Consider the following 55,784-nt stretch of genomic DNA (forward strand, 5'->3'; position numbering starts at 1 on the left):
CGCCCCCACGTGACGCACCCCACCCCACCACCCCGTTCAAACTCCGTTAACAATGGACTGTGATCTCACAGGTCTCCTCGATGCCCCGGAGCGCCCACCGGCACAGGCCGGAGGCGACTCCCTACGTCGATCTCACCCGCGCCGAGTGGAGCGCGCTGCGGAACAAGACGCCGCTGCCGCTCACCGCCGAGGAGGTGGAGAAGCTCCGCGGTCTCGGCGACGTCATCGACCTGGACGAGGTGCGGGACATCTACCTCCCGCTCTCCCGGCTCCTCAACCTCTACGTCGGCGCCACGGACGGGCTCCGGGGGGCGCTGAACACGTTCCTCGGGGAGAAGGGCTCCCAGTCCGGCACCCCGTTCGTCATAGGGGTCGCCGGCTCCGTGGCCGTCGGCAAGTCCACCGTGGCCCGGCTGCTGCAGGCCCTGCTCTCCCGCTGGCCCGAGCACCCGCGCGTGGAGCTGGTGACGACGGACGGGTTCCTGCTGCCGACCCGGGAGCTGGAGGCCCGCGGCCTGATGTCGCGCAAGGGTTTCCCCGAGTCCTACGACCGCCGGGCCCTCACCCGCTTCGTCGCCGACATCAAGGCAGGCAAGAACGAGGTGTCCGCGCCCGTCTACTCCCACCTCATCTACGACATCGTGGCCGACGAGAAGCTCACCGTCCGCCGCCCGGACATCCTGATCGTGGAGGGCCTGAACGTCCTCCAGCCCGCCCTGCCCGGCAAGGACGGCCGCACCCGGGTCGGTCTCGCCGACTACTTCGACTTCAGCGTGTACGTGGACGCGAGCGCCGAGGACATCGAGCGCTGGTATCTCAACCGCTTCAAGAAGCTGCGCCAGACGGCCTTCCAGAACCCCAACTCGTACTTCCGCAAGTACACCCAGGTCTCCGAGGAGGAGGCCCTGGACTACGCGCGCACCCTCTGGCGGACCATCAACAAGCCGAACCTGGTGGAGAACATCGCCCCCACCCGGGGCCGGGCCACGCTCATCCTCCGCAAGGGCCCCGACCACACGGTGCAGCGCCTCCGGCTCCGCAAGCTGTAGAACCGCCTGTTAGAAAGGCGCCATGCTGCATCTGCGCCTGATCACACCGGCGGACCGGACCGACGAGGTGGTCCGTCTGATCGAGACCACGATCGGCACCACCCACCTCGTCGTCCTGCCGGGCGCCGCCCGCGCCCCCGCCGGAGACCTCGTCCTGTGCGACGTGGCCCGCGAGGCCGGGGACGGACTGATCGCCGGACTACGGCGCCTCGGCCTGGACGACACCGGCTCGATCGCCGTCGAGACCATCGACCTCTCCCTGTCCCGGCGCGCCGACAAGGCGGAGGCCGACGCACCGGGCGAGGGCGCGGACGCGGTGCTGTGGGAGGGGCTGACCGACGCGACCCACGAGGAGTCGACGTTGTCGGTCACCTACGTCGCGTTCATCACGCTGGCCACGATGATCGCCGCCTGCGGTGTGGTGCTGGACAACGCCGTCCTGATCGTCGGCGCGATGGCGGTGGGACCGGAGTTCGGGCCGCTCGCCGGCGTCTGCACGGCGCTGGTGCAGCGCCATCCCCGCCTGGCGTGGCGCTCGCTGATCGCGCTGCTGGTCGGCTTCGCCGCGGCCATGGCCCTGACATCGGCGTTCAGCGTGCTCATGGACGCGGTCGGCCTGTTCAGCAAGGCGGAGCTGGAGGCCGACCGGCCCAACACCGGCTTCATCTACGCCCCGGACTGGTTCTCGTTCGTCGTGGCGGTGCTCGCCGGGATCGCCGGCACACTGTCGCTGACGTCCGCCAAGTCGGGCGCCCTGGTGGGCGTCGCCATCTCCGTGACGACCGTGCCCGCCGCCGCCAACGCGGCCGTGGCCCTGGTGTACGGCGACACCGGCCAGACGGCGCGTTCCTCGGAGCAGCTGCTGCTGAACCTGCTCGGCATCGTCGTCGCCGGAACGCTCACCCTGCTCGCCCAGAAGTACTTCTGGGCACGGCAACGGCAACGCGCCTGAAAGAGGTGCGGGGACCGCGCGGCCCGCCACGGACACACCGTGGCGGGCCGCGCGGTCCCCGCGCTCCCGGGTCCCGGACTAGCCGAGGGCCGACTTCACCGCGTCGGCCAGCCGCCCGGCGACCGCGCGGGCCTGCTCGATGTCGGCCGCCTCGACCATGACGCGGACCAGCGGTTCGGTGCCCGACGGGCGCAGCAGCACCCGCCCGGTCTCCCCCAGCTCCCGCTCGGCCTCGGTGACCGCGGCGGCGAGGTCCGCCGACGTCTTCACCCGCGACCTGTCCACGTCCGGGACGTTGATCAGCACCTGCGGCAGCCGCTCCATGACCGAGGCCAGCTCCCGCAGCGTCCGGCCGGTCTGGGCGACCCGCGCCGCGAGCAGCAGGCCGGTCAGCGTGCCGTCACCGGTCGTCGCGTGGTCGAGGATGATCACGTGCCCGGACTGCTCGCCGCCGAGGGCGTAGCCGTGCTCCTTCAGCTCCTCCAGCACGTACCGGTCGCCGACGGCCGTCTGCACCAGCCGGATCCCGGCCTTCTCCATCGCCAGCTTGAAGCCCAGGTTGGACATCACCGTGGCGACGACCGTGTCGGCCCGCAGCTCGGAGCGCTCCCGCATGGCCAGCGCCAGCACGGCGAGGATCTGGTCGCCGTCGACCTCGTCGCCGGTGTGGTCCACGGCCAGGCAGCGGTCGGCGTCGCCGTCGTGCGCGATGCCGAAGTCGGCGCCCTCGGCGAGGACCGCCGCCTTCAGCTTGTCCAGGTGGGTGGAGCCGCAGCCGTCGTTGATGTTGAGCCCGTCCGGCTCGGCACCGATCGTGACGATCTGGGCGCCCGCCCGCGTGAACGCCTCCGGCGAGACCCCCGAGGCCGCGCCGTGCGCTTCGTCCAGGACGATCTTCAGACCGTCGAGCCGGTTGGGCAGCACCGACAGCAGATGGCCGACGTACTGCTCGAAGCCCTCCTCGTACGACCGCACGCGGCCGACCCCGGCGCCCGTCGGCCGCTGCCAGGGCTCGCCGTGCCGGTGCGAGTCGTAGACCGCCTCGATCCTGTCCTCCAGCTCGTCGGCGAGCTTGTGACCGCCGCGGGCGAAGAACTTGATGCCGTTGTCCGGCATGGCGTTGTGGCTGGCGGAGAGCATCACACCGAGGTCGGCGCCGAGCGCACCGGTCAGGTGGGCCACCGCGGGCGTCGGCAGCACGCCGACGCGCAGGACGTCCACGCCCGCGCTGGCCAGGCCGGCCACCACCGCGGCCTCCAGGAACTCCCCGGACGCGCGCGGGTCCCGTCCGACCACCGCTGTCGGCTTGTGGCCCTCGAAGGTGCCCGCCTCGGCCAGCACGTGCGCCGCGGCGACGGAGAGACCGAGCGCCATCTCGGCCGTCAGATCCGCATTGGCGACACCGCGCACGCCGTCCGTGCCGAAGAGTCGTCCCACTTGTCCTCCTGAGGAAGCATCGATGTCGGAAGCGGTCAGGTGCCGCGTCGGGTGGCAGACGTCCCCGCATCCGATCACACAAGCCTTTGAGCGTCTTGTGTCGTTATACGCCCTTGGCTGGGATAAACGAACGCCCCGGGGGCACATGTGGCGTGCCGCCGGGGCGTTCGGAGTACGCGGGGCCGAAGCCCGTACCACGTACGAGCAGGCAGCGAAGCTTAGCGCTTGCTGTACTGCGGAGCCTTGCGGGCCTTCTTCAGACCGGCCTTCTTGCGCTCGACCGCACGGTCGTCGCGCTTGAGGAAGCCGGCCTTCTTCAGCGGGCCGCGGTTGTTGTCGACGTCGGCCTCGTTCAGCGCACGGGCGACACCGAGACGGAGCGCACCGGCCTGACCGGAGACACCGCCACCCGCGATGCGGGCGATGACGTCGTAACGGCCTTCGAGCTCGAGCACCTTGAAGGGCTCGTTGACTTCCTGCTGGTGCACCTTGTTCGGGAAGTAGTCCTCGAGGGTGCGACCGTTGATCTTCCACTTGCCGGTGCCCGGGACGATCCGGACACGGGCGATGGCGTTCTTGCGACGGCCCAGGCCGGCGGCCGGCTGGGGCTCGCCGAAGCGGGACGCCATCGACTCCGAGGTGTACTCACCCTCGACGGGGACCTCGGACTCGGTGGTGTAGCTGTCGATGTCAAGCTCTTCGAGCGGCTGCTCGGCAGTGGTCTCGGCCACGATTCTCCTCAGATTCTCTTCAGTCTTAGGGGGTGGCCGGTACTACTGCGCGACCTGGGTGATCTCGAACGGCTGCGGCTGCTGCGCGCCGTGCGGGTGCTGGTCACCCTTGTAGACCTTCAGCTTCGAGAGCATCTGACGGCCCAGGGAGTTCTTGGGGAGCATGCCCTTGACGGCCTTCTCGACGGCCTTCTCGGGGTTCTTGTCGAGCAGCTCGTCGTAACGGACGGAGCGCAGACCACCCGGGTAGCCGGAGTGGCGGTACGCCATCTTCTGGGTCCGCTTGTTGCCGGACAGGTGCACCTTGTCGGCGTTGATGATGATGACGAAGTCACCAGCGTCGACGTGCGGCGCGTAGATCGGCTTGTGCTTGCCCCGCAGGAGGGTCGCAGCTGTGGTGGCGAGACGGCCCAGGACAACGTCCTGAGCGTCGATGACGTGCCACTGGCGCGTCACATCGCCGGGCTTGGGGCTGTACGTACGCACGGTTCGTAGCCTTCGCTTCGAGTGAATGGTCCTGAACAGGTCACCGAAACGATCACGACAGCCTCGACCGCACCGCGGTGACGCAAACCGCGTGCTGATCGCTGGTCATCGGCCCGGTGGACCGGTGTAAGGGCCCGTCCCGTGAGAATGAGCAAGCCAATACACAACGAAGAAGCAGGTTACCTGCCAGGCCCCGGACGGGTCAAAACGAGTCTCTTCCCCTCTTGTCGCGGCTCGCGCGACGGACAAACAAGGCATGCCGCCGGACGCGCTCCTGCGCACTCCGCCCCCCGTCTAAGATGCGCCCCATGAGTTACGGGCAGGGGGGACCCCAGTCTCAATGGGATCCCTGGAAACCGAATTCCCAGCAGCAGCCGTGGAACGCCGGAGCCGACGACGGGACGCCTGACTGGGCCGCGCTCGCCGAGGCATCGGAGACGCGGAACAAGCGCCGCAAGCTGCTGTTCATAGCCGGCGGCGCCCTCGCCACGGTCGCGATAGGCACCGCGGTCGCGATGGCCGTCGTCTCCGCCGGCGGCGGGGATGCGGAGGCCGGGCCCGGCAACCTGCCCGCCAGCGCCTCACTGCCGGCCTCCGGCAGCGCGACGCCGTCCTTCGCGCCGACCAGCGCACCACCGCCGCTGGACCCGAAGGACTTCATCTCCAGCGCCAAGAAGGACACCGCCCCGCTCGGCCCCGGCACGCTGTTCCCGGGCACCCAGCTGACCATGGGCGGCACCGTGTACAAGAAGGGCCCGACGGCCGACACCGGGAGCTGCGCCACCGCCGCCGGCGGCACGCTGCCCAAGGCCCTCACCGCCAACGGCTGCACCCGCCTGATCCGCGCCACCTACACCAAGGGCGACATCGCCGTCACCGTCGGTGTCGCCGTCTTCGACACCGCGGACCGCGCCACGCAGGCCAAGGCCCAGACCGACGACCGGAGCATCGTGCGCTCCCTGTTCGGCAAGGGCGTCAAGCCGTTCTGCGACGGAGCGTTCTGCCGCTCCACCAGGAACGCCTTCGGCCGCTACGCCTACTTCACGGTCGCCGGCTTCACCAGCGGCAAGGACGTCACCAAGAAGGACACCAAGGTCTTCGACGTCGGCAACGACCTCGCCCAGTTCACCGTCAACCAGATCTACCGCCGCGGCCAGGTCCAGGCGTCGGCCGCGACCGACCGGTAGCCCCGCCCGCTAGTGCCGCTTCAGCCGTAGCCGCAGCGGCACCACCGCCGACTCCAGCTGCGTGCGCAGGGTCATCTTGGAGACACCCTCCGTGCGCTCGGCGAACCGGATCGGGATCTCCACGGCCTTGTGCCCGGCCCGTACGGCCTTGTACTTCAGCTCCACCTGGAAGCTATAGCCCGCGCTGTCCAGGGACGACAGGTCGACGTCGCGCAGGGTGGCCGCCGACCACAGGTTGAAGCCGGCCGTGATGTCCTCGATCTCGGTGCCGAGGACCGCGCGCGCGTACCGGTTGGCGAAGCGGGAGAGCAGCACGCGGTGCGCGCCCCACCGCTCGTCCAGCGAGCCGCCCGCCACGTACCGGCTGCCGATCACCAGGCCGGCGCCGGTGCCGAGGGCCGTCTCCAGCATGCGCGGCACGGCCTCCACCGGATGACTTCCGTCGGCGTCCATCTGGACGACGTACGCGGCGCCCTCCGCCAGCGCGGCGGACATCCCGGCCGTGTACGCCCGCCCGAGCCCGTCCTTCTCCGTGCGGTGCAGCACGCTCATCCGGCGCCGGCCGCCGCTGTTGTACTCCTCCGCCAGCTCCTCCGCGATCCGCCCGGTGCCGTCCGGGCTGGAGTCGTCGACGACCTTCAGATGCAGCCCGTCCAGCTCCAGACCGAGCAGGGCCTCGGCCATCCCGGGCAGGTTCGCCGCCTCGTTGTACGTCGGCATCACCACGGTGACCGGCCGCTCGCCGTCCGCCATCACTGTTCCTTCCCTTCGGGTGCCGGCCTGTCCGGCGCCCGGAACCGCCGGCCCGCCGCGGCCCGGCGTGCCGCGTCGAGCTCTCCACGCCCGTCCACGATCCACGGCCGGCCCGACCGGGCCGTGAGGTGACCGGGCCGTGAGGTGATCGGGGCCGCCGTCGACCCCGACGATCAAAAGGTTCCGCGTCAGGAGGTCTTGGTCCAGATGCGGTAGTGGCCGGTGCCGCTGGAATTACGGAACGGCAGGTCGGCGAGGAGCCGGTAGTGCCGGTTGCCCTCGACGGCGTCCGCGATCACGGCGTCGACCCGGGGATTGGTGAGACCGTCCAGGACGATCAGGTCGTACTCACCGTCGCGCAGGGCCGCGCGGTAGGCGTCGTCACCCGAGTGACGGGCGCCCTTCCGGTCCGTGTACTCCAGGGCGAAGACCCCCTGCCACTGCCGGTGGCTGGTCTTGTCGCGCAGGTAGTAGACGGGCACCTCGGGTGTCGAGGCGAGGTAGTGGCCCTTGCGGTCCACATGGGAGTCGACGACCTGGATCATCTTCGTGGAGTCGGGCCAGACGCCGTAACGCCAGTCCGCCTGCGAGATGCCCAGGCAGAGCGTCGCCGTCCACAGCATGATGCCGAGCTGGGGGTAGCGGAAGTGGGCGCCGATCAGCCGGGTCACGCCCACGCCTGCCATCGGCGCGGCGAAGAGCAGGCCGAAGCCGACGTGCTTGAACAGCGAGACGACGGTGCCCAGGTGCACCTGGTACGCGGGAGCGAGCAGGGCGGTGCCGCACAGCACCAGTCCGAGCAGGAACCGCCAGCGCCGGCCGGGGCTGCCGAGGCGCTGGGCGGCCGGTGACTCGTTCATGCGGCTGCGCCGCACGTAGGACACCGCGCCGCCGACGGCGGTGAGGAACATCAGCCCGCCCCACTCGGCGGACCGCTGGAGCAGGAAGGCGGTGCTGTCGGCGCCGTGGGCGCGGTCGGTGGTGGTCTGCCGCACGCCCGCCAGCAGGTCGGTGGCGTACACGCCCGCCCCGAGCAGGGCGCCGATGCCGAGCGCGAGCAGCAGCATCCGCACAAACGCCTTGCCGCCCTTGTGCGGCCAGCCGGTGAGCAGGGCCAGCACGACGATGGTCGGCAGGTACAGTCCGGCCGCGTACTTCACGCCGACGGCGAGGACGGCGACGGGTGCGGCGAGCAGTACGGCGGCCACGGGCGCCCGGTCGGTGCGTACGACGATCCACGTGGCCAGAGCCAGCAGGAACACCGCGGCGGCGTCGTAGGTGGCGAAGTAGCCCATGACGACGGTCGACTGCACCACGGCGAAGAGCGCCGCGCCGGCCAGCGCGGCCCGCTCGTTGAACAGCCGCCGGGTGAAGGAGTAGAGCAGCGCGGTGGTGCCCAGCATGAACGCGAGGCTCGTCAGGCGGGCCCCGGTGAGTCCGAAGCGGCTGTCCACGGCGGCGGCGAGCACCGGGTAGAGCTGCGGCGACCCGGAGAAGTACGCGGCGTAGTCGACCGGCAGCGGGGTGCCGTGCAGCAGGTGCCGCAACTCGGCGTGGCCTGCCGCCAGGTACAGGGCCTCGTCCTGGAACGCGGTGTTGGCCAGGCGCAGCGAGAGCACCGCCTGGACGGTCAGCACGAACAGCAGCACGGCGCGGCTGACCCAGGCGCGCCGCCGGCTGGCCGCCATGTCCCAGCCGACCTCGGGGGTCTGCGGCACGTGGTAGGCGGGCGCGGCCGGCGCGGCCGCCTCCGGCACCGTCCGCAGGGCGAACGTCTCCTGGTCGTCCGGCTGCTGGTACGGGTAGGTCCGGGGGTCGTAGTCGTACCCCTCGGGAGTGTCGTAGCCCTGGGAAACGGCAGGTCCCGGGTCATAGCCGTGGTCCTGACCATGGCCGTGGTCCTGACCGGGGCCGGGGCCGCGGGCCTGACCGTGGCCGGGGCCGCGGGCCTGAGCGTGGCCGTGGCCGTGGGCCTGACCGTGGCCGTAGTCCTGGCCAGGGCCGGGGCCGTGGGCCTGACCGTGGTCCTGGCCCGGATGATGACCCCGCGCACGGCCCTGGGGGTCGTCGTGGCCCTGCGGCTGACGCGGGATGTAGCCGTCGGAGTTGAACCAGCCGCCCTGGGGCTCGTCGTCGGCGTACGGGTCGTACGGCTGCGGCGTGTAGTACTCGGGGTGAGAGGTCATCACGGCTTCCGGGTGTCGAAGCCGAAACGGTCGTCGGCGGCCAGGCGCTTGAACTCCTTGAGCGCCAGCGGGCTCGCCTCCAGCCGCCAGTCGGCGCGCTTCTTGTAGTCGAACCAGATGAAGCCGAGCATGTCGGCGTCCGCCGTGACGCCCGCGAACAGGTTGCGGACGTCGGCGCGCCGCCGCTCGCCGGGCATGGCGGCGGTCTCCAGCAGCAGCATCGGCTTCTTGGTGAAGGTGCGGATCTCGTCCCGGGTCGGCCCGAAGACGCTGTCGAAGGCGTTGTCCTCGCCGGTGGTGAAGTACCCGACGAGGCCGACCCAGTCGACGTAGGCGTCACCGGGGTAGTACGGCTTCAGCCGCACGTTCTTGACCGGGTTGACGATGTTGGGCGACCAGGCCCAGATGACGTTGGTGGCGCCGGCGTCGGCGAAGGTCCGGTGGATGTGCCGCCAGGCGGCCACGTACTGGGTGGGGGTCACGTGCTTCGTGCCCCACTTCTCCCAGTGGCCGTTGAACTCGTCCGCGAAGTCGACGACCACGGGCAGGTTCAGCGTGCGGACCGCGGTCGCGTACTCCTTGATGTAGGCGTCGGACCTGCCCGCAGCGATGTCCGCGACCGGGGTGTCGAAGGGCTCCCAGGACATCAGCGTCAGGGCGCCCCGGGCCCAGGCGTTGCGCACGCCGGTGGCGTCGAAGCCGTCGCCCCAGGCCGCGTAGTACTCGACCAGGTTCGGCTGCTTGCCGGTCAGCCTCGTGTACGCGTCGAGGCTCTCCATGGAGGTCGGCGCACCCGGTACGGCCGCGCCGAAGTACTTCTTCGCGGGCTTGAGCAGGGGGGTGACGTCGTAGGGGGCTTCCGTGGCGCCGTTCGCCGTGGAGTGCGGGCCGGCCGTGCCGCCCGCGGACGCCGGGTCCTCGTCGTCGCCGAGCAGCGAGCAGCCGCTGAGCGCGAGGACCCCGACCAGAAGGCCGGCCACGGCCGCGCGGACCGTACGGCCCCTGTACCGGGTACGGCACGTGTGCGGGACACGGCCCGTATGCGGGGTACCGGCCGTGTGCGGGGCACCGGCCGCGTGCGGGGCACCGGCCGTGTGCGGGGCACCGGCCGCGTGCGGGGCACCGGCCGCGTGCGGGGCACCGGCCGCGTGCGGGGCACCGGCCGCCAGAAGTGAGCGGAATCGTTCCTTCAGATGCATCAGACGGCCTCCGCCCCGGACCGCGGCTGGACCAGCACGCGTCCGACGACCAGGGCGTAGAACAGCCCGGAGGACAGGATCAGGGCGAAGTCGGGGGCGTGCATGGTGAACGTCCGGTACACCGCCGCGGTGACCCAGACCAGCGCCGTGCCGCCGCTCCAGGCCCACATACCGATCCAGAAGCGCCGCGTCTTGTTCTTCTTGGCGCCGGAGGAACCGGTCGGCTGCCAGCCCATGCGGTTCTTGCGCAGGATGTCCCAGATGGCGAAGACGTGCGCCCAGCCGTACATCATGCGGGCCGCCCACGCCTCCAGGCGATACGGCGCCCTGTGCCACATCGGGAAGATGATCGTGGTGTAGAGGATGCTGGGCAGCACCAGGAGCAGGTGCTCGACCTTGAGCTTCTCCGGCATCGTCAGCAGCAGCACGATCGGGATGACCGGGGCCGCGAAGGTGAACAGCGCGGTGTGGATGTAGTAGAAGAACCCCGACATGTAGCACAGCCGGCTGGAGAACCTGATCTCGCGCTGCCAGAACTTGCGGCTGCCGAGCAGGCTCATCGAGCCCGAGCACCAGCGGTACTGCTGGTTGAAGAAGGCGCCCGCGCTGTCCGGGCAGACCCCGGTGGACACCGCGACCGGCACGTACCGCAGGTCCCAGCCGAGCCCGCGCAGATCGAACCCGGTGTGCACGTCCTCGGAGTGCTCGATCAGCGTGGTGCCGCCGTTGGTCTCCAGGGCCGCCCGCCGGTAGACCGCGCAGGAACCGACGCAGATCGCGCCGTCACTGCTCTGCCGCGCCACCTGGACGGACCGGTAGAACAGCTCCTGCACCGCACCCGCCCCGCGCTCGATCCAGTTCTGCGAGTCGAGCACGCGGAAGTACTGCGGGGACTGGACGATGCCGATCCGCGGATCGTCCGCCATGTAGGGCAGCAGTTCCTCCAGCAGGTCCGCGCGCGGGGTGAAGTCGGCGTCGAGGATCAGGATGAACTCGCCGTCGGACCGCCCGAAGCCGAAGTGCAGGTTGCCGGCCTTCTTGAACCAGCCCCGGTTCTCCCGGGTGCCGTAGCGGAAGCCGAAGTCGCGGGCCATGGCCTCGAGTCCGGGGTCCGCACCGTCGTCGAGCACGAACGGGACACAGACGCCCGGGTACCGGTCGGCCATCGCCCGCACGTGCCGCCAGGTGTTGTGCAGGACCTCGATGGGCTCGCCGCACACCGGCAGGAACACGTCCACCGTCGGATACGTCTCCGGCCGCCAGTTCGCGACCAGCCGCCGGTGGTGGGCGATGTCGAAGTCCCGGGTGAAGCCGTTGACCCGCAACGACACCAGGTAGTAGATCACCGTGAACACCAGCAGCGGTGTGTAGATCCACAGCACCGGCGTGGACTGCGCGAGCTTGAACTGACTCAGCACCAGGCAGCAGAAGCTGACCAGCGAACTGATCGTCAGGATCCACAGATGCCGGTGCGCGTAGGAGTACTTCTCCCTGTCCGACGGCGGGAGCGGCAGCAGCCCCAGCGCGGCGTTCCCACCGCGCCCGACCCGTCGCCGCCCGCCGCTCTGCCGCACGGCACGTCGCCCCCCGGTCCGCACGGGACCCAATGAAGTCATTCTGTTGTCCCACCCCGGGCGCTAGCGACCCGTCGACCCCCCAGCCAACCCCGGCCTCCCTTGTCGAACATGTGGCCGGGAGGCGCAACTGTATCCGAGAGGTATGGAACGCGTAAGGGTCATTAAGGGGAGTTACGCCCAGTAAGTGCGGACATGAGGTATTGGTGATGCCAAAGGGAACGTAACTAACAGGTTTCGCAACCTGCCGCCGAGGGAAGCGAGCGCTTGTTCCTGGCCTCCTTGTTGCGGGCGGCCAGCAGTTCGTCGGCGGGGTAGCCGACCTCCTCCAGAGTGAGCCCGTGCGGCCGTACGACGTGTACGGCGGAGTCGCGCACCCCCGCGGCCAGCACCTCGCCGGGCCACCGCGGCCCCCGGTGCCCGTCCCCGACGAACAGCAGCGCGCCGATCAGCGACCGCACCATGTTGTGGCAGAACGCGTCGGCGCGGACGGTGGCGGTGATGACCCCGTCCCCGCCCCTGGCCAGGCTCAGCTCCTGGAGCGTGCGGATCGTCGTCGCACCCTCACGCCGCTTGCAGTAGGCGGCGAAGTCGTGCTCGCCCAGCAGCGCTCTGGCGGCCTCGTTCATCGCGTCGACGTCGAGCGGCCAGTCGTGCCAGAGCACATGGCCGCGCAGCAGCGGGTCGACCCCGCCGGGATCGTCGGTGACGCGATAGGCGTAGCGCCGCCAGATCGCCGAGAACCGTGCGTCGAAACCGTCCGGCGCCTCGGTGAGCCGCCACACGCGGACGTCCTTGGACAGCCGGCCGGCGAGCCGCTTGAGCAGCTTCTCCCGGTGCTCCGCCCACACCTCGGCCGGCAGGTCGACGTGGGCCACCTGGCCGCGGGCGTGCACACCCGCGTCCGTGCGCCCGGCCACGGTCAGCTCGTACGTCTCCTTGGACCGCGTCACCGTGCGCAGGGCGTCCTCGATCTCCCCCTGCACGGTCCGCTTGCCCCCGGCCTGCTTGGCCCAGCCGTGGAAGCCGGAACCGTCGTAGGAGAGGTCCAGACGGATGCGCACCCGCCCGGGCTGTACTTCGTCACTCACACGGGAATCCTCTCAGGTACGGAAAAGCGGGCCCGCCCCTGAAAGGGAACGGGCCCGCCAACACCCCGAAGGGGCGCGGGGAACTGCGCGACCGGCCACGACGGTGCCGCGGCGGCCGGCCGGCAGTCCCGGCAGAACGCTTACGCGTCCTTCGACTCCTCGGCGGCCTCGGTCTCCTCGACCTTGGTCTCCTCGACCTTGGTCTCCTCGGCCTTGGCCTGGTCGGCCTCCTTGACCGCACGCTTGGTGGCGGCCTCGGCCTCACCCACGGCGTTCTGCTGCACGGTCAGCGCCTCGACCAGCTCGATGACGGCCATGGGCGCGTTGTCGCCGCGGCGGTTACCGATCTTGGTGATGCGGGTGTAGCCACCGGGACGGTTCTCGTACCGCGGGCCGATCTCGGTGAAGAGCGTGTGGACGACGCTCTTGTCCGTGATCACCTGGAGCACCTGACGGCGGTTGTGAAGGTCGCCCTTCTTCGCCTTGGTGACCAGACGCTCGGCGTACGGACGCAGACGGCGCGCCTTCGCCTCGGTGGTGGTGATGCGGCCGTGCTCGAAGAGGCTCTTCGCGAGGTTCGCGAGGAGCAGCTTCTCGTGCGCGGCGCTGCCGCCCAGACGGGCACCCTTGGTGGGCTTCGGCATGGTTCTTCTCCTGTGTGTCTGCCCCGGCCGTATCAGGTACCGGAGTCAGTATCCGAGCAGGCGGTCGCCTGTCGGAGATCCGGGCGTCCCTTTCGGGAACGCCCGGAGGGTCCGCGCCCCCGAAGGGGCGCGGGGAACTGCGCGGCCGGCAACGACGGCCCCGCAGCCGCAGAACCGGCCTCCTCGCGGAGGGCTCAGTACTGCTCGGTCTCCACGAATCCGGCGTCCGCGTCGTCGTCGGCGCCGAAGGCGTCCGCGGCGGCGGTCGGGTCGAATCCGGGCGGGCTGTCCTTGAGGGCCAGGCCCATGCCGGCCAGCTTCGCCTTGACCTCGTCGATGGACTTCGCACCGAAGTTGCGGATGTCCAGCAGGTCGGCCTCGGAGCGCGCGACCAGTTCACCCACGGAGTGGATGCCCTCACGCTTGAGGCAGTTGTAGGAGCGGACCGTGAGCTCCAGCTCCTCGATCGGCAGCGCGAGGTCGGCGGCCAGGGCGGCGTCCGTGGGGGACGGGCCCATGTCGATGCCCTCGGCGTCGATGTTCAGCTCGCGGGCGAGACCGAACAGCTCGACCAGCGTCTTACCGGCGGAGGCCATGGCGTCACGGGGACGCATCGCCTGCTTGGTCTCGACGTCGACGATCAGCTTGTCGAAGTCGGTGCGCTGCTCGACACGCGTGGCCTCGACCTTGTAGGTGACCTTGAGAACCGGCGAGTAGATGGAGTCGACCGGGATACGGCCGATCTCCTGGCCCACCTGCTTGTTCTGCACGGCGGAGACGTAACCGCGACCGCGCTCGACGGTCAGCTCCATCTCCAGCTTGCCCTTGCCGTTGAGCGTGGCGAGGACCAGGTCGGGGTTGTGCACCTCGACACCGGCCGGGGGCGCGATGTCGGCGGCGGTGACCAGACCCGGGCCCTGCTTGCGCAGGTACATCACGACCGGCTCGTCGTGCTCCGAGGAGACGACCAGCTGCTTGATGTTGAGGATCAGGTCGGTGACGTCCTCCTTGACGCCCGGCACGGTGGTGAACTCGTGCAGCACGCCGTCGATCCGGATGCTGGTGACAGCGGCACCGGGGATCGAGGACAGGAGGGTACGGCGCAGGGAGTTGCCGAGGGTGTAACCGAAGCCCGGCTCCAGCGGCTCGATCACGAACCGGGAGCGGAACTCGTCGACGACCTCTTCGGTCAACGAGGGACGCTGAGCGATCAGCATGTGTGGATCAGATCCTTCTTTCGTGGACGCCCGCTATTTGACGCCCGACGGAAACCGCACCTGTGAGAAGTGCGGGTATTGCAAGGGTACGGGCGGCACGACCCGAAAGAGCCGTACCGCCCGGAACCACTGCTCGACGAAGCAGCCGTGCGTCAGACGCGGCGGCGCTTCGGCGGGCGGCAGCCGTTGTGCGGGGTCGGGGTGACGTCCTGGATGGAGCCGACCTCGAGACCGGTCGCCTGAAGCGAACGGATGGCGGTCTCACGACCGGAACCCGGACCCTTCACGAACACGTCGACCTTGCGCATGCCGTGCTCCTGGGCGCGGCGGGCAGCCGACTCGGCGGCCATCTGCGCGGCGAACGGCGTGGACTTCCGGGAGCCCTTGAAGCCGACGTGGCCGGCGGAGGCCCAGGAGATCACGTTGCCGGACGGGTCCGTGATCGAGACGATCGTGTTGTTGAACGTGCTCTTGATGTGCGCGTGGCCGTGAGCGACGTTCTTCTTTTCCTTGCGGCGCACCTTCTTGGCAGCGCCCTGACGTCCCTTGGGGGGCATCTACTAACTCCTACGGGAGGTGGTCGGTCCTACAGCGAAGACCGTGGACAGAGGTCCGCTGCGGACTACTTCTTGCCCGGCTTCTTCTTGCCGGCGATGGCGCGACGCGGGCCCTTGCGGGTACGAGCGTTGGTGCTGGTGCGCTGACCGCGGACGGGCAGACCGCGACGGTGACGGAGACCCTGGTAGCAGCCGATCTCGACCTTGCGGCGGATGTCGGCCTGGATCTCGCGACGGAGGTCACCCTCGGTCTTGATGTTGTTGTCGACGTACTCGCGGATCGCGACCAGCTGCTCTTCGCTCAGGTCACGGACGCGGGTGTTCGGGTCGACGCCGGTCGCAGCCAGCGTCTCCTTCGAGAGGGTCCGGCCGATGCCGAACACGTAGGTGAGGGCGACCTCCACGCGCTTTTCGCGCGGGATGTCAACACCGGAAACGCGTGCCATTCAATGGCTCCTGGTGAATCTTCGGAGGTCTTCCGCAGAGCCGGTTCCCGGCCGCCGTACTAGGTACGAACCGGGTCCCCGGCCTCCGAACCGGGGGTGTCGAGCTGGTTGGCTCGGGCTCTGCGTATGAACAAATTCAGCTCGCGTCGCGCGAAACTCTGCGATAGAGGTGCAGAGGGTGATGGTCGTGCGTCAGCCCTGGCGCTGCTTGTGGCGCGGGTTCTCGCAGATGACCATGACCCGGCCGTGACGGCGGATCACCCTGCACTTGTCGCAGATCTTCTTGACGCTCGGCTTGACCTTCATTGGTGAGGTTCTCCGGGTCAGTGCCATCGCTCCGGGCGGGCCCGAAGCGCGGGCAAGATCTACTTGTACCGGTAGACGATCCGGCCACGCGTCAGGTCGTAAGGAGACAGCTCCACCACGACCCGGTCGTCAGGGAGGATGCGGATGTAGTGCATACGCATCTTGCCGCTGATGTGTGCCAGGACCTGGTGGCCGTTCTGGAGCTCGACCTTGAACATGGCGTTCGGAAGAGACTCGACGACAGTGCCCTCGATCTCGATGGCACCTTGCTTCTTGGCCACGCTTCGCCCTTCGAATCGACTACCTTGATCGACTCTCTTGCCTTCTAACGGAGACAAGGTGCGAGCGCATGCAGACATGCGGGTGCACGAGAGCCGACGAGTCAGTCTACGTCGCGGCACCCTGAAAGGCGAATCGAGAGAGTCTGCCCCACGGGGGTGATCCCTAAGCCAGTGGGTCGGGCGCGGCCGTGATGCCGTACTCGGCGAGCTTGGCCTTGCCGCCGTCCGGGGCCGTCAGGACCAGCGGGCCCTCCGCGGTCAGGGCCACCGAGTGCTCCCAGTGGGAGGACCAGGTGCCGTCCGTCGTGATGACGGTCCAGTCGTCGGAGAGGACCTCGGTCCGCGGGGTGCCGAGGGACACCATCGGCTCGATCGCCAGGCAGAGACCGGGGACCAGCTTGGGGCCCTTGCCGCGCCGGCGGTCGACGTAGTTCAGCAGGTGCGGGTCCATGTGCATCTCGGTGCCGATGCCGTGGCCGCCGTAGTCCTCGATGATCCCGTACTTGCCGCCGCCGGGCTTCGGCTGGCGGCGGATGTACGTCTCGATCGCCCGGGAGATGTCGACCAGGCGGTTGCCCTGCTTCATGGCCGCGATGCCGGCCCACATCGACTCCTCGGTCACCCGGGACAGCTCGATCAGCTCCGGAGCGTGACCGGAGCCCACGAAGGCCGTGTAGGCGGCGTCACCGTGCCAGCCGTCGATGATCGCGCCACAGTCGATGGAGATGACGTCACCGTCCTTGAGGACGACGTCGTCGGAGGGGATGCCGTGGACGACGACGTCGTTCACGGAGGTGCAGATGGTGGCGGGGAAACCGCCGTAGCCCAGGAAGTTCGACTTGGCGCCGTGCTCGGCGAGCACCTTGCGGGCCACCTCGTCCAGGTCCTTGGTGGTCGCGCCGGGGACGGCGGCTTCGCGGGTCGCCGCGTGGATGGCGGCTACGACCAGGCCCGCCGCCCGCATCTTCGCGATCTGCTCGGGGCTCTTGATCTGCACCATGGAAGCCTGCGCTCTCCGTCACTCACGTCGACTGGGATACGTACACAACAGTACGGCCGCGGCACCCTGGCGGTCCCCCGGACCGGATCCGGGAGAAGGGCACCGCGGCCGGAAGGGCCGGGATCTACTTCTCGGCCTTCTCGCGCTTGAGGGCGTCCAGCGCCCGCTTCGTGATCTCTTCCACCGGGCCCAGGGAGGAGATCGTCACGACCAGGCCCTGCGCCTTGTAGTAGTCGATGATCGGCTCGGTCTGCGTGTGGTAGACCTCGAGCCGCTTGCGCACGGTGTCCTCGGAGTCGTCGTCGCGCTGGTACAGCTCGCCGCCGCAGACGTCGCAGACGCCTTCCTGCTCCGGCTTGCTGTACGTCACGTGGAAGACGTGCGAGGAGTCCTTGCGGCAGATGCGCCGGCCGGCGATCCGCTTGACCACCTCGTCCTCGGGGACCTCCAGGTCGAGGACGGCGTCCAGCGTGATGCCCTCGGTCCGCAGCAGCTCGTCCAGCGCCTCCGCCTGCGAGACGTTCCGCGGGAAGCCGTCCAGCAGGAAGCCGTTCTCCGCGTCCGGCTGCTCCATGCGGTCCTTGGCCATCGCGATGGTCACCTCGTCGGGGACGAGGTTGCCGGCGTCCATGTAGGACTTCGCGAGCTTGCCCAGCTCCGTCTGCCGGCTGATGTTGGCGCGGAACAGGTCACCCGTGGAGATGTGCGGAACGTTCAGCTTCTCAGCGAGCCGGACGGCTTGCGTTCCCTTACCGGCACCCGGCGGCCCGACGAGGACGATACGCATCAGCGGAGGAACCCTTCGTAATTGCGCTGCTGGAGCTGGCTCTCGATCTGCTTCACCGTCTCGAGGCCGACACCCACGATGATGAGGATGCTGGTCCCGCCGAAGGGGAAGTTCTGGCTTGCCCCAAAGCCCACCAACGCCATTGTCGGCACGAGAGCGATCAGACCCAGATACAGCGAACCCGGCCAGGTGATCCGGTTGAGCACGTAGCTCAGGTACTCAGCGGTCGGTCGGCCAGCCCGGATGCCCGGGATGAAGCCACCATACTTCTTCATGTTGTCGGCCACTTCCTCGGGGTTGAAGGAGATGGCGACGTAGAAGAAGGCGAAGAAAACGATGAGCAAGAAGTACGTAACGATGTAAATCGGGTGGTCGCCCTTGGTCAGGTTCTGCTCGACCCAGGTCTTCCAGCCAGACTTGCCCCCCGCGAACTGCGCCACGAGTGCCGGGATGTAGAGCAGCGAGGAGGCGAAGATGACGGGAATCACACCCGCCTGGTTCACCTTGAGCGGGATGTACGTGGACGTACCGCCGTAGGAGCGCCGGCCGATCATGCGCTTCGCGTACTGCACCGGGATACGGCGCTGGGCCTGCTCGACGAAGACGACGAGCGCGACCATGATCAGACCCACCGCGATCACGGTGCCGAACTCGATCCAGCCGCCGGCCAGGGTGCCCTGCTTCTTGATGGCCCACAGCGCGGAGGGGAAGGTCGCGGCGATCGAGATGAACATCAGGATCGACATGCCGTTGCCGATGCCGCGGTCGGTGATCAGCTCACCGAGCCACATCACGACGGCGGTGCCGGCGGTCATGCAGATGACCATGGTGATGGTGGTGAAGATCGCCTGGTCGGGAACGATCTGGTTCGCCACCGAGCAGCTGCTGAACAGGGCGCCGCTGCGGGCGGTGGCCACGAGGCCGGTGCCCTGGAGGATGGCGAGCGCCACGGTCAGGTAGCGGGTGTACTGCGTGATCTTCGCAGTACCGGCCTGGCCTTCCTTCTTGAGCGCTTCCAGGCGTGGGATCACGACCGTCAGCAGCTGCAGGATGATGCTGGCCGTGATGTACGGCATGATCCCGAGCGCGAAGATCGTGATCTGCAGCAGCGCACCACCGCTGAACATGTTGACGAGCCCGAAGAGACCCTGGTTACCGGAGGCCTCACGGACGCACTGCTGGACGTTCTTGTAGTTGACGCCGGGGATCGGGACGTGGGTGCCGACCCGGTACACCACGATGATGGCCAGCGTGAACAGCAGCTTCTTGCGCAGGTCGGGCGTCCTGAACGCCCGGGCGAACGCGGTGAGCACGGTGCCTCCTGCGACCCCCGCGCAACTGCGTCAAGGGTGACGGTCTTGAGGTTCGACGAATACGAAAAAGAACAGTGCAGGCCACCTTACCGGCGACACTGCCCCCGTGGAACGACCAACCGGGGATACCCCATTGTGGGGTATCCCCGGTCGGGATCGTCTACGTCATCGAGGCGTCGTCCGAAGGACTCAGACGAGCTCGGTGACCGTACCGCCGGCGGCGGTGATCTTCTCCTTGGCGGAGCCGGAGACGGCGTCGACCGTCACCTGCAGCGCAACGGAGATCTCGCCCTGGCCGAGGACCTTGACGAGGCTGTTCTTGCGAACGGCACCCTTGGCCACCAGACCCTCGACCGTGACCTCGCCACCCTCGGGGTAGAGCGCGGCCAGCTTGTCGAGGTTCACGACCTGGAACTCGGTCTTGAACGGGTTCTTGAAGCCCTTCAGCTTCGGGAGGCGCATGTGGAGGGGCATCTGCCCACCCTCGAAGCGCTCCGGAACCTGGTAACGGGCCTTGGTGCCCTTGGTACCACGACCGGCCGTCTTACCCTTCGACGCCTCACCACGACCGACACGGGTCTTGGCGGTCTTGGCGCCCGGGGCGGGACGGAGGTTGTGGATCTTGAGCGGGTTGTTCTCCGCCATGATCAGTCGACCTCCTCGACCGTCACGAGGTGGCGGACGGTGTGCACCATGCCGCGGAACTCGGGGCGGTCCTCCTTGACGACCTGCGTGTTGATGCCCTTGAGACCAAGGGACCGCAGGGTGTCGCGGTGGTTCTGCTTGCTACCGATGTAGGACTTGACCTGCGTGATCTTGAGCTGAGCCATGATTACGCACCCGCCCCGGCACGCGCACGAAGGAGAGCCGCGGGGGCGACGTCCTCGAGCGGCAGACCACGGCGGGCCGCGATCTCCTCGGGACGCTGCAGACCCTTCAGGGCCTCCACGGTCGCGTGCACGATGTTGATCGCGTTGTCGGAACCGAGCGACTTCGACAGCACGTCGTGGATACCGGCGCACTCGAGCACGGCGCGCACCGGACCACCGGCGATAACACCGGTACCCGGGGACGCGGGCTTGAGCAGCACGACGCCGGCAGCCTTCTCACCCTGGATGGGGTGCGGGATGGTGCCCTGGATACGGGGGACCTTGAAGAAGTGCTTCTTGGCCTCCTCAACACCCTTGGCGATGGCGGCCGGCACCTCCTTGGCCTTGCCGTAACCGACACCCACGGTGCCGTCACCGTCGCCCACCACGACCAGCGCGGTGAAGCTGAAGCGACGACCACCCTTCACAACCTTGGCGACGCGGTTGATCGCGACGACGCGCTCAACGTACGCGGTCTTCTCGGCGGCAGCAGCGCCGCCGTCACGGCCCTTCCGGTCCCGCCGCTCGCCGCCACCGGCACCGCCACCGCGGCGCTGGGGTCCAGCCATTGGAATTACCTCTCTCTGTTTCCGCTAGCTACGGCAGGCTCAGAACTTGAGCCCGGCTTCGCGGGCGGCGTCCGCCAGGGCGGCGATGCGCCCGGCGTACTGGTTGCCACCACGGTCGAACACGACAGCCTCGACACCGGCGGCCTTGGCACGCTCGGCGACCAGGGCGCCGACCTGCTTGGCCTGGGCCGACTTGTCGCCCTCGCCACCACGGACGGACGCGTCCAGGGTGGACGCGGACGCCAGGGTGTGGCCCTTGAGGTCGTCGATCACCTGCGCCACGATGTGGCGGTTGGAGCGGGTCACGACCAGACGGGGACGCTCCGCCGTACCGGAAAGGTTCTTGCGGATCCGGATGTGACGGCGCTTGATCGCGGCGCGCTTGTAGGCGTCGCCCTTGAGGATCTTCTGCCCGTATGCCATGGCTTACTTACCCGCCTTTCCGACCTTGCGGCGGATGACTTCGCCCTCGTACTTGACGCCCTTGGCCTTGTACGGGTCAGGCTTGCGCAGCTTGCGGATGTTGGCCGCAACCTCGCCGACCTTCTGCTTGTCGATGCCCTCGACCTGGAAGCGGGTCGGGCTCTCCACCTTGAAGGTGATGCCCTCGGGCGCCTCGACGACGATCGGGTGGCTGTAGCCGAGCGCGAACTCGAGGTTCGAACCCTTGGCCGTCACGCGGTAACCGACACCGCTGATCTCGAGCTTCTTCACGTAACCCTGGGTCACGCCGGTGATCATGTTCGCCACCAGCGTGCGGGACAGGCCGTGGAGGGCCTTGTTCTGACGCTCGTCGTTCGGACGGGTGACGTTGAGAACGCCGTCCTCACCCTTGACGATGTCGATCGGCGCAACGACGGTGTGGGTCAGCGAGCCCTTGGGGCCCTTGACCGAGACCGTACGGCCGTCGATGGTGACGTCCACGCCGGCGGGAACCGTGATGGGGAGCTTGCCAATACGCGACATAGCTGTTTCCTCCGTTCCCTTCCGCTACCAGACGTAGGCGAGGACTTCCCCACCCACGCCCTTCTTGCCGGCCTGCTTGTCGGTGAGGAGCCCGTGCGACGTGGAGATGATCGCCACGCCGAGGCCGCCCAGCACCTTCGGCAGGTTGGTGGACTTCGCGTACACCCGGAGACCGGGCTTGGAGATCCGCTTGATGCCCGCGATGGAGCGCTCACGGTTCGGGCCGAACTTCAGCTCGAGAACGAGGTTCTTGCCGACCTCGGCGTCCTCGACCTTCCAGCCCGTGATGAAGCCCTCCTGCTGGAGGATCTCCGCGATGTGCGACTTGATCTTCGATGCCGGCATCGTCACGGAGTCGTGGTATGCCGAGTTCGCGTTACGCAGACGCGTAAGCATGTCTGCGATCGGATCAGTCATGGTCATGAATTGGCCTTCGGCCTCTCTCGCCGGGGTTTCCTGGTGCGCCATCCCTCTCCCCGATCCGAGACGGGACGGGTGCGGCGCGGTGGACCTACGGCGTAGTAAGTCGTACGGGCGGCAGACGCCCAACCCCGCTAGCCTACGGCATGCGGAGAAGGGCCTCTGCCGACCCAGATGCTTACCGAGAGCTTCCGGAATCCCCTGTTACTGGGGATTACCAGGAGCTCTTGGTCACGCCCGGCAGCTCGCCACGGTGAGCCATCTCACGAAGGCACACGCGGCACAGGCCGAACTTGCGGTACACGGAGTGCGGGCGGCCGCAGCGCTGGCAGCGGGTGTAGCCACGCACACCGAACTTGGGCTTGCGAGCAGCCTTAGCGATCAGAGCCTTCTTCGCCATCTCGCTCACGCCTCCTTGAACGGGAAGCCGAGGTGACGAAGGAGCGCGCGGCCCTCAGCGTCGTTGGTCGCCGTGGTGACCACGGTGATGTCCATACCCCGGACACGGTCGATCTTGTCCTGGTCGATCTCGTGGAACATGACCTGCTCCGTGAGACCGAAGGTGTAGTTGCCACGGCCGTCGAACTGCTTGGGGGACAGACCACGGAAGTCGCGGATGCGCGGGAGCGCGAGCGACAGGGTGCGGTCCAGGAACTCCCACATGCGGTCGCCACGGAGCGTGACGTGGGCACCGATCGGCTGACCCTCGCGCAGCTTGAACTGCGCGATGGACTTGCGGGCCTTGGTGACGGCCGGCTTCTGACCGGTGATGGTGGTCAGGTCGCGGATCGCGCCCTCGATCAGCTTCGAGTCACGGGCGGCGTCGCCGACACCCATGTTGACCACGATCTTGACGAGGCCGGGAACCTGCATGACGTTCTCGTACTTGAACTCGTCACGCAGCTTGCCCGCGATCTCCTCGCGGTACTTCTGCTTCAGACGCGGAGTGGTGGTGGTCGCCATCAGATGTCCTCACCCGTCCGCTTGGCAACGCGGATCTTGTTGCCTTCGTCGTCGAAGCGGTAACCGACACGCGTGACAACCTTGTTGCCGTCCTTCTCAACGACCAGCTGGACGTTGGAGACGTGGATCGGCGCCTCGGTCGTGACGATGCCGCCGGCCTGGGAACCGCTGGCGGTCGGGCCGGCCTTGGTGTGCTTCTTGACCCGGTTGACACCCTCGACCAGGACACGGTCCTCACGGGGGAAGGCCGCGATGACCTTGCCCTGCTTGCCCTTGTCCTTACCGGTGATGACCTGGACCAGGTCGCCCTTCTTGATCTTCATGCTTACAGCACCTCCGGCGCGAGCGAGATGATCTTCATGAACTTCTTCTCGCGCAGCTCACGGCCGACCGGGCCGAAGATACGGGTGCCGCGAGGGTCGCCGTCGTTCTTCAGAATGACGGCGGCGTTCTCGTCGAAGCGGATGTACGAGCCGTCCGGACGGCGGCGCTCCTTGACGGTGCGAACGATGACCGCCTTAACGACGTCACCCTTCTTCACGTTGCCACCGGGGATCGCGTCCTTGACGGTGGCGACGATGACGTCACCGATGCCCGCGTAGCGGCGACCGGAGCCACCGAGCACACGGATGCAAAGGATTTCCTTCGCACCAGTGTTGTCGGCGACGCGCAGTCGCGACTCCTGCTGGATCACGTCTATCTCCTGTTTGTCTGCCGGTTCCCCGGGAGCCGCTCAGCGAAGCGGCTCCCGGAGCCTGGCGGAACTGTCCTGCGAGGGGCGCCTCGCAGGAGATTTACTTAGCCTTCTCGAGGATCTCGACGACGCGCCAGCGCTTCGTCGCGGACAGCGGCCGGGTCTCCATGAGGAGGACACGGTCGCCGACGCCCGCGGCGTTCTGCTCGTCGTGAGCCTTGAGCTTGTTGGTACGGCGGATGACCTTGCCGTACAGCGCGTGCTTGACGCGGTCCTCGACGGCGACGACGACGGTCTTGTCCATCTTGTCGCTGACGACGAGACCCTCGCGGGTCTTGCGGAAGCCGCGGGCCTCTGCAGTCTGCTCAGTCACGTTGCTCTCACTCATCAGGCGCTCTCCACCGTCTCGATGCCCAGCTCGCGCTCACGCATCAGGGTGTAGATCCGCGCGATGTCCTTACGGACGGCCTTGAGCCGACCGTGGTTCTCGAGCTGACCCGTCGCCGCCTGGAAGCGGAGGTTGAACAGCTCTTCCTTGGCCTCGCGGAGCTTGTTCAGCAGCTCCTCGTTGCCCAGCTCGCGCAGCTCGGACGCCTTGGTACCGGCCGACATCACGCTTCACCTGCCTCGCGCTTGACGATCCGGCACTTCATCGGCAGCTTGTGGGCCGCACGAGTCAGCGCCTCACGGGCGATCTTCTCGTTGGGGTACGACAGCTCGAACATCACACGTCCGGGCTTGACGTTGGCGATCCACCACTCCGGCGAACCCTTACCGGAACCCATGCGGGTCTCGGCGGGCTTCTTGGTGAGGGGACGGTCCGGGTAGATGTTGATCCAGACCTTGCCGCCACGCTTGATGTGGCGGGTCATCGCGATACGAGCCGCCTCGATCTGGCGGTTCGTGACGTAGGCCGGGGTCAGCGCCTGGATGCCGTACTCGCCGAACGCAACCTGCGTTCCACCCTTGGACATACCGTTGCGCTTCGGGTGGTGCTGCTTGCGGTGCTTGACCCTACGGGGGATCAGCATTTCGGTCAGGCCTCCGTTCCGGTGCTCTCAGCCGGAGCGGACGCGGGAGCCTCGGCCTTGGGGGCCTCGGCGCCGGCAGCCTGCTGCGGCTTGCGACCGCGCCCGCCACGCTCGCCACCGCGGCCACCACGGGCCGGGCGGTCGGCGCCGCCACGGGCCGGGCGGTTACCCGCACGGGCCGCAGCGTTCTCGGCGCGGACCTCGGCGATGTTCTTCACGTCGCCCTTGTAGATCCAGACCTTCACGCCGATGCGGCCGAAGGTCGTCTTGGCCTCGAAGAAGCCGTAGTCCACGTTCGCGCGGAGCGTGTGCAGGGGCACGCGGCCCTCGCGGTAGAACTCCGAGCGGGACATCTCGGCGCCGCCGAGGCGGCCACCGCACTGGATCTTGATGCCCTTGGCGCCGGCCTTCATCGCCGACTGCATGCTCTTACGCATGGCGCGGCGGAAGGAGACGCGGGAGGAGAGCTGCTCGGCGACGGCCTGGGCCACCAGCTGAGCGTCGGTCTCCGGGTTCTTGACCTCGAGGATGTTCAGCTGGACCTGCTTGCCGGTCAGCTTCTCCAGGTCACCGCGGATGCGGTCGGCCTCGGCGCCGCGGCGGCCGATGACGATGCCCGGGCGAGCGGTGTGGATGTCCACACGCACGCGGTCACGGGTGCGCTCGATCTCCACCTTCGAGATGCCGGCGCGCTCCATGCCGGACGTCATCATCCGACGGATGGCGACGTCTTCCTTGACGTAGTCCTTGTACAGCTTGTCGGCGTACCAACGCGACTTGAAGTCGGTCGTGACACCGAGCCGGAACCCGTGCGGGTTTACCTTCTGGCCCATTACCGGGTTCCTTCCTTGCTGCTGACGACCACGGTGATGTGGCTGGTCCGCTTGCGGATCCGGTAGGCACGGCCCTGGGCGCGCGGCCGGAACCGCTTCAGGGTCGGGCCCTCGTCGACGTAGGCCTCGGAGATGTAGAGGCTGTCGGCGTCGGTGTGGTCGTAGTTGTGCGCGGCGTTGGCGATGGCGCTGTCGAGCACCTTGCCGACGGGCACGGAGGCTGCCTGCGGAGCGAATCGCAGAACAGCCTGGGCCTCCGTGGCGTCCATGCCACGGATGAGGTCCACCACACGGCGGGCCTTCATGGGCGTGACGCGGATGTACCGCGCCTGGGCCCTGGCTTCCATGGTTGTCCCTTCAGAGTTACTTACGTGTCTGAATGCGATCCGCTACTAGCGGCGCTTCGACTTCCGGTCTTCCTTGACGTGACCCCGGAAGGTGCGCGTCGGCGAGAACTCGCCGAGCTTGTGGCCGACCATCGACTCGGTGACGAACACCGGGATGTGGGTCTTGCCGTTGTGCACCGCCAGCGTGTGGCCCAGCATGGCCGGGACGATCATCGAGCGGCGGGACCAGGTCTTGATGACGTTCTTGGTGCCGGCTTCGTTCTGGGCGTCCACCTTCTTGATCAGGTGGTCGTCGACGAAGGGCCCCTTCTTCAGGCTACGAGGCATCTCAACCCGTCCTTAGCGCTTCTTGTTCGTCTTGCGGCGGCGGACGATGTACTTGTTCGACGCCTTCTTGGGCGAACGAGTACGGCCTTCCTTCTTGCCCCACGGGGACACGGGGTGACGACCACCGGAGGTCCGGCCCTCACCACCACCGTGCGGGTGGTCAACCGGGTTCATCACGACACCACGGACGGTCGGGCGAACGCCCAGCCACCGCTTACGGCCGGCCTTGCCCCAGTTGATGTTGCTCTGCTCGGCGTTGCCGACCTCGCCCACAGTGGCGCGGCAGCGGACGTCGACCAGGCGGATCTCACCGGACGGCATGCGCAGGTGGGCGTAGGCGCCCTCCTTCGCGAGCAGCTGCACGGAGGCACCGGCGGAGCGGGCGAACTTGGCGCCGCCACCGGGACGGAGCTCGATCGCGTGGATCGTGGTACCGACCGGGATGTTGCGGAGCGCCAGGTTGTTGCCCGGCTTGATGTCGGCCCCGGGACCGTTCTCGACGCGGTCACCCTGCTGCAGGTTGCGCGGGGCGAGGATGTAGCGCTTCTCGCCGTCGGCGTAGTGCAGCAGCGCGATGCGCGCGGTGCGGTTGGGGTCGTACTCGATGTGCGCGACCTTCGCCGGCACGCCGTCCTTGTCGTGACGACGGAAGTCGATCACGCGGTAGGCGCGCTTGTGTCCGCCACCCTGGTGGCGAACGGTCACACGACCGGCGTTGTTACGGCCGCCCTTGCTGTGCAGCGGGCGGACCAGCGACTTCTCCGGCGTGGACCGCGTGACCTCGACGAAGTCGGCGACGCTGGCGCCACGACGGCCCGGCGTAGTCGGCTTGTACTTGCGGATTCCCATTTCTCAGTCCTCGTCCGATATCGGACGATCCGACCCGCTTACGCGGTCGGACCGCCGAAGATGTCGATACGGTCGCCCTCGGCGAGGGTCACGATCGCGCGCTTGCTGCCGGCACGCTGACCGAAGCCGGTCTTCGTGCGCTTGCGCTTGCCCTGGCGGTTGATCGTGTTGACCCCGGTGACCTTGACGTCGAAGACCGCCTGCACGGCCTGCTTGATCTGGGTCTTGTTGGCGCCCGGGGCGACGATGAACGTGTACTTGTTCTCGTCGAGGAGCGCGTAGCTCTTCTCGGAGACGACCGGCTTGAGCAGCACGTCACGGGGGTCCGTGAAGGACTTGCTCAGCGGGGTCTCGACGGTGTTCTTGCCCTCGGTGGCGTGGCGACGCGCCTTGGCGACGCGCGCGGCCTTGGCAGCCTTGGCGGCCTTGGAGGCAATGCTCGGGTGACGCGTAGCCATCAGGCCTCGCTCCCTTCGGTGTCAGCGGCCTTGGGGCCAGACACGAAGGACTCGAAAGCGGCCTGGGTGAAGACCACGTCGTCCGAGACGAGAACGTCGTACGTGTTCAGCTGGCCCGGCTCCAGGATGTGGACCTGGGGCAGGTTGCGGGCGGACAGCCACGCGGCCTCGTCGGAGCGGTCGACGACCAGGAGCAGGTTCTTGCGCTCCGAGATCTTGCCGAACAGGCTCTTGGCGGCCTTGGTGCTGGGGTTCGCGCCCTCGACCACGCCGGAGACGACGTGGATGCGGTTGTGACGCGCCCGGTCGGTGAGGGCGTGGCGCAGGGCCGCGGCCTTCATCTTCTTCGGGGTGCGCTGCGAGTAGTCACGCGGCACGGGACCGTGCACGACGCCACCACCGGCGAACTGCGGCGCGCGGGTCGAGCCCTGACGGGCGCGGCCGGTGCCCTTCTGGCGGTACGGCTTCTTGCCGCCACCACGGACTTCGCCACGGGTCTTGGTCTTGTGCGTGCCCTGACGGGCAGCGGCCAGCTGCGCGACGACGACCTGGTGGATCAGCGGAATGCTGATCTTCTCCACGTCGAAGATCTCCGCGGGGAGCTCGACGGAACCGGCCTTGTCGCCCGCCGGCGAAAGGATGTCAACAGTGCTCATCGGTTACCTCAGGCCCCCTTGGCCGCGGTGCGGACCAGGACGAGGCCGCCGTTCGGACCGGGAACCGCGCCCTTGATGAGCAGCAGACCCTTCTCCGCGTCAACGGCGTGGACGGTCAGGTTCTGGGTGGTGACCCGCTCGTTGCCCATACGACCCGCCATGCGGAGGCCCTTGAACACGCGGCCCGGGGTGGCGCAGCCACCGATGGAACCGGGCGAGCGGTGCTTGCGCTGGGTGCCGTGTCCGGCGCCGAGGCCCTTGAAGTTGTGACGCTTCATGACACCGGCGAAGCCCTTGCCCTTGCTCTTGCCGGTCACGTCGACCTTGATGCCGGCCTCGAACACCTCGGCGGTGATCTCCTGGCCGAGGGTGTACTCGCTGGCGTCAGCGGTACGGATCTCGACGAGGTGGCGGCGGGGAGTGACGTCGGCCTTGGCGAAGTGGCCCTTGAGGGGCTTGTTCACCTTGCGCGGGTCGATCTCGCCGAACGCGATCTGGACGGACTCGTAGCCGTCGACGTCGTTCGTGCGGACCTGGGTGACGACGTTGGGGCCGGCCTTGACGACGGTGACCGGAACAACACGGTTGTTCTCGTCCCACACCTGCGTCATGCCGAGCTTCTCGCCCAGGATGCCCTTGATCTGCTTAGCCATTCTCAGATCACCAGCCCTCAGAGCTTGATCTCGATGTCGACACCGGCCGGGAGGTCGAGTCGCATCAGAGAGTCAACGGTCTTGGGGGTCGGGTCGAGAATGTCGATCAGGCGCTTGTGCGTGCGCATCTCGAAGTGCTCGCGCGAGTCCTTGTACTTGTGCGGCGACTTGATGACGCAGTACACGTTCTTCTCAGTGGGCAGCGGCACCGGGCCCGCGACCGACGCACCAGTGCGGGTCACCGTCTCGACGATCTTCTTCGCCGAGGAGTCGATGACCTCGTGGTCGTAGGCCTTGAGCCGGATGCGGATCTTCTGTCCCGCCATGGCTACTCAGTAGTCCTGTCTCTCTTACGCTCTGGAACCCGGTGGATTCCTTCTGCTGCCGTCGTTTCTCCGACCCACGCGGTCGGGCGTGTCGCTCTCCCGCTGACACAGATGTCCCTTGTTCGAACATCCCTGCGGAATGCACACGGCCCTTCCGGAAACCGCGGACCGGGGACCTCGGGCCCACCGGGCGCCTGGCCGGTGTCGCGCTCACACTTCCCGGAAGATTCCCGTACGTCCGCCCCAGCGCTGCCCGCAGGCAGTTAGGGCGACGAGTACTGTGGGACTCGCTTCCGGTCCTCCCGGCGGGAGGCGCGCAGCATCAACACTCGACCGAGCAACTCGGACAGTCTGCCATATGGGGCAGCCGCCTGGCCAATCGAGCCGAAGAGATTACCCCGAGGGTGACGTGGGTCAAACCGCCGCACCCGACGGGCGGCCGCGGCCTCACGAGCGGGACAGCGTCCGGACGCCGGTGCAGCCGCGCTGTTTCGCCTCGTGATCGGCGAAGGCCTTCAGGGCGGAGCGGGCGAACGAGGCCGAGTAGGGCGCGGCCGGGTAGCTGTCGGTGTCCCGGTCGTACAGCCGGTAGATCGCGAAGACCGCCTCGTGGCTGGAGCGGGGGCAGGACGCGGTCGCCAGCTGGAAGTCGTGGCCGGGGCCGCCGAACCCGGCCGACTCGAAGTCGTTGGCGACAGCGCCGTAGTACGCGTACAGGCCGTAGCCGGGCTTTCCCGCTCCGGTGAAGAGGTAGCAGTTGACCTGCGGCGTGTGCACGTCCGTGGGGGAGGCGACGAACCCGGGCGTACCGGCGTCGGACGCCCGGTCGGCCAGTCCCCGCAGGGCGACGCAGGAGCCCTGGGCCCGTGCGAGGGGACGCGGAGCCGTTTTCCCGCGCGTGTCGGGGAGCGACACGCGGGTGAGCTGTCTGCCTCCCTTTGCCCGGCACCCGAACTTCACCGACGCCTTCAGCGCCGTCTCGGTGGTCACCCGACCCAGCCCGGTGAGGACGGTGCCGCTCTCCTTGGCATCCTCCGGCCACTGGATGAGGTCGCCGTACGCCACCAGAGCCCGGCTCCTGCTGTTCTGGCAGTCGAGGGCGACCATGACTTCCGCCGTCCCGTCGTAGCGGACGAAGCCCGGCCAGCCGTTGCCGAGCGGCGCGACCTGCCCCCGGACCCCGTTGGCGTTCCCGCTGAACGGCGCGAGAGCCACGGACGGGGCCGACTGATCGCTCCAGCGGAGCGTGAGCTGGAGAGCGCCGCCATGCCGGCCCGTGTCGGGCCTGTTGATCAGGCAGCCCGCCAGGCTCGCCGAGTCGTCGCCGCCTCTGGCGCGCACCTGCGAGGAATGCAGCGCGTCTCCGAGTCCGCCCTGAGCCAGGGTGCCGTCGCATGCCGAGTCCAGTGACCGCTGGTCCCGCCAGTGCGCGTAGACGCCGGTGCTGTAGAGCGTCTGCGCCACGATGTACAGCGTCAGCAGGATGCCGCCCACGGACCAGCCGACCATGCGCCGCCTGCGGCTTGCGAAGATCTTCATCGTGCTCATTCTGTCGGGGGCCGTTCGCCGCCTGCTCAGCGATCGGCGCGCAGGGTGCTCAGGGTGCGGTCACGGCCGTGTTCGTAGTCGTTCTGCCCGGCATGGACGTAGTACTTCGTCCAGTCGCTGTCGACGGTGTGGCCGCGGCTGTCCGCCCACGCCCTGACCAGCTTCTCGACGTCGTGCTGGCCGGCGTCGTAGGTCTTGGCGTTCGCTTCGGTGGCGGCGAGGTTCGCCTCGGCGACATGCTCCTTGTTCGACTCGTACGACCACACGTCGAGGGTCTTGGAGGCGAGGTCGCCGACGGGGCTGAGGTCCGAGACGGGGTTGAACATCAGTGCCGTGCTGAGGGACGTGCCGAGCCCGTGGTTGAAGTCGGCGGCCCACTGCGTCTTCTTGAACCGCTCGTCGTAGATGATGTCCGACCGGATGCCGTCGTAGGCGCCCATGGCCCGGGAGGACTCCACGATGCGGTCGTGGATCGTCTTCTCGCCGGCGTCCGCGGGGACCCCGTCCAGGACGTGGTGGGCGTACTGCTGCTCGGCCCCGTAGAGGTGGCCGAACGCCTCCGGGTCGTTGGCGACGCCGCGCATGACCGCCGCGAGACGCTGGTGCCCCACCGCCAGGTGCGCCCCGTCCTTGTCGGACCAGACCGACCCCTCGCTGTCCCAGTCGATGGCGTACTTCGACGAGGACTCCGCGTAGATCTCATGGGTGTCGGGCGTGTACGACGTCAGGATGTGGGCCATCGGCGCGACCAGGTTCTTGGGCAGGTCCTGGGCGTGCTTGTCGGTGTACAGCGTGTTGATCGTGTGCTGCAGGATGCGGGCCTGCGGTTCGCTGTGCTGTCCGACCGGGTGGTAGTCGCCCGGTGCCTGGCCGGTCGTGGCGGCCTCCAGGGCGGCGCCGAAGCCATTGCGGACGTCGCCGTCCTCCGCCAGGACGGGGATGCCGACCGTGGTACCCCCGGGCGGGGTGGCGTAGTGGTCCACGACGGTGTCCCAGTTCCGCTCGTGGAGCAGGTACTGGAGGTTGTCGTTGTGGGCCGGGTCCAGGTAGTCGGTGCTGAGCTTGGGGTCCTGGGACATGATGCCGAGCACGCCGTCGAGCGGGTCGTTGGCGAACCAGCCCCGGTCCTTGCCGCTGAACTGGTCCCGCAGGCCCCAGATGGACTCGGTCGGGTTGCCGTCCTCGGGCACGTACGACTGCTCGGCGTGCCGGATGTCGTCCGCGGTGTCCTTGAGGAACTGCCCGGAGTAGCCGTGGCCCTGCTGCATCAGCGTGACCAGGCTCTGGTAGCCGCGGACCTTCTCGTCCGGGATGGGGCTCAGGCCGTCGACCTTGAACTGCTCGGTGCCGGCCTTCCGCATGTCCGCGCGGAAGTTCTTGTAGAAGTCCGAGTCCGGGTCCTTCGTCGCGGTCGCGAGGGTGGTGGCCAGGCCCTTCTGGATGTCCAGATACTGGCCGCCGTGCTCCTTGTCCCCGTGGTAGGCGAGACCGTCGAGGCTGTTGGAGAGCTGCAGCGTGCCCTTGGCGCCCAGTTCGTCCAGCAGGGTCTGGCTGAACGCCGTGTCACCGGAGTTGTCGTGGAAGAGCCGCTGCAGTTCCTTGTAGTCGCCCGTACTCGCCTTGCCGGCGTTGACGCGCGTGGCGATGTCCTTGGCCTCGTCCGCTTCGTACTTCTCGATGTCGCCCTGAGCCTTGCCGTTGAACCCGTTCAGGGTGCCGTCGCCGGTGTCGGAGTCGACGGTCACGGCCTTGAAGGCGATCTCGACGCCGCTGTCGGCGTCGTCCACGTCCTTCACGCACTGGTCGATACGCGCCTGCCAGGAGGCGACGGCGGTACGGATGCTCTGCTGGTAGTCCGGGTCGTGGGCCAGCGCCTGGCGGTCGCCCTGGGTGAGCTTGGTGGTGTCGTAGGAGACCACGCCCTGGTCCGACACCTTCATGCCCGCCTCGACGGCGTCGTCCCGGGCCGACTCCAGCTTCTTGCGCAGGTCCACGAACTGGGTGTGCGCGTCCCGAAGCAGCGAGGCGATGGCCTTGGCCTCGGTCTGGGCCTTCTGGAACTCCTTGAGAGTCCAGCCGAGGCGCTGCTGAGCGACGTCACCGCTGAATCCCTGCCAGGTCGGGCCGAGGGTGATGCCGTGCACATCCGTCGAGTACGCCGTCTCCTGTGTGTGGAACTCCTTCGCCATCCCGTCCCAGCGGTCGGCTGCCGTGGTGAGCGTGGACAGGTCGGTGGTCGTGATCTCGTGGTACGTCGGCATGGGTCCCCGTTGAGTGCGATGGCGTACGAGTGCGATCGGACAGAGATCAGTTCTTCGGCGGCCGCGAGTACTGGTCCAGCACGGACGGCCTGCGCGCCGCCGCGCCGACTCCGACGTCCGTGCCCGTCAGTGTGCGGTTGGCGGCCCGCAGCGCGCCCTTGTCCGTCGACAACATGTCCATGAGGCCCTTGACCTGCTCGCCCCACTTCTTGTGCGCCGCCGCGACAGCCCCGGACGTCAGCCAGCCGTCCCCGTCCTTCGCGGCGAACGCCTTCACCATGGCGTCCGTCTCGCCGTCCGCCCAAGCTCCCGCCGTGCGGGTGCCCGGCTCGATGCTCTGCTCGATCTTGTTCGCCGCGGTCTGCTTCGCGGCAGCCGACGACACAAGGCGTGGCTGACCACCACCCGACGATCCACCACCGCCCGGATCTGCCGGGTACTGGTTGAGCTGCATTCCCGCGGCATGTCCGCCGCCCCTACCTGCCACGTTGCCAACCCCCGTCTGCGACTCTGGCGTGCCCGCGTCACGCTAGCAAACGGCCCGTTTTCGTAGGGGAGTTGGGGCTGCGGCCTTGGCATTTCCTTTACAGCACCCTGAGTGTCCCCACCCGGTGTTGCACGGAGACCACGACCTGGTCCGCCTAACGCCGAGAGGCGTACCTGACGAAGCCGGCCCAGGCGGTCGGGGTGACGGCGAGGCGGGGGCCCTCGGGGTTCTTGGAGTCGCGGATGTGGATGGTGGTGGAGGTGGGGGCGACTTCGAGGCAGTCATTGCCGTTACTGCTGTCGCTGTAACTGCTTTTGAACCAGTGGAGCGCGACTTCGAGGCAAGAGCCGGGTTCGCCGCTGTCGCTGTAGCTGCTTTTGAACCAGTGCAGGTCCGCGATGCTCATAGTCTCCCCAGCGCTGTCTCGATGAAGGCCTGTGACTCCCTCGGGGTGAGAGCCTGCGCCCGGATCGTGCCATAGCGGAGTTCAAGGATCCGGAGCTCCTTTGGACTGGAGACCGGGCGGCCGTTGAACGCACCATCAGAGCGCCCGATCGAGGTGCCATCAGCGAACTTCAGCACCCGAATTTCTCCCTGTGTTCCGGCGTGCTCCTCCAGCGCGGTCGGCATGACCTGGAGCGTGACGTTCCTCAACCGCGCCACCTCCAGCAGGTGTTCGCATCGAGGTCACCGACACGCGCGGTGACCGACTGCCCCGGCTCACCACTCCGGCCGAGGACGGTGAATCAGGCCGCGGCCTGCTGCTCGTGGCGGCCCTCGCCGACCGCTGGGGCGTCGCCGAGGGACGGCACCCGCGCAAGACCGTCTGGGCGTAGGTGAGCACCGCCCCACCGCATCGCGGTCCATCCCGCCCCGGTGACCGACGCCCCGCCCATGGGCGAGGTCGGTACTTCCCATGACCGGGTCGGGGAGAGAACCGACGCACCCGACCCCTCCAGCCCCCCACGGCCGCGCGCACCGGAGTCCGGTCACCCGGTGGCCAGGCGGCGCCGAAGCTCCTCCTGCGGGACGTCTTCCACGTGGGCCAGGAACACCCACAGGTGACCTGAAGGGCCCTTGAGGATGACGGTGCGGTCACCGTGGAACATGTCCTTCGGCGGCTGGAGGATCTCAGCGCCGGCGGCTTCCGCGCGCTCCGCCAGGCTGTCGACGTCCGGCACGAAGACATGCAGCGTCACGGACGTACCTCCGCCGAGCGAGGTCGGCGGGGCGAGGGAGGCGGCCGCCGCCGCGTCGCCCAACATCAGGGCCGACCGTCCGATGGTGATCTCGGCGTGCAGGATCCCGCCGCCCGGAGCGTCGATCCTGAAGTCCTCACGGGCGCCGAACGCCCGCTGGTAGAAATCGATCGCCACGGCGTCGTCGTCGACCATGATGTGCGGGATCACGGCATAGCGGTAGCGGTCGGGGATCTCGATGTGGTCTGTGCGCTCGGTCACGGCGGACCTCCCTGAAAAGGCAAGCGGCCGAGCGTGTCGCCCGAGGGGACCCCTGTCACCCGTTCGAGGTCGTCCCGCAGATCCCCCGCCACGCGTACCACTCCGGGGTGATCCTCCCGGCTCACCACCACGGGCGCGCCCACGAGGGAGAACGCCCCACCCGAGAAGGAGACGTACGCCCCGGGCTCCGTCACCCGGAGGCCGCCCCCACCGCCCCCCTACGCGGTCCCCGAGGCCCCGGCGGCCAGCACCGGTACGGCGGCGAGCCCCGCCCCCAGCACCGCCCTGCGCTCCACGGACATACGACCCCTCCCGGTCCGTCACCGCCACTGCCCATGCCACCCCGATTTTGTTCAGAGCATGACAAATAGAGGAGGGAGCCGGCGGCGGAGGGAACGGGTCGTGGGCGCCGAACAGTTTCGAAGGACCGGGACATGCAGAAGAGGCCCGTACGACCGGAGTCGTACGGGCCTCCCCTTAGGTCAGGCAGTGACCCTCAAGCAAGCGAACTTACTTGACGATCTTGGTGACCTGGCCGGCGCCCACAGTGCGGCCACCCTCACGGATGGCGAACTTCAGGCCCTCCTCCATGGCGACGGGCTGGATCAGCGCCACCGTCATCTCGGTGTTGTCGCCCGGCATGACCATCTCGGTGCCCTCGGGGAGGGTCACAACGCCGGTCACGTCCGTCGTCCGGAAGTAGAACTGCGGACGGTAGTTGTTGAAGAACGGCGTGTGGCGGCCACCCTCGTCCTTGGACAGGATGTAGGCCTGGGCCTCGAAGTCGGTGTGCGGCGTGACCGAACCCGGCTTGATGATGACCTGGCCGCGCTCGACGTCCTCGCGCTTGATGCCACGGAGGAGCAGACCGACGTTCTCACCGGCCTGGCCCTCGTCGAGCAGCTTGCGGAACATCTCGATACCGGTGACCGTGGTGGTGGTCTTCTCGGTCTTGATACCGATGATGTCCACGGTCTCGTTGACCTTGAGGACACCGCGCTCGATACGACCGGTGACGACGGTGCCACGACCGGTGATCGTGAAGACGTCCTCGATCGGCATGAGGAACGGCTTGTCGACGTCGCGCTCCGGCTGCGGGATCGACTCGTCGACGGCCTTCATGAGCTCCAGGACCGACTGGGTCCACTCGGCGTCGCCCTCGAGCGCCTTCAGCGCCGAGACCTTGACGACCGGAACGTCGTCGCCCGGGAACTCGTACTCGGTGAGGAGCTCACGGACCTCGAGCTCGACGAGCTCCAGGATCTCCTCGTCGTCCACCATGTCGGCCTTGTTCAGGGCGACGACGATGTACGGAACGCCGACCTGGCGGGCCAGGAGCACGTGCTCCTTGGTCTGCGGCATCGGGCCGTCGGTGGCGGCGACCACCAGGATCGCGCCGTCCATCTGCGCGGCACCGGTGATCATGTTCTTGATGTAGTCCGCGTGACCCGGGCAGTCGACGTGGGCGTAGTGACGCGCCTCGGTCTGGTACTCGACGTGCGCAATCGAGATGGTGATACCGCGCTGGCGCTCCTCGGGCGCCTTGTCGATGTTGTCGAACGCGGTGGCCTCGTTCAGGTCCGGGTACGCGTCGTGCAGCACCTTGGTAATGGCGGCCGTGAGGGTCGTCTTACCGTGGTCGATGTGACCGATGGTGCCGATGTTGACGTGCGGCTTAGTCCGCTCGAACTTCGCCTTCGCCACTGGGGTCCTCCTGTGGAGTGGTTCTGTACGCCTTACTTCATCGGCGCCAGGTGATCTTTGCTGTAAAGGCCCGGAACCCGGGGGCATTCCGTCCGCGTTTGCGGGGGAATGCCCCTGGAGGCTCCGGAGTCAAGCCTACGGCGTGTTAACGCGGTGCGTTACTCGCCCTTGGCCTTCGCGATGATCTCCTCGGCGACGTTCCGCGGAACCTCGGCGTAGGAGTCGAACTGCATCGAGTAGCTTGCGCGACCCGACGTCTTGCTGCGGAGGTCGCCGACGTAGCCGAACATCTCCGACAGGGGCACGAGGCCCTTCACGACGCGGGCACCAGCCCGCTCCTCCATGGCCTGGATCTGGCCACGGCGGGAGTTGATGTCGCCGATGACCTCGCCCATGTAGTCCTCGGGCGTGGTGACCTCGACGGCCATCATCGGCTCGAGGAGCACGGGCGAAGCCTTGCGCGCGGCCTCCTTGAAGGCCTGCGAGCCGGCGATCTTGAAGGCGAGCTCGGAGGAGTCGACCTCGTGGTAGGCACCGTCGTGGAGGATGACACGGACACCGGTCATCTCGTAGCCGGCGAGGATGCCGAACTGCATGGCCTCCTGCGCACCGGCGTCGACCGAAGGGATGTACTCCTTCGGGATGCGACCGCCGGTCACCTTGTTCACGAACTCGTACGAGGTCTCGCCGGCCTCGATCGGCTCGATGCCGATCTGGACCTTGGCGAACTGACCCGTACCACCGGTCTGCTTCTTGTGCGTGTAGTCCACGCGCTCGACGGCCTTGCGGATCGTCTCGCGGTAGGCCACCTGCGGCTTGCCGACGTTGGCCTCGACCTTGAACTCACGGCGCATACGGTCGACCAGCACCTCGAGGTGCAGCTCGCCCATACCACCGATGATGGTCTGGCCGGTCTCCTCGTCCGAGTGGACCTGGAAGGACGGGTCCTCCTCGGCCAGGCGCTGGATCGCGACGCCCAGCTTCTCCTGGTCACCCTTCGACTTGGGCTCGATGGCGACCTGGATGACCGGCGCCGGGAAGTCCATGGACTCCAGGATGACCGGGTTCTTGTCGTCGGACAGCGTCTCACCGGTGGTGGTCTGCTTCAGGCCCATGACGGCGACGATGTCACCGGCGCCCACCGACTCGATCTCCTCACGCTTGTTCGCGTGCATGCGGTAGATCTTGCCGATGCGCTCCTTCTTGCCCTTGACGGAGTTCAGCACCGAGGTGCCGGACTCCAGGCGGCCCGAGTAGACCCGGACGAAGGTGAGCTTGCCGAGGTGCGGGTCGCTCATGATCTTGAACGCCAGCGCCGAGAGGGGCTCCTCGTCGGACGGCTTGCGCTTGACGACGACCTCGGGGTCCTTGACATCGTGGCCCTCGATGGCCTCGATGTCGACCGGGGACGGCAGGTAGCGCACGACCGCGTCGAGCAGGGGCTGGACGCCCTTGTTCTTGAACGCGGTACCGCAGAACACCGGGGTCACGGTGGTGCCGGTGCCCTTGCCGGACGCGATGGTGATACGACGGATCGCGGCGTACAGCTGCTCCACGGAGGGCTCTTCGCCCTCCAGGTACAGCTCCATGATCTCTTCGTCGTTCTCGGCCACGGCCTCGAGCAGCTTGCCGCGGTACTCCTCGGCAGCCTCGGTGTGCGTGTCCGGGATGTCGACGGTGTCGTACATCTCGCCCTTGGTGGCCTCGGCGGACCAGACCAGGGCCTTCATCGTCACGAGGTCGATGACGCCCTTGAAGTCGGCCTCGGCACCGATCGGCAGCTGCATCACGATCGGCTGAGCGCCGAGGCGGTCAGAGATCATGTCGACGCAGCGGTGGAACTCGGCACCGGTGCGGTCGAGCTTGTTGACGAAGCAGATACGCGGCACGCCGTAGCGGTCCGCCTGACGCCACACCGTCTCGGACTGGGGCTCGACGCCGGCGACGCCGTCGAACACCGTCACGGCACCGTCGAGCACACGCAGGGAACGCTCCACCTCGACGGTGAAGTCGACGTGACCCGGGGTGTCGATGATGTTGATGGTGTGGTCGACGTCTTCCAGCGGCCAGTGGCAGGTGGTGGCAGCAGAGGTGATCGTGATGCCACGCTCCTGCTCCTGCTCCATCCAGTCCATGGTGGCAGCGCCGTCGTGGACCTCACCGATCTTGTACGACACACCGGTGTAGAACAGGATCCGCTCGGTGGTGGTCGTCTTGCCCGCGTCGATGTGGGCCATGATCCCGATGTTGCGGACCTTGGCCAGGTCAAGTGAAGTGGTAGCCATAAGGCTTCAGTCTTCTCTCGGTCTCGATGTGGGTAGCGACTACCAGCGGTAGTGCGCGAAGGCCTTGTTGGACTCGGCCATCTTGTGCGTGTCCTCGCGCTTCTTCACAGCGGCACCCAGGCCGTTGGAGGCGTCGAGAAGCTCGTTGAGCAGGCGCTCGGTCATGGTCTTCTCGCGACGGGCGCGGGAGTAACCGACCAGCCAGCGCAGCGCGAGCGTGTTGGCACGACCGGGCTTGACCTCGATCGGGACCTGGTACGTCGCACCACCGACACGGCGGGACTTGACCTCGAGGGTCGGCTTGATGTTCTCAAGCGCGCGCTTCAGCGTGATGATCGGGTCGTTGCCCGTCTTCTCACGCAGACCCTCCATGGCGCCGTAGACGATGCGCTCGGCGGTGGAGCGCTTGCCGTTCAGCAGCACCTTGTTGATCAGGGAGGTCACCAGAGGAGAACCGTAGACCGGGTCGATGATGACCGGGCGCTTCGGGGCGGGGCCCTTACGAGGCATTCTTACTTCTCCTTCTTGGCGCCGTAGCGGCTGCGGGCCTGCTTGCGGTTCTTGACACCCTGGGTGTCGAGCGAACCACGGATGATCTTGTAGCGAACACCCGGCAGGTCCTTCACACGGCCGCCGCGCACGAGCACGATGGAGTGCTCCTGCAGGTTGTGTCCCTCACCCGGAATGTAAGCAGTGACCTCGATCCCGCTGGTCAGACGCACACGCGCGACCTTACGCAGGGCCGAGTTCGGCTTCTTCGGGGTGGTCGTGAACACACGCGTGCAGACGCCACGACGCTGAGGGGAACCCTCGAGTGCCGGCGTCTTGTTCTTCTCGACCTTGTCCTGCCGGCCCTTACGGACCAGCTGCTGGATCGTAGGCACTACTTCTCCGGTTTCTGTGTGCCGATAGGTACAGCTAACCTGGAACATCGCCGACCCACGCGGTCGGGTGTGTCGAATCCGCCAGACTCCCGCCGCGAGGCGGGAAGGGCGCAGATTGCGGTGGCCGCTCACGGCTCGCCATGCGGTTTGCAGGCACGCACAGGAGCCAGGGCACACCCCAGGCACAAGGTCTGAGCGTACCTACCTCATTCGCTGCGGTCAAAACAAATGAGGCTCGGAGGCTCTCTCCAGCGAAACATGTCAAGTCCCCGTCCGCTAGGTGATCTTCGAATCGCCGATTTCCGGGCGGATCGACGCCACCGATTTCCGGGCGGAACGACGGGGCACGCCCCCCGGATCGCGGCCGGATCCACAGCGGCACACCCCCGCCCCGCCGTCCCCGCCGCCGAGTACCGGCAGGGTATGTCAGCGCCCCCGCCGCCGAGTGCAGGCAAGGGGCTGTCAGCGCCACTGCCGTCGGATGCCGGCAAGAGACGTCAGCGCCAGCGCCGCCGAGTACCGGCAAGAGACGTCAGCGCCACCGCACGGGCCGGGGACCGGCTGCCTGCCCCCCTGGGCACCGCCCGGGCCCCCGGTGCCCCCAGGGGCGCTTCAGCGGCCGACAACGCCGGAGGGCGGCCACACCCCGTGGGGAGTGGCCGCCCTTCATGCTGCTCGCTTACTGGTTGTACGGACCGTAGTCGTAGTCCTCCAGCGGAACGGCCTGGCCGGAGCCCGTGCCGAACGGCGAGTAGTCGATGTCGTCGTAGCCGACGGCCGAGTACATCGCGGCCTTGGCCTCCTCGGTCGGCTCGACCCGGATGTTGCGGTAGCGGGACAGACCCGTACCGGCCGGGATGAGCTTACCGATGATGACGTTCTCCTTGAGGCCGATGAGGCTGTCGGACTTGGCGTTGATCGCCGCATCCGTCAGGACTCGGGTCGTCTCCTGGAAGGAGGCGGCCGACAGCCAGGACTCCGTCGCCAGCGAGGCCTTGGTGATACCCATCAGCTGCGGACGACCGGAGGCCGGGTGACCGCCCTCCTGGACCACACGACGGTTCTCGGTCTCGAACTTCGAGCGCTCGACCAGCTCGCCGGGCAGCAGCTCGGCGTCGCCCGACTCGATGATCGTCACACGGCGGAGCATCTGCCGGATGATGATCTCGATGTGCTTGTCGTGGATCGACACACCCTGCGAGTTGTAGACCTTCTGGACCTCGCCGACCAGGTGGACCTGGACGGCACGCTGACCCAGGATGCGCAGCACGTCGTGCGGGTTGGTGGCACCCACGGTGAGCTGCTGGCCGACCTCGACGTGGTCGCCCTCGCGGACCAGGACCTTGGCACGCTTGGAGATCGGGAACGCCGTCTCGTCGCTGCCGTCGTCCGGGGTGACGACGAGCTTCTTGGTCTTCTCGGTCTCCTCGATCCGCACGCGGCCGGAGGCCTCGGAGATCGGGGCGACACCCTTCGGGGTACGGGCCTCGAAGAGCTCGACGACACGGGGCAGACCCTGGGTGATGTCGTCACCGGCCACACCACCGGTGTGGAAGGTACGCATCGTCAGCTGGGTACCGGGCTCACCGATGGACTGGGCGGCGATGATGCCGACCGCCTCACCGATGTCGACCAGCTTGCCGGTGGCCAGCGAACGGCCGTAGCACATCGCGCAGGTACCGACGGCGGACTCACAGGTCAGGACCGAGCGGGTCTTGACCTCCTCCACGCCGGCCTTGACCAGCTGGTCGATGAGGACGTCACCGAGGTCGACGCCCGCCGGGGCGAGCACCTTGCCGTCGACGACGATGTCCTCGGCGAGGCAGCGCGCGTACACGCTGGTCTCGGCGTTGTCCGCCTTGCGCAGGACGCCGTCGGCGCCGCGCTCGGCGATGGCCAGCTTCAGACCGCGCTCGGTGCCGCAGTCCTCCTCGCGGATGATGACGTCCTGCGAGACGTCGACCAGACGACGGGTGAGGTAACCCGAGTCGGCCGTACGCAGGGCGGTGTCCGCCAGACCCTTACGGGCACCGTGGGTGGAGATGAAGTACTCCAGCACGGACAGGCCCTCACGGAAGGACGCCTTGATCGGACGCGGGATGGTCTCGTTCTTCGCGTTCGACACCAGACCACGCATACCGGCGATCTGCCGCATCTGCATCATGTTTCCTCGGGCACCCGAGTCAACCATCATGAAGATGGGGTTGGTCTTGGGGAAGTTCTCGTTCATCGCCTCGGCGACCTCGTTGGTCGCCTTGGTCCAGATCGCGATGAGCTCCTGCGTGCGCTCTTCCTTGGTGATCAGACCGCGCTCGTACTGCTTTTGGACCTTCTCGTCCTGCGCCTCGTAGCCCTTGACGATCTCCTTCTTCGCCTCGGGAACGACGACGTCGGAGATGGCCACGGTGACACCGGAACGGGTCGCCCAGAAGAAGCCGGCCGCCTTCAGGTTGTCGAGCGTCGCCGCCACGATGACCTTGGGGTAGCGCTCGGCCAGGTCGTTGACGATCTCGGAGAGCTGCTTCTTGCCCACCGAGTAGTCGACGAACGGGTAGTCCTCGGGCAGCAGCTCGTTGAAGAGCGCGCGGCCCAGGGTGGTGCGCAGGCGGAACGAGTCCCCCTGCTGCCACTCGGGCTCGCCCTCCTCACGGGCCGGCGGCGTCCAGCCACGCGGCGGGATGGTGCCCACCGGGAAGCGGATGTCGATCTGCGACTGCAGCGCCAGCTCGCCGGCGTCGAACGCCATGATCGCCTCGGCCGTGGAGCCGAACGCGCGGCCCTCGCCCTTGGTGTCACGCAGCTCGCCGTCGGTGGTGAGGAAGAACAGACCGAGGACCATGTCCTGGGTCGGCATCGTCACCGGGCGGCCGTCGGCCGGCTTGAGGATGTTGTTCGAGGACAGCATCAGGATGCGGGCCTCGGCCTGCGCCTCCGCGGACAGCGGCAGGTGCACGGCCATCTGGTCACCGTCGAAGTCCGCGTTGAACGCGGTGCAGACGAGCGGGTGGATCTGGATGGCCTTGCCCTCGACCAGCTGCGGCTCGAAGGCCTGGATGCCGAGGCGGTGCAGGGTGGGAGCACGGTTCAGCAGCACCGGGTGCTCGGCGATGACCTCTTCGAGGACGTCGTACACGACCGTGCGGCCGCGCTCCACCATGCGCTTGGCGCTCTTGATGTTCTGCGCGTGGTTCAGGTCGACCAGACGCTTCATCACGAACGGCTTGAAGAGCTCCAGCGCCATGGCCTTGGGCAGACCGCACTGGTGCAGCTTCAGCTGCGGGCCGACGACGATGACGGAACGCGCCGAGTAGTCGACTCGCTTGCCGAGCAGGTTCTGACGGAAACGGCCCTGCTTGCCCTTCAGCATGTCGCTGAGGGACTTCAGCGGGCGGTTGCCGGGACCGGTGACCGGGCGACCACGACGACCGTTGTCGAAGAGGGCGTCCACGGCCTCCTGGAGCATGCGCTTCTCGTTGTTCACGATGATCTCGGGCGCACCGAGGTCGAGAAGCCGCTTCAGGCGGTTGTTGCGGTTGATCACACGGCGGTACAGGTCGTTCAGGTCGGAGGTCGCGAAGCGGCCACCGTCCAGCTGCACCATCGGACGCAGGTCCGGCGGGATGACCGGGACGCAGTCCAGGACCATGCCCTTGGGGCTGTTGGACGTCTGCAGGAACGCGGAGACGACCTTCAGCCGCTTGAGGGCACGGGTCTTCTTCTGGCCCTTGCCGGTGCGGATGATCTCGCGGAGGCGCTCGGCCTCCTCGTCGAGGTCGAAGGACTCCAGGCGCTTCTGCAGCGCCGCGGCACCCATCGAGCCGTCGAAGTACGTGCCGAAGCGGTCACGCAGCTCGCGGTAGAGCAGCTCGTCGCCCTCCAGGTCCTGGACCTTGAGGTTCTTGAACCGGTTCCACACCTCGTCGAGCCGGTCGATCTCGCGCTGCGCACGGTCGCGCAGCTGCTTCATCTCACGCTCGGCACCCTCGCGCACCTTGCGGCGCACGTCGGCCTTGGCGCCCTCGGCCTCCAGCTCGGCCAGGTCGGTCTCGAGCTTCTTGGCGCGGGCCTCGAGGTCGGCGTCGCGACGGTTCTCGATCTGCTGGCGCTCGACCGAGACGTGCGCCTCCAGGGAGGGCAGGTCGCGGGTACGGCGCTCCTCGTCGACGTACGTGATCATGTACGCCGCGAAGTAGATGACCTTCTCGAGGTCCTTCGGCGCCAGGTCCAGCAGGTAGCCGAGGCGCGAGGGGACACCCTTGAAGTACCAGATGTGCGTGACGGGCGCGGCGAGCTCGATGTGGCCCATCCGCTCGCGGCGCACCTTGGCGCGCGTGACCTCGACGCCACAGCGCTCACAGATGATGCCCTTGAAGCGGACGCGCTTGTACTTGCCGCAGTAGCACTCCCAGTCCCGGGTCGGACCGAAGATCTTCTCGCAGAAGAGTCCGTCCTTTTCCGGCTTGAGCGTGCGGTAGTTGATCGTCTCGGGCTTCTTGACCTCGCCGTGGCTCCACTGACGGATGTCGTCAGCGGTGGCCAGGCCGATCCGGAGCTCGTCGAAGAAGTTGACGTCGAGCACTATGCGTCAATCCCTCTCAGGGTCGAAAGTCTTTGGTCTGATACGGGGGCCTGGGGGTCGGCGGGGGCCTCACACGGTGGCGAGGCCCCTACCGGACTCCCGTCAGACCTCTTCGACGCTGCTCGGCTCGCGCCGGGACAGGTCGATGCCGAGCTCCTCCGCAGCGCGGAAGACGTCCTCGTCGGTGTCGCGCATCTCGATGGACATACCGTCGCTGGACAGCACCTCCACGTTCAGGCAGAGCGACTGCATCTCCTTGATGAGCACCTTGAAGGACTCGGGGATGCCGGGCTCGGGGATGTTCTCGCCCTTGACGATGGCCTCGTAGACCTTCACGCGGCCGGTGACGTCGTCGGACTTGATGGTCAGCAGCTCCTGGAGGGCGTAGGCGGCGCCGTACGCCTCAAGCGCCCACACCTCCATCTCGCCGAAGCGCTGGCCACCGAACTGGGCCTTACCACCCAGCGGCTGCTGGGTGATCATGGAGTACGGACCGGTCGAACGGGCGTGCAGCTTGTCGTCGACCAGGTGGTGCAGCTTCAGGATGTACATGTAGCCGACCGAGATCGGGTCCGGGAACGGCTCACCGGAGCGGCCGTCGAACAGCCGCGCCTTGCCGGACGGGAGCACCATGCGCTCGCCGTCGCGGTTCGGGATGGTGTGCTGCAGCAGACCCGCCAGCTCGTCCTCGCGGGCACCGTCGAAGACCGGGGTCGCGACGTTGGTGCGCGGGGCGACCTGGTCGGCGCCGATGGCCTGCAGACGCTGGGCCCACTCGTCCGCGAGGCCGGAGACGTCCCAGCCGCGGCTGGCGAGCCAGCCGAGGTGGATCTCCAGGACCTGTCCCGGGTTCATTCGGGACGGCACACCCAGCGGGTTGAGGATGATGTCGACCGGGGTGCCGTCCTCCAGGAACGGCATGTCCTCGATCGGCAGGATCTTGGAGATGACACCCTTGTTGCCGTGGCGGCCGGCGAGCTTGTCACCGTCGGTGATCTTGCGCTTCTGCGCGACGTAGACGCGGACCAGCTGGTTCACGCCCGGCGGCAGCTCGTCGCCCTCCTCGCGGTCGAAGACGCGTACGCCGATGACCTTGCCGATCTCGCCGTGCGGCACCTTCAGCGAGGTGTCACGGACCTCACGGGCCTTCTCGCCGAAGATCGCGCGCAGCAGGCGCTCCTCGGGGGTCAGCTCGGTCTCGCCCTTGGGGGTCACCTTGCCGACGAGGATGTCGCCGGCGACGACCTCGGCACCGATGCGGATGATGCCGCGCTCGTCGAGGTCGGCGAGGACCTCCTCGGAGACGTTCGGGATGTCCCGGGTGATCTCCTCGGGGCCGAGCTTGGTGTCACGGGCGTCGACCTCGTGCTCCTCGATGTGGATCGAGGAGAGGACGTCGTCCTGTACGAGGCGCTGCGACAGGATGATCGCGTCCTCGTAGTTGTGACCCTCCCACGGCATGAACGCCACGAGCAGGTTCTTGCCCAGGGCCATCTCGCCGTTCTCGGTGGCCGGGCCGTCCGCGAGCACCTGGCCCGTGACGATCCGGTCGCCCTCGTCGACGACGACCTTCTGGTTGACCGAGGTGCCCTGGTTGGACCGGGAGAACTTGTGCAGGCGGTACGTGATGTACGTGCCGTCGTCGTTGGCGGTGGTGATGTAGTCCGCGGAGACCTCCTGGACCACACCGTCCTTCTCGGCCTTGACCACGTCACCGGCGTCGACGGCGGAGCGGTACTCCATGCCGGTGCCGACGAGCGGGGCCTCGGACTTAATCAGCGGCACGGCCTGACGCATCATGTTCGCGCCCATGAGGGCACGGTTGGCGTCGTCGTGCTCGAGGAACGGGATCATGGCGGTCGCGACCGACACCATCTGGCGCGGCGAGACGTCCATGTAGTCCACGTCCTCGGGGCCGACGTAGTCGACCTCGCCGCCACGACGGCGGACGAGCACGCGGGCCTCGGCGAAGCGCAGGTCGTCGTTGAGCGTGGCGTTGGCCTGCGCGATGACGAAGCGGTCCTCCTCGTCGGCGGTCAGGTAGTCGACCTCGTCGGTGACCTGGCCGTCGATGACCTTGCGGTACGGGGTCTCGACGAAACCGAACGCGTTGACCCGGCCGTAGGAGGCGAGCGAGCCGATCAGACCGATGTTCGGGCCTTCCGGCGTCTCGATCGGGCACATACGGCCGTAGTGCGACGGGTGCACGTCACGGACCTCGAAGCCGGCCCGCTCACGGGAGAGACCACCCGGGCCGAGCGCCGACAGACGGCGCTTGTGGGTGAGACCCGACAGCGGGTTGTTCTGGTCCATGAACTGCGACAGCTGGCTGGTGCCGAAGAACTCCTTGATGGAGGCGACGACCGGCCGGATGTTGATCAGGGTCTGCGGCGTGATCGCCTCGACGTCCTGAGTCGTCATGCGCTCGCGGACGACACGCTCCATACGGGCCAGACCCGTACGGACCTGGTTCTGGATCAGCTCGCCGACGCTGCGCAGGCGACGGTTGCCGAAGTGGTCGATGTCGTCGGTCTCGACGACGATCGAGTCACCGTTGTCGCCGGTGGTCTCGGTCTCGCCGGCGTGCAGCTGCACCAGGTACTTGATCGTCGAGATGATGTCCTCGACGGTCAGGATGCCCGCGTCCAGCGGAGCGTCCGCACCCAGCTTCTTGTTGACCTTGTAGCGGCCGACCTTGGCGAGGTCGTAGCGCTTGGGGTTGAAGTAGAGGTTCTCGAGCAGCGTCTGCGCGGCCTCACGCGTGGGGGGCTCGCCCGGACGCAGCTTGCGGTAGATGTCGAGGAGCGCGTCGTCCTGGCCCTGGGTGTGGTCCTTCTCCAGGGTGGCGCGCATCGACTCGTAGTCGCCGAACTCCTCGAGGATCTGCTCGGTCGTCCAGCCGAGCGCCTTGAGCAGAACGGTGACCGACTGCTTGCGCTTGCGGTCGATGCGGACACCGACCATGTCACGCTTGTCGATCTCCATCTCCAGCCAGGCACCCCGGGACGGGATGATCTTGGCGGAGAAGATGTCCTTGTCGGACGTCTTGTCGATGGAGGAGTCGAAGTAGACACCGGGGGAACGGACCAGCTGAGACACAACGACACGCTCGGTGCCGTTGATGACGAAAGTGCCCTTGTTCGTCATGAGCGGGAAGTCGCCCATGAAGACCGTCTGGGACTTGATCTCACCGGTCTCGTTGTTGGTGAACTCGGCGGTGACGAAGAGCGGGGCGGCGTACGTGAAGTCGCGCTCCTTGCACTCGTCGATGGAGTTCTTCGGCGGCTCGAAGCGGTGGTCCCGGAACGTCAGGGACATCGACCCGGAGAAGTCCTCGATCGGGGAGATCTCCTCGAAGATCTCCTCCAGACCGGACTTGGTGGGGACGTCCTGACCGTTCTCCAGAGCCTCCTCGACCCGAGTCTGCCAGGCGGTGTTGCCGAGCAGCCAGTCAAAGCTCTCGGTCTGCAGCGCGAGCAGGTTCGGAACCTCGAGGGGCTCCTTGATCTTTGCAAAGGAGATGCGCAGCGGGGCGGTGCTTGCGCCGTTGTTCGTATTCGCGGTCGAGGCAGTGCGCGAGGCGGCCAAGAGGGGGTCCTTCCGAGGGCTCGGACTCACTACGCGCGTACCGGTCCCTCTCCGGCACACAGGGACAGAAACCCCAGGTCAGGGGGGCTTCGGTCGACTGTGCTCAAGTGAGGGCAGACCCCTGGTGACGGGCAGGGGACAGCTAACAGGCAGCGCAAAGGGTCAGTGTAGCCACTTGGCACACTGATGTCCAGTGCGGGTTTTCGAAGACCCTCGTTGTGCTCAACGCCCTAGTCAACGCCCTTGTTCAACGCCCTCGGCCTGCTGCCCTCAACGCACGGTGATACTGCCCTCTTCGTCGTCGATCCATGCCTCGGATTCGGATCCTTGTGACGACGCGTCCTGAGAATTGCGCGCTGCGTGCGGTTCGTCAAGGCCCCCCTGCCGGAAGCAGGCCGTCCGGTGACACAACGAAGATCACCATACCCCTCGCCGCAGCGAGTGCAAGGCAACCGCGGTCGGTCCCCGGATACGCCGAAGAGCGACCACCCGGATGGATGATCGCTCTTCGGTGCGTTCGCGTTACAGCCCGGGGGCGCCGGTTTCGGCGCCCCGCGCGGCCGCGTTCAGCGCGCGCTCGAGCCCTGGCGGACCCGTGAGGTCTTACTTGACCTCGACGGAGGCGCCGGCGGCCTTGAGGGACTCGGCAGCCTTCTCGGCGGCCTCCTTGTTGACCTTCTCGAGGACCGGCTTCGGGGTGCCGTCGACGAGGTCCTTGGCCTCCTTCAGACCCAGGGAGGTCAGCTCACGCACGACCTTGATGACCTGGATCTTCTTGTCGCCGGCGCCGGTGAGGATGACGTCGAACTCGTCCTTCTCCTCCTCGGCCTCGGCGCCCGCACCGGCACCAGCGGCGCCGGCGACGACGACCGGGGCGGCAGCGGCGGCGGTGACGTCGAACTTGTCCTCGAAGGCCTTCACGAACTCGGAGAGCTCGATGAGGGTCATCTCCTCGAACTGGGCAAGCAGCTCGTCCTGGGTGAGCTTCGCCATGATGGCGTCCTTCCACTCATATCGGCAGGTGCCGGATGTACTGGGTAAGGCGGGCGTACGTCGGCCCGCTGCGACCCGAACCGGTGGTACGGGTCAGAAAGCGAGCCGAATTACTCGGCACCGCCCTGCTCGGCCTGCTTGGCGCGCAGCGCGTCCACGGTGCGGACGAGCTTCGACGGCAGCGCCTGGAAGACGGAGGCAGCCTGGGACTGCTTCGCCTTGAAGGCACCGGCCAGCTTGCTGAGCAGAACCTCGCGGGACTCGAGGTCCGCAAGCTTCTTGATCTCGTCGGCGCTGAGCGCCTTGCCGTCAAGGACACCGCCCTTGATGACGAGATTCGGGTTGTCCTTGGCGAAGTCACGGAGACCCTTCGCCGACTCCACCGGGTCACCGGTGACGAAGGCGACGGCCGTCGGACCAGCGAAGAGCTGGTCGTCCAGCGTGATCCCGGCCTCGTTGGCCGCAATCTTGGTCAGCGTGTTCTTCACCACGGCGTACTGGGCGTTCTCACCGAGCGACCGGCGCAGCGTCTTGAGCTGCGCCACGGTGAGACCGCGGTACTCGGTCAGCACGGCGGCGTTGGAGCTGCGGAACTTGTCCGTCAGCTCCGCAACCGCGGCAGCCTTGTCGGGCCTCGCCATAGAGCCTCGGCCTCCTTCCGGGTGATTCGGACCGCGCGGACCCGAAGGAGGACTGGGGAAACGAAACGCCCCGGCGCAGGCGCTCGGGGCGGACTCGACCGGCCGCACACGCGCTCGGCGCGCGCACTCCGGGAGTACTTCCACAATCACCTGCGCGGGTCGCCCACTTTTCAGCGGATCCTTCGGCCACCGCACCCTCGTACAAGCGTGCGGCAACGACCAGCGGTCTTTGGCTTCTGCAAGAGAGTACGGGACCGGGGCGTCACCGAGCAAATCGGGCCGCCCGCGGCCGGCGGGACGAGACCGCCGACGGTCACTCGACGGCGCGCGGGGCGGTCACGCGGGGGCTGTACGGCTGCGGAGTCGCGAGGCCGTGGGGCGGTGGGGCCGCGGAGCTGCGGTGGTGGAGAGCCGGGAGGCTGAGGCCGCAGAGTCGAGAGGCTGTGGGAGCGGGAGGCTGTGAAGCCGAGCCGCTGTGAAGCCAGGAGGCTGCTGGGAGCCGGGCCGGGAGGCTGTGGGGCCGTGGGGCTGTGGAAGCCGAGCCGGGAGGCTGTGGGGCCGCGAGGCCGTGGAGGTGCCCCGAGGGACGGCCGGCCGGCTCCTGGTGGCGGGCCACCGGCGCCGTGCGTCCCTCAGGGTCTCCGGGACGGCGCCGGGGTCAGGAGGCGGTGCCGGTGCTGGTGCCGCTCGCCGGGGAGCCACCGGCCTTCATCAGGTCACCGAAGTCCCTGGTGTCGGCGGCCGGCGGAGCCTCTGCCGAGACCTTCACGCCGTAGTCGGTGTAGACGGTGGTGTTGGTCATGGCGCCGTTGGCCGTGTCGGCCTTCTCGGTCTTCTTGACCAGCAGGTTCTGGTCGTTGATCCAGAGATCGACGGTGTCCGTGGTGACACCGGCCTGGCTGAGCTGCTTTTTCAGGGCGGACAGCTGGTCCGCGCTGAGGTTGCTGGTCTTGCTCGCGAGGTCGGCGACGTTCACCGTGCCCGAGTAGTGGGTGGTGTCGACGCCGGAGATCTTCTCCTCGCCGACCTTCTTGACGTCGCCCGAGGCCAGCAGCATCTTCACGGACTGGTTCGGCGTGGCGTTCTGGATCTGGTCCTTCATGTACGAGCCGGAGGCGCCGCCGAGCTTGGCGAGGTCGTCGTACGAGTACTTGAGCCAGTGCTTGCCGCCGGCCTGCTGCGCGAAGGTGTCCCCCATGTGCGCGTAGTAGGCGTCCGGCAGGTACCGGGCCTCCATCGACTGGGTGCCAGCCTTCTTCATCGCCTCGGCCATCTTGCCACCGGTGTACGTGATGGTGAGGTTGCCCTTGAGGCCGTTCTCCCAGGTGAGGGCGCCGTTCGCGGTCATCGCCATGAGGTCGCCGACGGACGTGGTGGAGCGCACCTTGGCCGACTCCGCGCTGTCGGTGGACTTCTCGGCGGAGCGCAGGGCGGCGATGGGGCTGACGTGTATCGCGGTCTTGCCGGCCGCCTTGTCGGCGTCGGTGGTGCCGCAGGCCGCCACTCCGGTCAGCGCGGCCACCACGGCGATCGAAAGGGTCGCGCGGCGCACGGTCGTGCTCTTCATGTAGTCCCACCCCTATTGCGTGTCCTGTGCCTGCACCGTAGTCCAGGCCACTGACAGTCGTGCCAAAGGCCGTACAAAGAAAGGACGGGCCCGGAACCTCAGGGGTTCCAGGGCCCGCCCTCTTCTTTACGCGTACCTGACGCGGCTACCGGGCTGAGCGAAGGCTCAGACGGTGGCCGGGTCCTCCTCGACGAGGAGGTTACGGGTGCGGTTCGGGTCGACCGGGATGCCGGGGCCCATCGTGGTGGTGATGGCGGCCTTCTTGATGTAGCGACCCTTGGCGGCGGACGGCTTCAGACGGAGGATCTCCTCCAGCGCGGCGCCGTAGTTCTCCACCAGCTTGGCGTCGTCGAAGGACGCCTTGCCGATGATGAAGTGCAGGTTCGAGTGCTTGTCGACGCGGAACTCGATCTTGCCGCCCTTGATGTCGGTGACGGCCTTGGCGACGTCGGGGGTGACGGTGCCGGTCTTCGGGTTCGGCATCAGACCACGCGGGCCGAGGACGCGGCCGAGGCGGCCGACCTTGCCCATGAGGTCCGGCGTGGCGACGACGGCGTCGAAGTCCAGACGGCCCTTCGCCACCTCGTCGATCAGTTCGTCGGAGCCGACGATGTCGGCGCCCGCGGCCTCCGCGGCCGCAGCACGGTCACCGGTCGCGAAGACCAGGACCCGGGCGGTCTTGCCGGTGCCGTGCGGAAGGTTCACGGTGCCACGGACCATCTGGTCGGCCTTGCGCGGGTCGACACCCAGGCGGAAGGCGACCTCGACGGTGCCGTCGAACTTGGTCGTGGAGGTCTCCTTGGCGAGACGGACGGCCTCGAGCGGGGCGTAGAGCTTCTCCCGGTCGATCTTGGCGTCCGCAGCGCGGAGAGCCTTGCTGCGCTTGCTCACAACTGCTCCTGTGTGTTCTGAAAGGAGTCGTGGTACGGGCCGAGCAGGCCCTGCCACGTGCGACCGGCTACGGCCGCATGACTACGGGGGTGGGGTTCAGCCCTCGACCGTGATGCCCATGGAGCGCGCGGTACCGGCGATGATCTTCGCCGCGGCGTCCAGGTCGTTCGCGTTGAGGTCGGGCATCTTGGTCGTGGCGATCTCGCGGACCTGCGCCTCGGTGATCTTGGCGACCTTGGTCTTGTGCGGCTCGCCGGAGCCCTTCTCGACACCCGCGGCCTTGAGGATCATCTTCGCGGCCGGCGGCGTCTTGGTGATGAAGGTGAAGGAGCGGTCCTCGTAGACCGTGATCTCCACCGGGATGACCCAACCGCGCTGCGACTCGGTCGCGGCGTTGTAGGCCTTGCAGAACTCCATGATGTTGACGCCGTGCTGACCCAGCGCGGGGCCGACCGGCGGAGCCGGGTTGGCCGCGCCGGCCTGGATCTGGAGCTTGATGAGCCCCGTGACCTTCTTCTTCTTGGGAGGCATGCTCTCTCCGGGTCCTTACTGAGAGGTTGACTGCCATCCGCGTCATCCGGATCCACGCCGATGCATGATCCCACAGATGGCATACCGCACAACGATAGCCGCTGTCCCCTCAGGACAAGAAATCGCCCAGGTCAGGCGGTCTTTACAGGGGCTTCGGGCCGCCGCTCGCGCAGCATGTGCACGGCTCCGGCGAGCAGCGCGATCAGCGTCGCGCCGACGGGCACCGCGAGCAGCGCGGCCACGGTCCCGCGGCCGGTGTCCGAGGCGAGAGCGACCCGCTCCGGCTCCCCGGGCGCGGCGCGCACGCGCACCATGTCGCCCTCGGCGAGGCCCGGCGCGCGCGTGCCGACCGGGAGGTCGGCGGTCACCCGCTCACCCGCGACGGGGTAGGACACCGTGCAGCGGCCGAGGAGGCAGGCCCCGTCGTGGAACGTGGCCGCGGTCGGCTCCGCGCCGCGCAGCTCCGTGCGCGTCCAGACCGCCGGGAGGAAGACGGCGTACGTCAGCGCCAGCAGCGCGAGTACGGCGACCGTGGTGACGGCGGCGGGCCGGACACGGCGAGAGCGCCCCGGCCCGGTGTCCACCGGCGGGGCGCTCTCGGAGTACGTGCTCAGTTCTTCTGGATCTGGTCGAAGGACAGCTCGACCGGGGTCTCGCGGCCGAAGATCTCCACCAGGCCCTTGACCTTCTTCGAGTCCGGGTTGATCTCGTTGATGGTCGCCTGCAGCGTGGCGAAGGGACCGTCGGTGACGGTGACCGAGTCGCCGACCTCGAAGTCCAGCACCTGGACCTCGACCTTGCGCTGCGGGGCGGGCTTGCCCTCGGCCTCGGCGGCCTCGCGGGCGGCCTTCTCCTCGGCCTCCGGGGCGAGCATCTTGACGATCTCGTCCAGGGTCAGCGGGTAGGGGTCGTAGGCGTTGCCGACGAAGCCGGTGACACCGGGGGTGTTGCGGACGACGCCCCAGGACTCGTTGGTCAGGTCCATGCGGACCAGGACGTAACCCGGCAGCTTGTTCTGCTTGATCGTCTTGCGGTCGCCGTTCTTGATCTGGACGACCTCTTCCTGCGGCACCTCGGCCTGGAAGATGTAGTCCTCGACGTTCAGCGAGACGGCGCGCTGCTCCAGGTTGGTCTTCACGCGGTTCTCGTAGCCGGCGTAGGTGTGGATGACGTACCACTCGCCGGGCAGGGTGCGCAGTTCCTCGCGCAGGGCCTGGATCGGGTCGACCGGGGCGGCCGGCTCTTCCTCGGCGGCCTCGGCGACGGCGGTGTCCTCGTCGGCTTCGGCGTCCTCGCCGGCTTCGGCATCCTCGGCGGCGTCCTCGACGACACCGGCTTCGGCGTCCTCGTCGGCCTCAGCGATCTCGTCGCCCTCGTCCTCGGCGTGCAGGGCGGCCTCCTCGGCCGGCTCGCCCGCCTCGGCCTCGGCAGCCTCGAACTCGTCCTGCTCGTCCGCGCCCTCGACGATGTCGAGCTCGTCATCCGCCGTCTCGGCAGCCAGCCCGCGCGGCTCGGTGGCGTCGTCGTTCAGGTTCGGGTCAGACACGATGGCTGCTTCTTCCTGGATACATAGGGGTGGAACATGCGAAAACGGGCGCCGGTGCCACGGCGCCCTTCGCTCTTGGCTCAGCCGAAGACGTACTTGGCCGCGTGGTTGAGCCCATAGTCAATCACGGTCACCAACGCGATCATGATGGCGACGAAGAAGATCACCACAGTGGTGTACGAAGTCAGCTGGTTACGCGACGGCCAGACGACCTTGCGGAGTTCCGCGATGATCTGGCGGTAGAAGGTGGCGAGGCGCTTGAGCGGGCCCTTCTTGGCGCGCTTGCCGCCCTTGCGAGCCTTCTTGGACTCGGGCACCTCGTCCTGGGCATCAGGCGTGTCGATGGAGCCCACGGCGTCCGTCATAGTCCTCACCTGGTCCCGGGTCGTGGCCGTGCCGCGCCCGGTTTCTGAGCCGCACGGCGGTGCATTGCTGTACGTACATGCGCACACATCCTGGCGGTGTGTGTAGCAGGGCCGGAGGGACTTGAACCCCCAACCGCCGGTTTTGGAGACCGGTGCTCTACCAATTGAGCTACGACCCTTTGTGTGTCCCCCAACGTACCGCATCCGACCGAGTGCGCGGTGTGCACCGGTTTCGGCGGTGGCTGCTGAAGGCCAACGAGGTGAGAGTGTACGTGTTCCGCGCCCCGGCGTCGAACAGAAAGTGGCCGTCCGGATCCCCTCGGCCAAAGATCGTCCTGGCCCGGGGCCGGATTCGGACCCTTGTTCACGCCTCGACCCCTTGCTGTTCAGTCTGTGAAACCAGTGTGCCGGGGGGATTTCCGGTCTGGAACGATGGGCGGCATGAGCGCTGCAATCCCACCCACCGAGCGCCGGGTCTCCGCCCGAGTCGGCGCGATCTCCGAGTCCGCCACCCTCGCCGTGGACGCCAAGGCCAAGGCCCTGAAGGCCGCCGGGCGTCCGGTGATCGGCTTCGGCGCCGGTGAGCCCGACTTCCCGACCCCGGACTACATCGTCGAGGCGGCCGTCGAGGCCTGCAAGAACCCGAAGTACCACCGCTACACGCCGGCCGGCGGCCTGCCCGAGCTGAAGTCCGCGATCGCCGCGAAGACGCTGCGCGACTCCGGCTGGGAGCCCGACGTCTCCCAGATCCTGATCACCAACGGCGGCAAGCAGGCCATCTACGAGGCGTTCGCCGCGATCCTCGACCCGGGTGACGAGGTCATCGTCCCGGCGCCGTACTGGACGACGTACCCCGAGTCGATCCGCCTGGCCGGCGGTGTCCCGGTGGAGGTCGTGGCCGACGAGACGACCGGCTACCGCGTCTCGGTGGAGCAGCTGGAGGCGGCGCGCACGGAGAAGACGAAGGTCGTCCTCTTCGTCTCCCCGTCCAACCCGACCGGCGCCGTGTACTCCGAGCCCGAGACCGAGGCGATCGGCCGCTGGGCCGTCGAGCACGGCCTGTGGGTGCTCACCGACGAGATCTACGAGCACCTGGTCTACGGCGACGCCGCCGCGGTGTCCCTGCCGGCGCTCCTGCCCGAGCTGCGCGACAAGTGCATCGTGGTCAACGGCGTGGCGAAGACGTACGCCATGACCGGCTGGCGCGTGGGCTGGGTCATCGGCCCGAAGGACGTCGTCAAGGCCGCGACGAACCTGCAGTCGCACGCCACCTCGAACGTCTCCAACGTCGCCCAGG

61 protein-coding genes, 1 tRNA gene and 3 pseudogenes (1 of these 65 running past the window's edge) are annotated in these 55,784 nt (G+C 67.8%); 5 read left to right on the forward strand and 60 right to left on the reverse strand.

Features of this window, described 5'->3' with window-relative positions:
- Positions 1–80 precede the first annotated feature (80 nt).
- Entirely contained in the window at positions 81–1,049 is a 969-nt protein-coding gene (gene coaA, locus GT045_RS10060) for a type I pantothenate kinase (RefSeq protein ID WP_161288839.1), read from the forward strand.
- A 22-nt stretch (positions 1,050–1,071) separates the two neighbouring features.
- Positions 1,072–2,001: a DUF389 domain-containing protein gene (locus GT045_RS10065; RefSeq protein ID WP_161288831.1), complete on the forward strand. Its 930-nt coding sequence runs from the start codon at positions 1,072–1,074 to the stop codon at positions 1,999–2,001.
- 78 nt (positions 2,002–2,079) lie between these two features.
- Here GT045_RS10065 and glmM read toward each other — a convergent pair whose 3' ends face one another.
- The 3 genes from glmM to rplM all read right to left on the reverse strand — a co-directional run bounded on the left by glmM (position 2,080) and on the right by rplM (position 4,655).
- Positions 2,080–3,438, reverse strand: a complete 1,359-nt coding sequence (gene glmM / locus GT045_RS10070) for a phosphoglucosamine mutase (protein ID WP_161288833.1) — start codon at positions 3,436–3,438, stop codon at positions 2,080–2,082.
- 218 nt (positions 3,439–3,656) lie between these two features.
- Positions 3,657–4,169, reverse strand: coding sequence for a 30S ribosomal protein S9 (gene rpsI / locus GT045_RS10075; RefSeq protein ID WP_004927169.1), 513 nt, complete (start codon positions 4,167–4,169; stop codon positions 3,657–3,659).
- A gap of 42 nt (positions 4,170–4,211) precedes the next feature.
- Positions 4,212–4,655 carry a 50S ribosomal protein L13 gene (gene rplM, locus GT045_RS10080; RefSeq protein WP_031034795.1) on the reverse strand — a complete coding sequence of 148 codons (444 nt, stop codon included), beginning with the start codon at positions 4,653–4,655 and terminating at the stop codon, positions 4,212–4,214.
- 308 nt (positions 4,656–4,963) lie between these two features.
- Between rplM and GT045_RS10085 the strand changes: the two genes are divergently transcribed.
- A complete protein-coding gene (locus GT045_RS10085) occupies positions 4,964–5,842 on the forward strand; it encodes a hypothetical protein (protein WP_161333951.1) in 879 nt (292 codons plus the stop codon).
- A 9-nt stretch (positions 5,843–5,851) separates the two neighbouring features.
- Here GT045_RS10085 and GT045_RS10090 read toward each other — a convergent pair whose 3' ends face one another.
- The 40 genes and pseudogenes from GT045_RS10090 to GT045_RS10285 form a co-directional block, all read right to left on the reverse strand.
- Positions 5,852–6,595: a polyprenol monophosphomannose synthase gene (locus GT045_RS10090; RefSeq protein WP_161288837.1), complete on the reverse strand. Its 744-nt coding sequence runs from the start codon at positions 6,593–6,595 to the stop codon at positions 5,852–5,854.
- A 188-nt stretch (positions 6,596–6,783) separates the two neighbouring features.
- Positions 6,784–8,781 (reverse strand): glycosyltransferase family 39 protein, encoded by a 1,998-nt coding sequence (locus GT045_RS10095; protein ID WP_161333952.1) that lies wholly within the window; start codon positions 8,779–8,781, stop codon positions 6,784–6,786.
- Positions 8,781–9,761, reverse strand: coding sequence for a glycosyl hydrolase (locus tag GT045_RS10100; protein WP_161333953.1), 981 nt, complete (start codon positions 9,759–9,761; stop codon positions 8,781–8,783). The genes GT045_RS10095 and GT045_RS10100 overlap by 1 nt, the downstream gene beginning before the upstream one ends.
- 218 nt (positions 9,762–9,979) lie before the next feature.
- Positions 9,980–11,398, reverse strand: a complete 1,419-nt coding sequence (locus GT045_RS10105; RefSeq protein WP_161333974.1) for a glycosyltransferase family 2 protein — start codon at positions 11,396–11,398, stop codon at positions 9,980–9,982.
- 383 nt (positions 11,399–11,781) lie between these two features.
- On the reverse strand, positions 11,782–12,645 hold the full coding sequence (truA, locus tag GT045_RS10110) for a tRNA pseudouridine(38-40) synthase TruA (protein WP_161333954.1): 864 nt from the start codon (positions 12,643–12,645) through the stop codon (positions 11,782–11,784).
- A 140-nt stretch (positions 12,646–12,785) separates the two neighbouring features.
- Positions 12,786–13,289 carry a 50S ribosomal protein L17 gene (gene rplQ / locus GT045_RS10115; protein WP_161333955.1) on the reverse strand — a complete coding sequence of 168 codons (504 nt, stop codon included), beginning with the start codon at positions 13,287–13,289 and terminating at the stop codon, positions 12,786–12,788.
- A 194-nt stretch (positions 13,290–13,483) separates the two neighbouring features.
- Positions 13,484–14,506, reverse strand: coding sequence for a DNA-directed RNA polymerase subunit alpha (locus tag GT045_RS10120; protein WP_003966937.1), 1,023 nt, complete (start codon positions 14,504–14,506; stop codon positions 13,484–13,486).
- Positions 14,507–14,658: 152 nt separating this feature from the next.
- The gene (gene rpsK, locus GT045_RS10125; RefSeq protein WP_003956432.1) at positions 14,659–15,063 is read right to left on the reverse strand and encodes a 30S ribosomal protein S11; all 405 of its coding nucleotides are present in this window, start codon (positions 15,061–15,063) and stop codon (positions 14,659–14,661) included.
- A gap of 65 nt (positions 15,064–15,128) precedes the next feature.
- A complete protein-coding gene (gene rpsM / locus GT045_RS10130) occupies positions 15,129–15,509 on the reverse strand; it encodes a 30S ribosomal protein S13 (protein ID WP_009300593.1) in 381 nt (126 codons plus the stop codon).
- A 192-nt stretch (positions 15,510–15,701) separates the two neighbouring features.
- Entirely contained in the window at positions 15,702–15,815 is a 114-nt protein-coding gene (gene rpmJ, locus GT045_RS10135; protein ID WP_003998809.1) for a 50S ribosomal protein L36, read from the reverse strand.
- 59 nt (positions 15,816–15,874) lie between these two features.
- On the reverse strand, positions 15,875–16,096 hold the full coding sequence (infA, locus tag GT045_RS10140) for a translation initiation factor IF-1 (RefSeq protein WP_003948620.1): 222 nt from the start codon (positions 16,094–16,096) through the stop codon (positions 15,875–15,877).
- A gap of 163 nt (positions 16,097–16,259) precedes the next feature.
- Positions 16,260–17,096, reverse strand: a complete 837-nt coding sequence (map, locus tag GT045_RS10145) for a type I methionyl aminopeptidase (RefSeq protein WP_161296473.1) — start codon at positions 17,094–17,096, stop codon at positions 16,260–16,262.
- A gap of 124 nt (positions 17,097–17,220) precedes the next feature.
- Complete coding sequence (locus GT045_RS10150) at positions 17,221–17,883, reverse strand: adenylate kinase (protein ID WP_161333956.1); 663 nt, start codon at positions 17,881–17,883, stop codon at positions 17,221–17,223.
- The gene (gene secY, locus GT045_RS10155; protein WP_161333957.1) at positions 17,883–19,196 is read right to left on the reverse strand and encodes a preprotein translocase subunit SecY; all 1,314 of its coding nucleotides are present in this window, start codon (positions 19,194–19,196) and stop codon (positions 17,883–17,885) included. Before secY ends, GT045_RS10150 begins: the two co-directional genes overlap by 1 nt.
- 189 nt (positions 19,197–19,385) lie before the next feature.
- Positions 19,386–19,841, reverse strand: coding sequence for a 50S ribosomal protein L15 (gene rplO / locus GT045_RS10160; protein ID WP_003974249.1), 456 nt, complete (start codon positions 19,839–19,841; stop codon positions 19,386–19,388).
- Positions 19,842–19,843: 2 nt separating this feature from the next.
- Entirely contained in the window at positions 19,844–20,026 is a 183-nt protein-coding gene (rpmD, locus tag GT045_RS10165) for a 50S ribosomal protein L30 (protein ID WP_003974250.1), read from the reverse strand.
- A 2-nt stretch (positions 20,027–20,028) separates the two neighbouring features.
- The gene (rpsE, locus tag GT045_RS10170) at positions 20,029–20,634 is read right to left on the reverse strand and encodes a 30S ribosomal protein S5 (protein WP_009190144.1); all 606 of its coding nucleotides are present in this window, start codon (positions 20,632–20,634) and stop codon (positions 20,029–20,031) included.
- Between the two features lie 39 nt (positions 20,635–20,673).
- Positions 20,674–21,057 carry a 50S ribosomal protein L18 gene (rplR, locus tag GT045_RS10175; RefSeq protein ID WP_053661883.1) on the reverse strand — a complete coding sequence of 128 codons (384 nt, stop codon included), beginning with the start codon at positions 21,055–21,057 and terminating at the stop codon, positions 20,674–20,676.
- A gap of 3 nt (positions 21,058–21,060) precedes the next feature.
- Positions 21,061–21,600, reverse strand: a complete 540-nt coding sequence (gene rplF / locus GT045_RS10180; protein ID WP_161296468.1) for a 50S ribosomal protein L6 — start codon at positions 21,598–21,600, stop codon at positions 21,061–21,063.
- Positions 21,601–21,624: 24 nt separating this feature from the next.
- Positions 21,625–22,023: a 30S ribosomal protein S8 gene (rpsH, locus tag GT045_RS10185; protein ID WP_007384075.1), complete on the reverse strand. Its 399-nt coding sequence runs from the start codon at positions 22,021–22,023 to the stop codon at positions 21,625–21,627.
- A 211-nt stretch (positions 22,024–22,234) separates the two neighbouring features.
- Positions 22,235–22,420 (reverse strand): type Z 30S ribosomal protein S14, encoded by a 186-nt coding sequence (locus GT045_RS10190; protein WP_003948630.1) that lies wholly within the window; start codon positions 22,418–22,420, stop codon positions 22,235–22,237.
- Positions 22,421–22,425: 5 nt separating this feature from the next.
- Entirely contained in the window at positions 22,426–22,983 is a 558-nt protein-coding gene (rplE, locus tag GT045_RS10195) for a 50S ribosomal protein L5 (RefSeq protein WP_019753095.1), read from the reverse strand.
- Positions 22,983–23,306 carry a 50S ribosomal protein L24 gene (rplX, locus tag GT045_RS10200; RefSeq protein WP_033272457.1) on the reverse strand — a complete coding sequence of 108 codons (324 nt, stop codon included), beginning with the start codon at positions 23,304–23,306 and terminating at the stop codon, positions 22,983–22,985. The genes rplE and rplX overlap by 1 nt, the downstream gene beginning before the upstream one ends.
- 2 nt (positions 23,307–23,308) lie before the next feature.
- A complete protein-coding gene (gene rplN, locus GT045_RS10205) occupies positions 23,309–23,677 on the reverse strand; it encodes a 50S ribosomal protein L14 (RefSeq protein ID WP_003998823.1) in 369 nt (122 codons plus the stop codon).
- 100 nt (positions 23,678–23,777) lie between these two features.
- Positions 23,778–24,065, reverse strand: coding sequence for a 30S ribosomal protein S17 (gene rpsQ, locus GT045_RS10210; protein WP_003992363.1), 288 nt, complete (start codon positions 24,063–24,065; stop codon positions 23,778–23,780).
- Positions 24,065–24,289 (reverse strand): 50S ribosomal protein L29, encoded by a 225-nt coding sequence (gene rpmC, locus GT045_RS10215; RefSeq protein ID WP_010036720.1) that lies wholly within the window; start codon positions 24,287–24,289, stop codon positions 24,065–24,067. Before rpmC ends, rpsQ begins: the two co-directional genes overlap by 1 nt.
- Positions 24,289–24,708, reverse strand: a complete 420-nt coding sequence (gene rplP / locus GT045_RS10220; protein WP_009190136.1) for a 50S ribosomal protein L16 — start codon at positions 24,706–24,708, stop codon at positions 24,289–24,291. Before rplP ends, rpmC begins: the two co-directional genes overlap by 1 nt.
- A 5-nt stretch (positions 24,709–24,713) precedes the next feature.
- Positions 24,714–25,541 (reverse strand): 30S ribosomal protein S3, encoded by an 828-nt coding sequence (gene rpsC, locus GT045_RS10225; protein ID WP_116148545.1) that lies wholly within the window; start codon positions 25,539–25,541, stop codon positions 24,714–24,716.
- A complete protein-coding gene (gene rplV, locus GT045_RS10230) occupies positions 25,541–25,888 on the reverse strand; it encodes a 50S ribosomal protein L22 (RefSeq protein WP_019329637.1) in 348 nt (115 codons plus the stop codon). The genes rpsC and rplV overlap by 1 nt, the downstream gene beginning before the upstream one ends.
- Before the next feature lie 45 nt (positions 25,889–25,933).
- Positions 25,934–26,215, reverse strand: coding sequence for a 30S ribosomal protein S19 (gene rpsS, locus GT045_RS10235; protein ID WP_023547380.1), 282 nt, complete (start codon positions 26,213–26,215; stop codon positions 25,934–25,936).
- Between the two features lie 12 nt (positions 26,216–26,227).
- Positions 26,228–27,064 carry a 50S ribosomal protein L2 gene (rplB, locus tag GT045_RS10240; RefSeq protein ID WP_018543909.1) on the reverse strand — a complete coding sequence of 279 codons (837 nt, stop codon included), beginning with the start codon at positions 27,062–27,064 and terminating at the stop codon, positions 26,228–26,230.
- Between the two features lie 38 nt (positions 27,065–27,102).
- Complete coding sequence (gene rplW, locus GT045_RS10245) at positions 27,103–27,522, reverse strand: 50S ribosomal protein L23 (RefSeq protein ID WP_161296467.1); 420 nt, start codon at positions 27,520–27,522, stop codon at positions 27,103–27,105.
- Positions 27,522–28,178, reverse strand: a complete 657-nt coding sequence (rplD, locus tag GT045_RS10250; RefSeq protein ID WP_161296465.1) for a 50S ribosomal protein L4 — start codon at positions 28,176–28,178, stop codon at positions 27,522–27,524. Before rplD ends, rplW begins: the two co-directional genes overlap by 1 nt.
- 8 nt (positions 28,179–28,186) lie before the next feature.
- On the reverse strand, positions 28,187–28,831 hold the full coding sequence (rplC, locus tag GT045_RS10255) for a 50S ribosomal protein L3 (protein ID WP_020135811.1): 645 nt from the start codon (positions 28,829–28,831) through the stop codon (positions 28,187–28,189).
- A gap of 17 nt (positions 28,832–28,848) precedes the next feature.
- On the reverse strand, positions 28,849–29,157 hold the full coding sequence (rpsJ, locus tag GT045_RS10260) for a 30S ribosomal protein S10 (RefSeq protein WP_003948644.1): 309 nt from the start codon (positions 29,155–29,157) through the stop codon (positions 28,849–28,851).
- 447 nt (positions 29,158–29,604) lie between these two features.
- Complete coding sequence (locus tag GT045_RS10265) at positions 29,605–30,696, reverse strand: hypothetical protein (RefSeq protein WP_161333958.1); 1,092 nt, start codon at positions 30,694–30,696, stop codon at positions 29,605–29,607.
- A gap of 35 nt (positions 30,697–30,731) precedes the next feature.
- Positions 30,732–32,966 carry a hypothetical protein gene (locus GT045_RS10270; RefSeq protein WP_161333959.1) on the reverse strand — a complete coding sequence of 745 codons (2,235 nt, stop codon included), beginning with the start codon at positions 32,964–32,966 and terminating at the stop codon, positions 30,732–30,734.
- 46 nt (positions 32,967–33,012) lie between these two features.
- Positions 33,013–33,351: a hypothetical protein gene (locus GT045_RS10275; protein WP_161333960.1), complete on the reverse strand. Its 339-nt coding sequence runs from the start codon at positions 33,349–33,351 to the stop codon at positions 33,013–33,015.
- Positions 33,352–33,607: 256 nt separating this feature from the next.
- The gene (locus tag GT045_RS10280) at positions 33,608–33,859 is read right to left on the reverse strand and encodes a DUF397 domain-containing protein (protein ID WP_161333961.1); all 252 of its coding nucleotides are present in this window, start codon (positions 33,857–33,859) and stop codon (positions 33,608–33,610) included.
- Positions 33,856–34,137 (reverse strand): annotated as a pseudogene (locus GT045_RS10285) (Scr1 family TA system antitoxin-like transcriptional regulator); the annotation flags it as partial. The gene GT045_RS10280 and the pseudogene GT045_RS10285, both read right to left, overlap by 4 nt.
- Here GT045_RS10285 and GT045_RS39575 point away from each other — a divergent pair.
- A pseudogene (locus GT045_RS39575) lies at positions 34,125–34,289 on the forward strand (ATP-binding protein); the annotation flags it as partial. The pseudogenes GT045_RS10285 and GT045_RS39575 sit on opposite strands and share 13 nt — an antisense overlap.
- A gap of 153 nt (positions 34,290–34,442) precedes the next feature.
- Here the strand turns inward: GT045_RS39575 and GT045_RS10290 are convergent.
- The 17 genes and pseudogenes from GT045_RS10290 to GT045_RS10370 form a co-directional block, all read right to left on the reverse strand.
- A complete protein-coding gene (locus GT045_RS10290) occupies positions 34,443–34,913 on the reverse strand; it encodes a VOC family protein (RefSeq protein WP_161333962.1) in 471 nt (156 codons plus the stop codon).
- A 47-nt stretch (positions 34,914–34,960) separates the two neighbouring features.
- Positions 34,961–35,215, reverse strand: a pseudogene (locus GT045_RS39580) (hypothetical protein); the annotation flags it as partial.
- Positions 35,216–35,423: 208 nt separating this feature from the next.
- A complete protein-coding gene (gene tuf, locus GT045_RS10300; protein ID WP_161298215.1) occupies positions 35,424–36,617 on the reverse strand; it encodes an elongation factor Tu in 1,194 nt (397 codons plus the stop codon).
- Between the two features lie 158 nt (positions 36,618–36,775).
- Positions 36,776–38,902, reverse strand: coding sequence for an elongation factor G (gene fusA, locus GT045_RS10305; RefSeq protein WP_161298214.1), 2,127 nt, complete (start codon positions 38,900–38,902; stop codon positions 36,776–36,778).
- A gap of 39 nt (positions 38,903–38,941) precedes the next feature.
- Complete coding sequence (gene rpsG / locus GT045_RS10310) at positions 38,942–39,412, reverse strand: 30S ribosomal protein S7 (protein ID WP_003992340.1); 471 nt, start codon at positions 39,410–39,412, stop codon at positions 38,942–38,944.
- 2 nt (positions 39,413–39,414) lie between these two features.
- Positions 39,415–39,786 carry a 30S ribosomal protein S12 gene (rpsL, locus tag GT045_RS10315; protein WP_003948652.1) on the reverse strand — a complete coding sequence of 124 codons (372 nt, stop codon included), beginning with the start codon at positions 39,784–39,786 and terminating at the stop codon, positions 39,415–39,417.
- 679 nt (positions 39,787–40,465) lie between these two features.
- A complete protein-coding gene (locus tag GT045_RS10320; protein WP_161298213.1) occupies positions 40,466–44,365 on the reverse strand; it encodes a DNA-directed RNA polymerase subunit beta' in 3,900 nt (1,299 codons plus the stop codon).
- A gap of 102 nt (positions 44,366–44,467) precedes the next feature.
- The gene (gene rpoB, locus GT045_RS10325; protein WP_161298212.1) at positions 44,468–47,953 is read right to left on the reverse strand and encodes a DNA-directed RNA polymerase subunit beta; all 3,486 of its coding nucleotides are present in this window, start codon (positions 47,951–47,953) and stop codon (positions 44,468–44,470) included.
- A 603-nt stretch (positions 47,954–48,556) separates the two neighbouring features.
- Positions 48,557–48,946: a 50S ribosomal protein L7/L12 gene (gene rplL / locus GT045_RS10330; RefSeq protein ID WP_161298211.1), complete on the reverse strand. Its 390-nt coding sequence runs from the start codon at positions 48,944–48,946 to the stop codon at positions 48,557–48,559.
- Between the two features lie 110 nt (positions 48,947–49,056).
- Positions 49,057–49,587, reverse strand: coding sequence for a 50S ribosomal protein L10 (gene rplJ, locus GT045_RS10335; RefSeq protein WP_030641169.1), 531 nt, complete (start codon positions 49,585–49,587; stop codon positions 49,057–49,059).
- Between the two features lie 658 nt (positions 49,588–50,245).
- A complete protein-coding gene (locus GT045_RS10340) occupies positions 50,246–51,154 on the reverse strand; it encodes a hypothetical protein (protein ID WP_161298210.1) in 909 nt (302 codons plus the stop codon).
- Between the two features lie 165 nt (positions 51,155–51,319).
- Positions 51,320–52,045: a 50S ribosomal protein L1 gene (gene rplA / locus GT045_RS10345; RefSeq protein WP_161333963.1), complete on the reverse strand. Its 726-nt coding sequence runs from the start codon at positions 52,043–52,045 to the stop codon at positions 51,320–51,322.
- Positions 52,046–52,141: 96 nt separating this feature from the next.
- Complete coding sequence (rplK, locus tag GT045_RS10350; protein ID WP_028805116.1) at positions 52,142–52,576, reverse strand: 50S ribosomal protein L11; 435 nt, start codon at positions 52,574–52,576, stop codon at positions 52,142–52,144.
- Positions 52,577–52,707: 131 nt separating this feature from the next.
- A complete protein-coding gene (locus GT045_RS10355) occupies positions 52,708–53,160 on the reverse strand; it encodes a hypothetical protein (protein WP_161333964.1) in 453 nt (150 codons plus the stop codon).
- Positions 53,161–53,186: 26 nt separating this feature from the next.
- On the reverse strand, positions 53,187–54,122 hold the full coding sequence (nusG, locus tag GT045_RS10360) for a transcription termination/antitermination protein NusG (RefSeq protein ID WP_161298207.1): 936 nt from the start codon (positions 54,120–54,122) through the stop codon (positions 53,187–53,189).
- A gap of 80 nt (positions 54,123–54,202) precedes the next feature.
- A complete protein-coding gene (gene secE, locus GT045_RS10365) occupies positions 54,203–54,487 on the reverse strand; it encodes a preprotein translocase subunit SecE (RefSeq protein WP_161333965.1) in 285 nt (94 codons plus the stop codon).
- Positions 54,488–54,593: 106 nt separating this feature from the next.
- Positions 54,594–54,666: transfer RNA gene (locus GT045_RS10370), tRNA-Trp, on the reverse strand.
- Between the two features lie 262 nt (positions 54,667–54,928).
- Here GT045_RS10370 and GT045_RS10375 point away from each other — a divergent pair.
- Positions 54,929–55,784: the 5' portion of a pyridoxal phosphate-dependent aminotransferase gene (locus GT045_RS10375; protein ID WP_161333966.1), read on the forward strand. The gene runs 371 nt beyond the window's last position; 856 of the gene's 1,227 nt are visible here — the first part of the coding sequence; it begins with the start codon at positions 54,929–54,931; its stop codon lies off the right edge, out of view.

Source organism: Streptomyces sp. SID486, assembly GCF_009865385.1.
Classification (GTDB): domain Bacteria; phylum Actinomycetota; class Actinomycetes; order Streptomycetales; family Streptomycetaceae; genus Streptomyces.

Excerpts from the sequence above, each read along its gene's own strand:
- GT045_RS10095 (WP_161333952.1), bottom strand. The coding sequence starts at position 8,781 with ATGACCTCTCACCCCGAGTACTACACGCCGCAGCCGTACGACCCGTAC.
- GT045_RS10270 (WP_161333959.1), bottom strand. The coding sequence starts at position 32,966 with ATGCCGACGTACCACGAGATCACGACCACCGACCTGTCCACGCTCACC.
- rpsS (WP_023547380.1), bottom strand. The coding sequence starts at position 26,215 with ATGCCTCGTAGCCTGAAGAAGGGGCCCTTCGTCGACGACCACCTGATC.
- rplQ (WP_161333955.1), bottom strand. The coding sequence starts at position 13,289 with ATGCCGAAGCCCACCAAGGGTGCCCGTCTGGGCGGCAGCGCCGCGCAC.
- GT045_RS10280 (WP_161333961.1), bottom strand. The coding sequence starts at position 33,859 with ATGAGCATCGCGGACCTGCACTGGTTCAAAAGCAGCTACAGCGACAGC.
- rplB (WP_018543909.1), bottom strand. The coding sequence starts at position 27,064 with ATGGGAATCCGCAAGTACAAGCCGACTACGCCGGGCCGTCGTGGCGCC.
- rplK (WP_028805116.1), bottom strand. The coding sequence starts at position 52,576 with ATGCCTCCCAAGAAGAAGAAGGTCACGGGGCTCATCAAGCTCCAGATC.
- rpsM (WP_009300593.1), bottom strand. The coding sequence starts at position 15,509 with ATGGCACGCGTTTCCGGTGTTGACATCCCGCGCGAAAAGCGCGTGGAG.
- rplX (WP_033272457.1), bottom strand. The coding sequence starts at position 23,306 with ATGAAGATCAAGAAGGGCGACCTGGTCCAGGTCATCACCGGTAAGGAC.
- GT045_RS10190 (WP_003948630.1), bottom strand. The coding sequence starts at position 22,420 with ATGGCGAAGAAGGCTCTGATCGCTAAGGCTGCTCGCAAGCCCAAGTTC.
- rplO (WP_003974249.1), bottom strand. The coding sequence starts at position 19,841 with ATGGCGGAGAACAACCCGCTCAAGATCCACAACCTCCGTCCCGCCCCG.
- rpmJ (WP_003998809.1), bottom strand. The coding sequence starts at position 15,815 with ATGAAGGTCAAGCCGAGCGTCAAGAAGATCTGCGACAAGTGCAGGGTG.
- rplF (WP_161296468.1), bottom strand. The coding sequence starts at position 21,600 with ATGTCGCGTATTGGCAAGCTCCCCATCACGGTTCCCGCCGGCGTGGAC.
- rplR (WP_053661883.1), bottom strand. The coding sequence starts at position 21,057 with ATGGCATACGGGCAGAAGATCCTCAAGGGCGACGCCTACAAGCGCGCC.
- rplC (WP_020135811.1), bottom strand. The coding sequence starts at position 28,831 with ATGGCTAAGCAGATCAAGGGCATCCTGGGCGAGAAGCTCGGCATGACG.
- rpsH (WP_007384075.1), bottom strand. The coding sequence starts at position 22,023 with ATGACCATGACTGATCCGATCGCAGACATGCTTACGCGTCTGCGTAAC.
- rpmD (WP_003974250.1), bottom strand. The coding sequence starts at position 20,026 with ATGGCTCAGCTCAAGATCACGCAGGTCAAGTCCTACATCGGTAGCAAG.
- rpsJ (WP_003948644.1), bottom strand. The coding sequence starts at position 29,157 with ATGGCGGGACAGAAGATCCGCATCCGGCTCAAGGCCTACGACCACGAG.
- GT045_RS10085 (WP_161333951.1), top strand. The coding sequence starts at position 4,964 with ATGAGTTACGGGCAGGGGGGACCCCAGTCTCAATGGGATCCCTGGAAA.
- GT045_RS10265 (WP_161333958.1), bottom strand. The coding sequence starts at position 30,696 with ATGAAGATCTTCGCAAGCCGCAGGCGGCGCATGGTCGGCTGGTCCGTG.
- secE (WP_161333965.1), bottom strand. The coding sequence starts at position 54,487 with ATGACGGACGCCGTGGGCTCCATCGACACGCCTGATGCCCAGGACGAG.
- GT045_RS10090 (WP_161288837.1), bottom strand. The coding sequence starts at position 6,595 with ATGGCGGACGGCGAGCGGCCGGTCACCGTGGTGATGCCGACGTACAAC.
- GT045_RS10150 (WP_161333956.1), bottom strand. The coding sequence starts at position 17,883 with ATGCGTATCGTCCTCGTCGGGCCGCCGGGTGCCGGTAAGGGAACGCAA.
- rplE (WP_019753095.1), bottom strand. The coding sequence starts at position 22,983 with ATGGCGACCACCACCACTCCGCGTCTGAAGCAGAAGTACCGCGAGGAG.
- GT045_RS10065 (WP_161288831.1), top strand. The coding sequence starts at position 1,072 with ATGCTGCATCTGCGCCTGATCACACCGGCGGACCGGACCGACGAGGTG.
- rplP (WP_009190136.1), bottom strand. The coding sequence starts at position 24,708 with ATGCTGATCCCCCGTAGGGTCAAGCACCGCAAGCAGCACCACCCGAAG.
- rpmC (WP_010036720.1), bottom strand. The coding sequence starts at position 24,289 with ATGTCGGCCGGTACCAAGGCGTCCGAGCTGCGCGAGCTGGGCAACGAG.
- rpsK (WP_003956432.1), bottom strand. The coding sequence starts at position 15,063 with ATGCCCCCCAAGGGACGTCAGGGCGCTGCCAAGAAGGTGCGCCGCAAG.
- fusA (WP_161298214.1), bottom strand. The coding sequence starts at position 38,902 with ATGGCTACCACTTCACTTGACCTGGCCAAGGTCCGCAACATCGGGATC.
- rplV (WP_019329637.1), bottom strand. The coding sequence starts at position 25,888 with ATGGAAGCCAGGGCCCAGGCGCGGTACATCCGCGTCACGCCCATGAAG.
- GT045_RS10340 (WP_161298210.1), bottom strand. The coding sequence starts at position 51,154 with ATGAAGAGCACGACCGTGCGCCGCGCGACCCTTTCGATCGCCGTGGTG.
- rpsQ (WP_003992363.1), bottom strand. The coding sequence starts at position 24,065 with ATGAGTGAGAGCAACGTGACTGAGCAGACTGCAGAGGCCCGCGGCTTC.
- rplW (WP_161296467.1), bottom strand. The coding sequence starts at position 27,522 with ATGGCTACGCGTCACCCGAGCATTGCCTCCAAGGCCGCCAAGGCTGCC.
- map (WP_161296473.1), bottom strand. The coding sequence starts at position 17,096 with ATGGTGCAGATCAAGAGCCCCGAGCAGATCGCGAAGATGCGGGCGGCG.
- rpsG (WP_003992340.1), bottom strand. The coding sequence starts at position 39,412 with ATGCCTCGTAAGGGCCCCGCCCCGAAGCGCCCGGTCATCATCGACCCG.
- rplL (WP_161298211.1), bottom strand. The coding sequence starts at position 48,946 with ATGGCGAAGCTCACCCAGGACGAGCTGCTTGCCCAGTTCGAGGAGATG.
- rplD (WP_161296465.1), bottom strand. The coding sequence starts at position 28,178 with ATGAGCACTGTTGACATCCTTTCGCCGGCGGGCGACAAGGCCGGTTCC.
- rpsE (WP_009190144.1), bottom strand. The coding sequence starts at position 20,634 with ATGGCTGGACCCCAGCGCCGCGGTGGCGGTGCCGGTGGCGGCGAGCGG.
- rplJ (WP_030641169.1), bottom strand. The coding sequence starts at position 49,587 with ATGGCGAGGCCCGACAAGGCTGCCGCGGTTGCGGAGCTGACGGACAAG.
- coaA (WP_161288839.1), top strand. The coding sequence starts at position 81 with ATGCCCCGGAGCGCCCACCGGCACAGGCCGGAGGCGACTCCCTACGTC.
- GT045_RS10120 (WP_003966937.1), bottom strand. The coding sequence starts at position 14,506 with ATGCTGATCGCTCAGCGTCCCTCGTTGACCGAAGAGGTCGTCGACGAG.
- rpsC (WP_116148545.1), bottom strand. The coding sequence starts at position 25,541 with ATGGGCCAGAAGGTAAACCCGCACGGGTTCCGGCTCGGTGTCACGACC.